The following is a 57,254-nucleotide window of genomic DNA, read 5'->3' as shown; positions in this document are numbered from 1 at the left end:
AGATCAGGGCCGCGCAGCCCCGGCGGCGTCCCGCTGGGTCGTGCCGATCGCCCAGGCATAGGGCGGCGGCGTGCCGTTCACCTCGAACGCACCGACCACCCGGGCCTTGAGGATCCGAGGGTTGTGCGAGGAGACGGTGCGCGCATTGCGCCAGTGCCGATCCAGCCCCTTGCTCCGCGCCGTGGCCGACGCGCCCAGCGTGTCGAAGAGGTCGCTGGTGGCCTTGAGGATCAGATCGGTGACCACCACCTGCGCGGCGGCACTCGCCACCTCGGCGTCCTCGTTGACGACGGCGGAGGCGCCGGCGTCCGCGCTCACCGCGCCATGGGCAGCCTCGATCTCCTCGGCCACGCGTAGCGTCGTCGCCTCTGCGGCATAGACCGCCGCGGCGATCTCGCCGACCCGGGCCAGCACCTGCGGATCGTCGCGCACCCGCGCCGCGTTGGCGTGGGAGTAGTTGCGCTCCCGAGCCCGGACGCCGTCGACGACGTCGCGCAACGCAGCCTTGCCGATGCCGGTGAGCACGGCCAGCAGGTTCAACTGGTACAGCGCGGTCTGGTACGGGAAGCGGTCGGCGAAGGCGATCACGTCCTCGGCCCACACCTGCGCGCCGGTGAAGATCGCCGTGCCACTGCCCGTGCCGCGCTGCCCGAAGCCGTCCCAGTCGTCGCGGACCTCCACGCCGGGTTGAGCGGTGGCGACGATCGCGATCACGAAGTGGCCGTCCTCATGGCGGGCGTAGACGTCCATCCACTCGGCGAAGATGCTGCCGGTGGTGTAGAACTTCCGGCCGTCGAGGCGGTAGCCGTCGCCGTCGGCCGTGAGCACCGTCTGCTGGGTGTCGATCGCCGTCGCCCCGGTCTCCGACCAAGCATTCCCGGCAACCTCCCCTGCCACGAAGCGGGCGAACCAGGCGCTCTGATCATCACCGAGGCGGTGCTGGTAGAGCCGGTCCTCCGCGAAGGCGGCGTGGCCGCGCAGCGCCTGCGGCAGGTTCGCATCGGCCGCCGCGAGATCGATCCACAGCTGGGTCTGCTCGGCGAGCGTCAGGCCGTACCCGCCGAACTCGACGGGCACGCGCAACGCCCCGAAGCCGGCCTCCTTCAACCAGCCCACCTGCTCGCTCGGGAGCACGCCGTCGAGCTCGCGCGCCAGCGTGCCCTCGGCGATCTTGGCGAAAAGCGGCGCGAACCGCTCCTGTGCGCGGTCCAGCGCTCGAGGCGCGCTCACGTGTACCAGCTCGGCTCGGGCAGCTCGCCGAGGAACGCATAGCGGCCGACCTCGGCGACCTTGTGCGCCACCGGGTCGTGCAGGCTGTGCGTGCGCAGGTTGCGCCAGTAGATGTCGAGCCCGACCGAGCTCGCGGTGGCCCGCGCCCCGGTCACGTCGAAGACCCTGTTGCCGATCTCGAGACCGGCGTCGATCGCCGCCACCTTTGCCGCGGCGATCACCACCGCCGCCTCGCCGCGCTCCGCCTCGGTGACGTCGTCGGCGTGGGCGTTGATCTGCTCGATCAGCCCTGCCGCACGCTCGGCCAGCGCCTCCGCCGACCACAGCTTGACCTGCAGGGCGCCGTAGATCTCGGCGACGTAGAACTCCTCGCTCGCCGCCTGCTTGACGTCGTTGGCATACGGCCAGGCCCGGGTCCGCTCCCGGGTGTAGGTCGCGGCCGTGCGCAGGGCACCGTGGGCGATGCCGAGATAGAAGTTGGTGAAGACCAGCTGGATCAGCGGCACGTTCAGGGTGTTGTAGACGCGGGGCTGGAACTCGCGGTCCAGATAGCCCGCCGCCGCGGCCCACGGCACCCGGACGCCGGAGATCTCCACGCCGCCGCTCTCGGTGAGCCGCATCCCGAGGTTGTCCCAGTCGTCGAGGAAGCGGAGCCCCGGCTGCTGGGTGGGCACGATCGCGAAGACGTGCTTCTCGGTGCCGGCGATCACGCCCTCCAGCACGATCACGTCGGAGACCCGGCCACCGGTGGAGAACGACTTGCGGCCATTGAAGACCAGCTCGTCGCCCTCCTCGGTGATCACCAGGTCCGCATCGCGCGGGTTGACCGCACCGCCGAAGAACCACCGCTCGCGCGTGGCCTGCTCCTCGACCGCGGCGATCTGCTCAGGCGTGCCGACCAGGCGGACCGCCCAGAACCACAGGTAGTGATAGCCGAGCAGCTGGCCGATCGAGCCGTCCCCGGCAGCCACCCGGCGGATCACCTGGAAGGCGGTCGTCCAGTCCTGGCCGCCGCCACCGTGCGCGACCGGTCCGAGCAGGGTGACCAGGCCCGACTCCTTGAGCAGCCGCACTTCGGCAACCGGGCTCGCGCCGACCCGGTCCCGCCGCACCGCGTCGATCGCCAACTGCGCGGCGACCGCTTCGGCGCGCTGCAGCCACTCCTGCGGCGTGCGCGGCGCCGGGCCGCTCCACGCACTCGCGCCCGAGCCGAGCGCCGATGAGGTGAGTGTCATCCGTTTCCTTCCACCGTGATCAATCAATCTTTGTCTAGCAATTTTGTGTAGTATTGGGCAGACGGACAACCCCGATTCGGCGCAACCGATCACCTGGTTCACCGATCGGGGCCCCGACCCGGGCCGATCACCCGGCGTCACGGCAGCACGAGCAGACAGGCGATCAGATGCGCATCGAGCAGTTGGAATACCTCACCGCCGTCACCCGGCACGGCTCCCTGCGTCGCGCCAGCGAGCACCTGCACCTCTCCCAGCCGGCGCTGAGCGAGTCGGTGCGCAACCTGGAGCGCGAGCTCGGCGTCAACCTGCTCGACCGACGCCGCTCAGGTGCTCGGATCAGCCGCGACGGGCGCGACCTGCTCCAGCACATGCAGGACGTCCTCGACGCCGTCGAACGGCTGCGCAGCGCCGCGGACAAGCAGCATCACGCGGGTCAGCTGGTCCGGCTGGCCACTGTCAACGCCGGCACCGTGCCGCTGGTCGCCCCCGCCCTCAGCGCCTTCCGGGCCGCGCGTCCGCATGCCCACGTCGAGATGATCAACGCGCGCCAGGTCGCGATCCATGAGGGGCTGCTGGAGGGCAGCCTCGACCTCGGCCTGGTGAACCGGCTGGAGAGCGACGACGTCCCCCCGGGCATCCGCAGCATCGACCTGATCAGCGGCCACCCCGTCGTCGTGCTGCGCGCCGACCACCCGCTGGCCGCCCAACCCGCGATCAGCCTCAGCGACTTCAAGGCGGAGCCGTTCATCGCGATGCGCACCGGCTACCTGATGCACCGCTTCACCCGGCGCCTGCTCGACGGCGAGCACCCGCACCTGGTGTGCAGCACCGACGGTGCCGAGATGGGCAAGGTGCTGGTCGCGGAGGGCATCGGGGTCACGGTGCTCCCCGACTTCAGCGTCGCCGGCGACCCGTTGGAGCGCACCGGCCTGTTGGTCGCCCGCCCACTGGCCACCCCGGTCCCGGCGGTCACCCTCAGCCTGCAGCACCGCGACGTCGGCCAACTGCCCACCGCCGCGCACGACCTCGCCGCCGCCCTGGTCCGCCAGGCCCGCCAGGTCCGGAGCTACCCGGTCGAGGCGACGGGAACCTGATCGGTGCTCATGGCGTCTCATCGCCATGAGCACCTTGCCGCAGCGCTACCGCCGCCTGGCCGCCGCCTCGGTGGCACTGATCGCCCTCGGCGCCATCGGCGCCTGCGCCTCCGATGGCGACGGCGACGCCTCCTCCAGCAGCCGGCCGGACCCCATGGCAACGCCTGCCGTCGAGGCCGAGCCGGCGGGCGGCGACGCCGACGACCTCTCCGATGCCGCCGACACCCTCGACAGCGCGAGCCCCCAGTTGAACAGCGTGGCCTCCACCGGCCGCGACGTGAAGGAGGAGACCCCGGTCCGCGAGGCGGTGATCCGCACCGGGACCGTGGCGATGCGCTCGCCGGAGGTCGCCACCGCCCGCGCCCAGGTCCAGGAGATCCTCGACGCCGAGCAGGGCGAGGTCTCCGCGGAGAAGGCGACCGCCGACACCGACGGCGAGCTCACCCACGTCCGCCTCGTCGCCCGGGTGCCGGCCGCCAGGTTCGCGGCCACCATGCAGGCGCTGGAGAAGGTCGGCACCAACCTGAGCTCCCGGACCAACGCGAAGGACGTCACCACCGAGGTGATCGACGTCCGCGCCCGAGTGCGGGCCCAGGAGAAGAGCCTGGCCCGGATCGAGTCCCTGCTCGCCAGCGCGGCGAACCTGGATCAGGTGATCGCGATCGAGGGCCAGCTGGCGCGACGCCAGGCCGACCTCGACTCGCTGAAGTCCCGGCTGGCGTGGCTCAACGACCGCACCTCGCTCTCCACGATCACCGTCAACCTCCGCCTGGAGATGAAGGAAGAGCCGCCGACCGGCGACGAGGACCAGGACGGGTTCCTCGGCGGCCTCCAGGACGGCTGGGACGCGCTCGGCACGGGAGCCACCGCGGTGGCCACCGGGGTCGGCGCCGCGCTGCCGTTCCTCGCCGTCGGCGGCCTGATCGGGGTGCCGGTCTGGCTGCTGGTGCGCCACGGCCGCCGCTCCCGGCAGAGCACCGTCGAGCCCGCCGAGGGCTGAGCCGGCCACTCACTCGGGCGAGCAGGTGCCGGGGCTCAGCCGCGGGGGTGATGAGCCCCGGACCTGCTCGATCCGCGCTCAGGCGTAGGAGTGCACGAAGTCGGTGAGCCGCTTCAGCTGGTCCGGGTTCGTCGACGGGATGACGCCGTGGCCCAGGTTGAAGATGTGCCCCTTGGCCGCACGGCCGGCCTCGATCACCTGGGCGGCGCGCTCCAGCATCACCTCCGTCGGCGCGAAGACCAGGGTCGGGTCCAGGTTGCCCTGCACGCCGCGGTCGCCGACCTTGCCGATCGCCTCCGAGAGCGGGGTGCGCCAGTCGACGCCGACGACGTCCGCACCGGCCTCGCCCATCAGGGTGAGCAGGTTGCTGGTGCCGACCCCGAAGTGGATCCGCGGCACCCCGAGCTCGCCGGCCTCGGTGAGCACCCGCTGCGAGTGCGGCATCACCGCGGTGCGGTAGTCCTCCGGCGTCAGCGCTCCGGCCCACGAGTCGAAGAGCTGGATCGCGCTGGCGCCGGCGTCCACCTGCACCTTGAGGTAGGCCGAGGCGATGCCGGCGATCTTGCGCATCAGGGCGTCCCACACCTCCGGGGCGCCGAACATCATCGCCTTGGTCTTGGCGTGCTCCTTGCTCGGGCCGCCCTCCACCAGGTAGGAGGCGACCGTGAACGGAGCGCCGGCGAAGCCGATCAGCGGGGTGCCGCCGAGCTCGCCCACCAGGTTGCGCACGGCCTGGGTGATGAAGCCGACGTGCTCCGGGGTGAGGTCCGGGATCGCCTCCACGTCGGCCAGCGTGCGGACCGGGTTCGCGACCACCGGGCCGATGCCGGCCTTGATGTCGAGGTCGACGCCGACCGCCTTGAGCGGCAGCACGATGTCGGAGAAGAAGATCGCCGCGTCCACGCCGTAGCGGCGCACCGGCTGCAGGGTGATCTCGGTGACGAGATCGGGGTCCATGCAGGACTCGAGCATGCCGATGCCCTCACGCACCTTGAGGTACTCCGGGAGCGAGCGGCCCGCCTGGCGCATGAACCAGACCGGGGTGTGCGACACCTCCTCACCACGTGCGGCGCGGAGGAAGACCGAGTCAGTGAGAGCAGTCACGCATCGAATCCTCGCAGGTCAGGCGGCGTGGCACCGCATCCGGGCGGTGGTGGGCGACCTAGGCTGGACCCATGGTCGTCGGTCGTGAGGCGCGCCCTGCCCCGGGCGCTGGGCCGCAGCCCGCGTTGTTCGCGGCCGCTGCGGCGTCCATGAATGCCGCTCGACTGCGCCCGGAGGTCGAGAGCGAGCCGATGCCGGCACCGCAGCGGATCGCCCCCTACGCCACGGCTCTGTCGGCCGACGTCGTCGTCGACGACGAGGATCTCGGCACCGGCCGGCTGATCCTGCTGCACGACCCCGACGGCAACCCGGCCTGGGGCGGCGAGTTCCGGTTCGTGGCCTACGCCCGCGCCGAGATCGACCCCGGCCTGGTCACCGATCCGCTGCTCGGGGAGGTCGGTTGGAGCTGGCTCACCGACGCCCTCTCCGCGCACGGCGCCCAGTACACCGCGGCATCGGGCACCGTCACCCGCGTCGCCGTCGAGAACTTCGGGGCGATGGCGGACGAGGAGCGCAGCGCGCAGCTCGAGGTGCGCGCATCCTGGACACCCGACGTTCCCGACTCCGGCGACGTCCGCGCACATGTGGAGGCATGGGGCGAGTTGTTGTGCACATCAGTCGGCCTCGAGCCGGTCCCCGACGGCGTCACCGCGATGTCGTCACGACGTCCTGCCCACGGTTCCGCCTCGTGACCGACGCCCCCGAAGAGCCCACGGTCGAGAAGACGCCCGCCCCGCTGCTCGCGCTGAGCGAGGGCCTGCCGCCGGTCGTCGACACCCCCGAGGGCCTGAGCGACGTCGTCGCCCGGTTCGCGGAGGGCACCGGACCGGTCGCGGTCGACGCCGAGCGTGCCTCCGGCTACCGCTACTCCGCTCGCGCATACCTGATCCAGCTGCGCCGCGAGGGCTCCGGCACCGCCCTGATCGACCCGACCCTGGTCGGTGAGATGGGCGCCCTGCAGGAGGTGATCGGCGGCACCGAGTGGATCCTGCACGCTGCGACCCAGGACCTGCCCTGCCTCGGCGAGGTCGGCCTGCACCCCGGCAGCCTCTTCGACACCGAGCTCGCCGGCCGGCTGCTCGGCTACCCGCGGGTCGGCCTGGCGACGCTGGTCGAGTCCGCGCTCGGCCAGGCGCTGCGCAAGGAGCACTCCGCCGTCGACTGGTCCAAGCGCCCGCTGCCCGAGCCGTGGCTGGAGTACGCCGCGCTCGACGTCGAGCCGCTGGTCGCCCTGCGCGAGGTGATGCGCACCGAGCTCGAGGAGGCCGGCAAGGCCGAGTGGGCCCGCCAGGAGTTCGAGTTCCTGCTCGGCTTCGAGCCCGCTCAGCGTGCCGAGCCGTGGCGTCGCACCTCGCAGCTGCACCGGGTCCGCAGCCGGCGCGGCCTGGCCGTGGTGCGGGAGCTGTGGATCGCCCGCGACACCATCGCCGCCCAGCGCGACGTCACCCCGAGCCGGCTGATCCCGGACTCCGCGATCATCGCCGCCGCCCAGGCGATCCCCAGCGACCGCGGCGCCCTGCTCGCGACGGCCGGCTTCACCGGCCGCGGCGCGTCACGGCACGCCCGCGAGTGGATCACCGCGATCCGGGAGGCGGCTGCCCTCGGCGAGGACGAGCTGCCCACCCGCAACGCCCGCACCAACGGCCCGCCGATCCCCCGCGCCTGGGCGGAGAAGGACCCGGAGGCCGGTCAGCGCCTGGCGCTCGCCAAGGAGGCGATGACCGAGCTCTCCGAGCACGTCTCGGTCCCGACCGAGAACCTGCTCACGCCCGACACCATGCGGCGGGTGCTCTGGACGCCACCGGACGCCACCGCCCATGAGCTGGTCGAGGCGGTCGGCGAGGCGCTGCGCGGCTACCGCGCGCGGCCGTGGCAGGTGGAGCTCACGGCGCCGCTGCTGGCCGAGGCGATCCTCAGCGCACGCGACGCCTCCTGAGCCGCGCACCAACGCGACGCGCGCACCCACCCGAGGGTGAGTGCGCGCGGTCAGCGGGCGTAGGTCCGCGCCGTCAGGGCGAGCTGCTGCTCGTCGGCGTGGGGTCGCTGCTGCTGGACGGGTCCGCGGTGCCGGACGGCGACTCGGTCTCCTCCGCCGGCGGCGTGAGCACCGTCCGGGAGATCTCGTCGATCTCCTCGGTAGCGGCCTGGAGGTCCTCCAGCACGCGGGCGTAGAAGAGCTGGTGCAGGTGCGGGGCCAGCGCCTCCTCCAGCAGACTCCAGATCTCCAGCGCGGGCGGGGTCACGATGTCGCGCACCGACCGGTTGAAGACCTCGGCGTGGGCCGGCAGCTGGTCGCGCTGCAGGAAGGCGTCGGACTCGGCGACCTCGTTGGAGGCCGGGACCAGGTAGCCCGCCTTGGCGACCTCGGCGACCGCCTCGGGCGCCATCGCGTGCACCACGAAGTCGGCTGCCGCCGAGGTGCTGCCCGGCGTGGCCGAGATGCAGAGGCCCTTCACGTCGCCGATGGTGCGCTCGTTGTCGATCGCCGGCATCGGCATCACGTCGAACTGCAGGCTCGGGGTCTTGCGCAACTCCGGCACCAGGTTGCGGTAGCCCGCGATCATGCCGAGCTTGCCGGTGGTGAAGCGCTCCAGCGCGTCGGACTTCTCCAACTGCTTGGGCGTCGGCGTCAACTGGTTGTTGCGCAGCACGTCGAGCACCTCGGCCAGTGCCTCGCGGTCCTTCTCCTCCGAGAGCGTCAGCGAGGTGGGCTGCTTCGGGTCGTCGAAGAGCTCGCCACCACCGGAGTAGATGAAGGGGGCGATGCCCTCCAGCGTCGGGTCGATGTGCACGCCCTTGGCACCCGGACGGCTGGCTGCGAACTCGGCAGCGGCCGCGAACTGGTCGAAGGTCCAGAAGGCGTGCGAGCGCGGCGTCGGCAGGTCGGCCTCGCGCATCGCGTTCCAGTCGATCAGGTTGGTGTTGAAGTAGATCACCATCGGCGAGACCGCGTACGGCATGCACTGCAGGCGACCCTCCTCGGAGAACGCCATCAGCGCATCGCGCTTGTAGTCGTCGCCGAAGGCGATGTCGCGCGCGGCCAGCAGCTCGTCGAGCGGCTGGTTCAGCTTCTCGCTGACCACCGTGCCGAGATCCTGGCGCGAGAGCAGGTAGATGTCGGGCGGGGTCTCGCTGCGCAGGGCCTTGACCACGGCCTGCTCGCTGTCGACCGCCGTGAAGGAGACCTTGACCTTCGGGTTGTCCTGGTTGAACTGGGCCACGGTGCCCTTGAGCGCCTCGACCTCCTCCGCGGCCCCGTAGGCCATGAAGGTGAGCTTGACCGGCTTCTTGGCCGTGCCCTGCCGGTCTGGCGGCGGGTTGTCGGAGTCGGCCGAGCACCCGGCAAGAACAGTCGCCAGGAGCAGCGCCCCGGCTGCCATCAACGCACGCGTCTTCACGCCTTGTTGCCCCTTACTGGTGATTCCTGATTCCCCGACACGATAGCGGTCCACCCCGACCGCTTCGGGGCGAAGACCCTCACCAGGCTCGGCGGTGAGACATCCCGCACGCCCGCGCGCCCCCTTCGGAGGCTCCGCCGACTCCCCTATGTTGGACGATATGAGCCTTCCCCTTCGTGGCCTGGCCGGCCTGGCCACCGCCGGCGTCCTCCTCCTCCCCCTCGCTGCCTGCAGCGATGACGACGGCACGGACTCCAGCGGCACCGACCCGTCGGCCGCCACCACCCCGTCGTCCACGCCCACGAGCACCCCGCCGGCGACCGAGGAGCCCACCACGTCGGCCCCCGACGCCACCGGCAGCAGCGACCCGAGCGCCGCACCGCCGGCCGAGGGTCTCGCGGCGCACCTGCTCCCCGCCGAGTCGTTGCCCGCCGTCGGCAGCGCCGCCTGGACGCTCGCCAGCACCGAGCCGGACGACGGCGAGCCGTTCGGCGAGTGCGCCCAGGTCTCCCTGGTCGACATCGGCGCGATGGAGGCGGTGGTGCGCGAGTTCGACGCAGGCGAGGGCGTCGACGCCGAGCAGCTGGTGGCGGAGTTCGCCGACAAGAAGTCGGCCTGGCGCTCGCACCAGGTGCTGAAGTCGTGGCGCACCAAGTGCGCGGCGAACAACGCCGACGTCGCCAAGGTCGGCCCGCTGGCCACGGTCCCGGTCTCCGCGGGCGAAGCGCAGACCTACCTGGTCACCGGCAAGGACCCGCAGGAGTACCAGGGCGTGGCGATCAACCGGGTCGGCACGCGGATCAGCATCGTGCTGATCGACGTCGAGGGTCAGGCCTGGCCGAGCGACGACCCGGCCGCCAAGGCCGCAGTCGCCGCCGCGCCGCTGCTCTGAGCAAAGCTCTCAATTGGTGCGCAAACGGCCGGCGAGGTGATGTGATGGGGTGCCGGGCACCGTCACCCCATCAGCAGTCCTGACGGTCCTCGCTCGCATCCGTCCTGGAGTAGGGAGCTTCCGATGATCCGCATGCTGATCCGCGCCGCCGTCTTCTTCGCCTCAGCCGCGCTGGGCATCCTGGTCGCCTCCTGGGTGTTGGACGACGTCCGCATCCAGGTCTCCGGCTTCCTCGCCGTGGTCGTGATCTACTCGGTGATCCAGCTGGTGATCTCGCCGTTCGTGATGAAGATGGCGGCCCGGCACGCCGCCGCCTTCCTCGGCGGCTCCGGCCTGGTCGCCACCTTCCTCGCGCTGCTGGTCGCCGTCGCGTGGGGCGACGCCCTCTCGATCTCCGGCGTCGGCACCTGGATCGCGGCGACCGTCGTGGTCTGGCTGACCACCGCCCTGGCCACCCTCGCCCTGCCCTTCCTGCTGGTCAAGGCCGGCGTCCAGGCCGCCGCCAACCGCGCCGAGACCCGCTAGATCTTCCACACCCTTCTGGGATAGTCCCTGGAGAGGCGAGGCGGGTCAGATCGGGAGGTGCAGGCGGGCCTGGGCGACGACGGCGTTGAAGACGTGCTCGGGCAGGGCGGCGCCCTCGCGACGCACGGTGGCGTCGTCGATCCGCAGGAGCCGGTTGATCCGGACCTCGCTGGGACGGCGCTCGCGGTCCCAGTCGCCGCTGCCGACGTCCATCCAGAGCCGTCCGGCGCGCGCCTCCTGCTCCTCGTCGCGATCGTGGTCGACCGACGTCAGCTGCAGCGCCAGCCAGTGCTCGCCGTCGCGGGCCAGCAACAGCACCGGCCGGTCCTTGCCCTGGGACGGGTCCTCCTCGTAGGGAACCCAGGCCCAGACCACTTCGCCTGGGTCAGGCTCGCCGTCGGACTCGGGCGTGTAGCTCACCTGCGGGGCATCGCTCATGCCCGGAGCCTATGCGGATCCGGCTGGCTTTCGAGGGAGCCGATCGGCACGTACGATAGGCATCGCACGCCGGGCCGCGGCAGCCCCGGGTCCCAAAATTAGCCGCCTAGAGCGGCCACGCGCCGTGAGGCGCTCCCGGTCCGGCGTGCATCAGCTTCCGGCGAGGTCTCGACAGCTCGACCACAGTGCCCCGAGCGGTGCTCAGTGCAGGCTGCCGGCCAGCTCGTGGCGCGCGGCCTCGGCGAGCTGCTCGGCGAGGGCGTGCATCTGGCCCGCGCTGGCGATCTCCAACGCGGCCCTCCCGGCGGCGATCACCTGCGCGAAGGCAGCCGCCCGCAGCAGGACGTCGGCGAAGTCCGTCTCGGCGATCCCCCGCAGGACGGCGTCCACCATCGCGCGGACCTCGTCCGGTCCCGGCGGGTCGGCGACGCCGGCCACGACGTGATCGACCTCAGCCACCCGGCGTCCGGTGTCGAACTGCAGGGACGCCTCCAACGGCTGGGCGTGCACCCACTCGCGCACCAGGTAGAGCCGCCACAGGCAGCCGGCCAGCGACTCGGCCGGGGAGCCGGCCCACAGGTCGGCCAACGCCTCCAGGCCCTCGGCCTCGGCCAGATGCACCAGCCGGCCGATCAGCTCCTGGTCCTCGCTGCCGCGCGCGCCGCGCACCAGCAGCGCCGCCGCCCGCTCGGCGGCCTCGGTCACCAGGGCCGGGTCGGCACCGCCCTCGACGGCCTCGAAGAAGGCGTCACCGGGGGTCAGCGGGCGGTGGTGGGGGCGCGACGTCACCGCTCCACCTTACGTGGCACCTGCTCAGCCCAAGGCCTTGCGGATCCGGGCGTCCGAGACCGACTCCTTCGTGCCGAGCTGCTGCGCCCACAGCGAGACCCGGTACTCCTCCAACATCCAGCGGACCTTGCGCAGGTCGGCGTCCGGCGGACGGCCCTTCGGCAGCGCCGCGACCCGGTTCAGGTACGCCTCCTGCAGCTCGCCGATCTGGTCCATCAGCTGGCGGTCACGCGCCAGCTGGCTCTCCAGCCGCTCCCGGCGCACCAGCATCGCGCGCAGGTAGCGGGGCAGATCGCGCAGGTGCGTCATCCCGGTCTCGACGACGAAGCCGCGGTAGACCAGGCGCCCCAGCTGGGCCTTGAGATCGGTCAGCGCCGGCAGCGTGTGCATGTCGGCGCGACCGCTCAGCGCACGGTCGGTCTGCCGCCACAGGTCGAGCACCGCGAAGACATCCTGGAGCACCCCGCGGGTGGCCGCGACCAGGTCGGCATGCGAGCCGATCCCGGCGACCAGCGCCCGGTACGCGTCCTCGCTGCGCACCGATGGCCGGGCGTCCACCGCCTGCAGCAGGACGGCGGCGCGGCAGTCGTCGAGGAGGTCGGCGTGTGAGGCGTACGGCGAGCCGGCCAGCTGCAGCTTCTCGGCGTTGCCGAGCCCGTCCAGGATCTCCTTGACCGGCGACCTGGTCTCCAACAGCAGCAGGCGCAGCACGCCGAGCCGGTGCCGGGCCTCCTGCTCGGCCGCCGAGCCGAAGACCTGCAGCCCGACGCTGTCGCCCTCGTCGACCAGGGCCGGGAATCCGCGCACCTCGTGGCCGGCACGCACGGTGGTGAAGGACTTCTCGATCTCGCCGAAGGTCCACGTGCGCTGGCCGGTGACGGTGATCCCGGAGTCGGCGGCGGCCTCCGCCATCGCCGCGGCGAAGCGGGGACGCAGCGGCTCCTTGAGGGCCTCCAGATCCTTGCCGCGGCCCTGCTCCTGGCCCTTCTCGTCGACGATGGAGAAGGTCGGCTTGAGGTGGTCGGGCACCTTCGCGTAGTCCCACGCCTCGCGGGGAACGGCCACGCCGGTGGTCGAGCGCAGCCAGCGCTCCAGGGCGTCCAGCAGCGGCTCCTCGCCGGCCGGCACGGCGGCCAGGAACTCGCGGGCGCGGTTGGGCGCCGGCACGAAGTTGACCCGCAGGTGCTTGGGCAGGCTGCGCAGCAGGGCGGTGACCAACTCCTCGCGCAGGCCGGGCACGTTCCAGCTGAACTGGCCGGCGTCGACCTGGTTCAGAGTGCCGACCGGCACCTGCACGGTGACGCCGTCCTCGGCGGTGCCGGGCTCGAAGTGGTAGCTCAGGTCGAAGGTGAGCCCGCCGCCGCCGTCGGTCGCCGCCTGCCAGTGCTCGGGGTAGTCGCCGGCGCGGATCTCGTCGGCGGTGTCGTGGGTGAGCATGTCGGGGTCGAAGTCCAGCAGCTTGCCGTTGCGCTGCCGCTCCTTCTTCCACCACTGGTCGAAGTGCGCGCCGCTGACGACGTCCGCGCCGATCCGGGCGTCGTAGAAGTCGAACAGAGTGTGCTCGTCGACGACGATGTCGCGGCGCCGCGCCCGGTGCTCGAGCTCCTCGGCCTCCTCCAGCAGGCGCCGGTTGTGCTCGTAGAACCGGTAGCGCCCGGAGTCCAGCGCACGCCACTCGCCGTAGACCAGGGCATGCCGGATGAAGAGCTCGCGCGCCAAGGGCGCGTCGATCGTGCCGTAGTTGACCAGCCGGTCGGCGGCCAGCGGGACGCCGTAGAGAGTCACCTTCTCGTGCGCCATCACCGCGGCCCGCTTGGTCGACCAGTGCGGCTCGGAGTGGCTGCGCTTGACCAGGTGCGCGCCGAGCCGCTCGGCCCACTCGGGCTGGATGGCGGCGTTCTGCCGGGCCCAGAGCCGACTCGTCTCGACCAGCTCGCCGGCCATCAGGAACTGCGGGTTCTTGCCCTTGAGCACCGAGCCCGGGAAGACCGCGAACCGTGCGCCCCGTGCGCCCAGGTACTCGCGTGGGCCACGCCGCTGCTGCGTCGGCTTGCCGGGGGCCGGCTTCTCCCGCTCCTCCAGCAGACCGATGTGCGAGAGCAGACCTGACAGCAGCGCCTGATGGATCCCGTCGGCGTCCGGCACGTCGGCCGGCCGGCCGACCTCGATCTTCATCTCCTTGCAGACCTGCCGCAGCTGGGACTCGAAGTCCTGCCACTCCCGCACTCGCAGGTAGTTGAGGTGCTCGCGCTTGCACATCCGCCGGAACGCGCTGGAGGAGAGCTCGCGCTGCTGCTGCTTGAGATGCCGCCACAGGTTGAGCCAGGTGATGAAGTCGGAGCCCTTGTCGGTGAACCGGGCATGCAGCTGGTCGGCCTGGGCCCGCTGCTCCTCGGGCCGTTCGCGCGGGTCCTGCAAGGAGAGGGCCGCGGCGATCACCAGCACCTCGCGCGCACAGCCGGCCCGCTCGGCCTCCAGGATCATCCGGCCCAGCCGCGGGTCGATCGGCAGCCGCGCGAGGCGGCGTCCGAGGTTGGTCAGCCGCGGCCCGCTGCGCCGTGCCTGTTGCCGGCGCCCGCCGTCGCGTCCGCCCTCCTCGGCAGACGACGGCGCCGAGGTGATCGCGCCGAGCTCCTCCAGCAGCTGGTTGCCGGCCTGCACGTTGCGCTTGTCCGGCGGCTCCACGAACGGGAAGCGGCCAAGGTCGCCGAGGCCCAGCGACGTCATCTGCAGGATCACCGAGGCGAGGTTGGTGCGCAGGATCTCCGGGTCGGTGAACTCCGGGCGCCCCTCGAAGTCCTCTTCGGAGTAGAGCCGGACGGCGATGCCCTCCGAGACTCGGCCGCACCGGCCGGAGCGCTGGTGGGCCGAGGCCTGGCTGATCGGCTCGATCGGCAGTCGCTGCACCTTGGTGCGCAGCGAGTAGCGACTGATCCGGGCGACGCCGGAGTCGATCACGTACTTGATGCCGGGCACGGTCAGCGAGGTCTCGGCGACGTTGGTGGCGAGCACGATCCGGCGCACCCGGCTCGACGCCGGCGGGTGGAAGACGCGGTGCTGCTCGGCGCCGGAGAGCCGCGAGTAGAGCGGCAGCACGTCGAGCAGGCCGCTGCGGTCGGTCGCGTTCAGCGCATCGGCGGTGTCGCGGATCTCCCGCTCGCCCGGCAGGAAGACCAGGACGTCGCCGGGGCCCTCGGCGCTCAGCTCGCGAACGGCGTCGACGATCGCCTCGGTCTGGTCGCGGACCACCGGCTCGCCGTCCTCGTCGGCCTCGGGCAGCTCGACCAGCGGCCGGTAGCGGATCTCGACCGGGAAGGTGCGCCCGGAGACCTCGATGATCGGCGCGGGCTTGCCGGAGCGGTCGGCGAAGTGCTCGGCGAACCGCTCGGGGTCGATGGTCGCCGAGGTGATGATCACCTTGAGGTCCGGCCGCTTGGCCAGCAGCCGCTTGAGGTAGCCGAGGATGAAGTCGATGTTGAGGCTGCGCTCGTGGGCCTCGTCGATGATCAGGGTGTCGTAGCGCTTGAGATCCCGGTCGCGCTGCAGCTCGGCGAGCAGGATGCCGTCGGTCATCACCTTGATCCGCGAGGACTTGGAGGTGCGGTCGGTGAAGCGCACCTGATAGCCGACCACGTCACCCAGCTCGGCGCCGATGCCGTCGCCGGCCAGCTCCTCGCTGATCCGCTCGGCGACCGAGCGGGCCGCGATCCGACGCGGCTGGGTGTGGCCGATCAACCCGCTGCTGCCACGGCCGAGCTCGAGGCAGATCTTGGGCAGCTGGGTGGTCTTTCCGGAGCCGGTCTCGCCGGCGACGATCACGACCTGGTGGTCGCGAATGGCCTCAGCGATGTCGTCTCTGCGGGCGCTGACCGGAAGCTGGGGAGGATAGGAGATCTGCACAACGCGCCCGATTCTCCCCTACGAGGGCACCTCACAGCATCTCGGTAATCGCGGCACAGGAAATCCACAGGCAGGCGAGCAACCGTGGGGGCATGACCGAACACGACGACACCCGCCCCCACGGCGCGGTCCCCGGACAGCCGGGCACCCCCGAGACCGGTGCCGCGGGCACCGGACCGCACGACCCTGCGACCGCCTACGCACAGTCCTCCGGCGCTCCGCAGCCCAGCGCCGCGCAGCCCGGGCAGCCCGCTCCCGGCTACGCCGCGGCTCCTCCCCCGGACGCCCCCGCCAAGAGCCGGCTCCGGGAACGGGTCTGGGGCTGGAAGGCGCTGACGGCGTCCGCGCTGGCCGGCCTGATCATCGGCGGCGGCACCGGCTCCGCGATCGCCGCGGTGGCCTCCGACGACGGCGACCACTCCGACCGGCGCGGCCAGTTCCAGCCGGGCGAGGGACGCCCGGGCGGTCCCGGTGGCTTCGGACGCGACGGCCAGTTCGCACCACCCGGACAGAACGGCGACTCCGACGGCTCCACCCCGCCGCAGATGCCCGGCCAGTCCGACGGCCAGCCCGCGCCGGACGGCGGCACCTCCGGATCGGAGTCGGGCAGCAACGAGTCCAGCCTGGACCTCGGTGGCTCCGGCGTCACCCAGTCCTGAGCACTCCCGCGTCCGGTAGCGCGAGCTCGACGTTCACAGTAACCTCACAGCAAGCGCATAGGAGCAGCACGGTCCGAGCGCGCAGAATCGAACCATGACCGAGACTCCGCTCACCCGTGCCGACGGCTCACCGCTCCGCGTCCTGGTGGTGGACGACGAGGTCAACCTGGCCGAGCTGATCGCGATGGCGCTGCGGCTCGAGGGCTGGCAGGTGCACCAGGCCCATGCCGGTGCGGCCGCCGTCAGCACGGCCCGCGACTGCGACCCCGACGCGGTGGTCCTCGACATGATGCTGCCGGACTTCGACGGCCTCGAGGTGCTGCGCCGGCTGCGGGTCGAGCACCCGGAGCTTCCGGTGCTCTTCCTCACCGCACGTGACGCCGTCGAGGACCGGATCGCCGGACTCACCGCCGGCGGCGACGACTACGTCACCAAGCCGTTCAGCCTCGAAGAGGTGGTGGCCCGCCTGCGCGCCCTGATGCGGCGCGCCGGCGCCCACGCGCAGAGCCGCTCGGCCCTGCTCGCGGTCGGCGACCTGACCCTCGACGAGGACTCCCACGAGGTGCGCCGCGCAGGCGAGGAGGTGCACCTGACCGCGACCGAGTTCGAGCTGCTGCGCTACCTGATGCGCAATCCGCGCCGGGTGCTGTCCAAGGCCCAGATCCTGGACCGCGTCTGGGCCTACGACTTCGGCGGCCAGGCCAACGTGGTCGAGCTCTACATCTCCTACTTGCGCAAGAAGATCGACGCCGGCCGGGAGCCGATGATCCACACCATGCGCGGCGCCGGCTACGTCTTGAAGCCGGCATGAGGCTCCCCAGCTCGCTGACGGCGAGGCTCACGCTCACCGCGGTCGCACTGGTCGCGATGGTCTCGGTGCTGCTGGGCGGCCTCACCACGCTGGCCATGCGCAGTCACCTGACCGACCAGCTCGACAAGGAGGTCACCTCCTCGCTGCAGCGGGTCGTCCGCGGTGGCCCACCCGGGCAGTCGCCGATGCAGCAGCCGCCCGACGACTTCGGCGAGCTGCCCCGGCAGTCCGTCGGGTCGCTCTTCGCCGCCTTCATCGACGACGACCGCTTCGGGCGCATCCTCGGCGAGACCACCACCGACTCCCAGGAGCTCGACGACCACGCCCTCGACGACCTCGACGACCTGGAGACCGGCCGGATCAGCACCATCGACGTGCCCGGGCACGGCAGCTACCGGGTCGCGGTGGTGCACACCGATCAGGGCCGGCTGATGGTCGGTCTGCCCACCGACGAGGTCGACCAGGCCCTCTCCTCCCTGCTCTGGTGGGAGATCATCCTCGGGTTCAGCGCTACCGCACTGGCCGGCGTCGTCGCCTGGTTGATGGTGCGTCGTCAGCTGCGTCCGCTGCGCGAGGTCGCCGCGACCGCGCATGAGGTCGCCGCGCTCCCCCTGGCCAGCGGCGAGATCGCGGTGCACCCGCGGGTCGACGATCGGCTCACCGATGAGGCCAGCGAGGTGGGCCAGGTAGGTGCGGCGCTCAACACCCTGCTGAGCCACGTCGAGGAGTCGCTGGCCGCCCGGCACCGCAGCGAGCAGCAGGTGCGCCAGTTCGTCGCGGACGCCTCGCATGAGCTGCGCACCCCGCTGGCCACGATCAAGGGCTACGCCGAGCTGTCGCGGCGGGCACCGGCCGACACCGCGACCGCGCAAGCCGCGCTGAACAAGGTCGAGACCGAGGCGGCCCGGATGTCGAGCCTGGTCGAGGACCTGCTCCTGCTCGCCCGCCTGGACGCCGGGCGCCCGCTGGAGAGCGGCGACGTGGACCTCACCCGGCTGCTGCTGGAGTCGGTCTCCGATGCCCGGGTGCTGGGGCCCGAGCACCGGTGGCAGCTCGACCTGCCCGGCGAGGTGGTCGAGGCGCCGGGCGACGAGGGCCGGCTGCGCCAGGTGGTGCGCAACCTGTTGGAGAACGCGCGGCGGCACACCCCGGCCGGCACCACGGTGGTGGTCGAGGCACGCCCCTCCTCGCGCCCGGGCGAGCCGGTGGTCGTCACCATCACCGACGACGGCCCGGGCTTCGGCGACGACCTGCTGCCGACCGCCTTCGAGCGGTTCACCCGCGGCGACCCGGCCCGCCACCGCGGCACCGACCCCGGCGGGTCCGGCCTGGGGCTCTCCCTGGTCCGCGCGATCGTCGAGGCGCACGGAGGCACGGTGGCCCTGAGCAGCGTGCCCGGGCGGACCCGGTTCACGATCAGCCTGCCTGCGTAGGCGTTCACCCGCGGCCGACGGCGGACGGCGCCGCGCGTCGGCGCCAGGGATCCGCAGCGGAGCGCGGCGTCAGCGCGCGAGGTCCACCAAGGAGACCAACGCGCCGCCCATCAGCGCCAGCAGCTCCTCGCGCTCGACCCCGGCGGGGTCGCGCGCCCAGGAGAGCACCATGTCCTCGACCATCGCCGACCAGGAGTGCACGACCATCCGGGTGAGCGGATTGTCGGTGAGCATCAGGCCGTCCGGATCCTCCTCGAAGAGCCGCTCGGTCAGCGCGGTGCGGGCCTCCTCGTAGATGGCGCGCAGCTTCGGGTTGCCGCCGCCCGCGCCCTTCACCAGGGAGAGATAGCCCTCGTAGTTCTCCACCACGTAGTCGAGGTAGGCCGCGACGCCGTAGGCCAACCGGGCCAACGGGTCGTCGTCCGGCGGCGGCATGGTGGCCTCGATCAGGTCGTCCGCAGCACGGCGGACGACGGCCTCGTGGAAGTCCGACTTGTTGCCGAAGTAGTGGTACAGCAGGCCGCGGGAGATGCCGGCCTCCTCGGCGAGCGTCTCGATGGAGAGCTGATCGAGGCTGCGCGTGGCGAGCAGCCGGACGCCCAGGGTGAGCAACTGCTCCCGCCGCGTCGACGGGTCGAGGCGAACCCGCGGTGTGGAGGTCATGTCCGGATCTTACTGAACGTGAGTCAGCCGACATCCACAGCCCTATTGACGGACGTTCAACAACATGCCACGCTCGTCGCCATGAGCACCCATGTTGACCACCTCGTGATCGGCGCCGGCTTCGGCGGCCTCGGGGCAGCGATCAAGCTCGACGAGATGGGCGAGCGCGACTTCCTCGTCATCGAGAAGGACGACGGCATCGGCGGCACCTGGCGCGCCAACAGCTACCCGGGCGCGGCCTGCGACGTTCCCAGCCAGCTCTACTCGTTCTCCTTCGCCCCGAACCCGGACTGGTCGGCCTCCTTCTCGCCGCAGCCCGAGATCGAGGCGTACCTGGTCCGGGTCGCGGAGGAGTCCGGCACCCTCGACAGGTTCCGCTTCGGCGTTGCGGTCACCGACGCCGCCTGGGACGACACCGCCAAGCACTGGCGGGTCACCCTCTCCGACGACTCCACGATCACCGCGACCACGCTGATCAGCGCAGCGGGCGGTCTCTCCGAGCCGAAGCTGCCGGAGATCGAGGGCATCACCGAGTTCGCGGGCACGATCTTCCACTCCGCCCGCTGGAACCACGAGGCCGATCTCGCCGGCAAGCGCATCGCGGTGATCGGCACCGGCGCCTCCGCCATCCAGATCGTGCCGCAGCTGCAGAAGCAGGCCGCGCGCCTCGACGTCTACCAGCGCACCGCGCCGTGGGTGATCCCCCGCAACGAGCACCGCTACACCGCAGTGGAGAAGTTCGCCTTCCGCAACCTCCCCCTGGTGCAGAAGGCGTCGCGGACGGCGATCTACTGGGGCCGCGAGACCTACGTCCCCGCCTTCACCGCCATGCCGAAGCTCGCCTTCCCGGCCAAGCAGATGGCGTTGCTGAACATCCGCCGCGGCATCAAGGACCCGGCCCTGCGGGCCAAGGTCACCCCCGACTACGAGATCGGCTGCAAGCGGATCCTGATCTCGAACACCTACTACCCCGCGCTGGCCTCCGACAACGTCGACGTCGTGACCGACCGGATCGCCCGGATCACACCGACCGGCATCGTCACCGCCGACGGCACCGAGCGCGAGATCGACGTGCTGGTGGTCGCCACCGGCTTCCACACCACCGAGCAGCCGATCGCGCAGCACGTCCGCGGTCGCGACGGCGACACCCTCGCCAAGGTCTGGGCGACGTCCGGGCAGAGCGCCTACAAGGGCACCACCGTGCACGGCTTCCCGAACCTGTTCGAGATCGTCGGGCCCAACACCGGGCTCGGCCACAGCAGCATGGTCTTCATCATCGAGTCCCAGCTGGCCTACATCACCGACGCGATCCGCACCATGCGCCGCGGTGGGCTGGCCACCGTGGAGCCGAAGGCCGAGGTCCAGCAGGCCTGGAACGACGATCTCCAGCACCGGATGAAGCGCACGGTGTGGAGCACCGGCGGGTGTGCCAGCTGGTACCTCGACGAGCATGGCCGCAACACCACGCTGTGGCCGCGCAGCACCTTCGTCTTCCGCCAGCTGTTGCGCCGCTTCGACGCCGACGCGTACCAGACCACCCCCGTTGCCACCCCGATCAAGGAGAAGGTGTCCGCATGAAGACCCTGCAGAACAAGGTTGTCGTGATCACCGGAGCCGGCTCCGGGATGGGCCGCGAGCTCGCCCTGCTGGCCAGCAGCCGCGGCGCCAAGGTGGCCATCTCGGACTGGAACCCCGACGGTCTCGACGAGACGGTCAGCCTGCTGAAGGCGCGCGGCGCGACCGTGCACTCGAGCGTGCTGGACGTCTCCGACCGCGACGCGATGGGCGCCTACGCGCAGACCGTGTTCGACGAGTTCGGCGTGGTCAACATGGTGATCAACAACGCCGGCGTCTCGATGACCGGCGACTTCGAGGACATGACCTACGAGGAGTTCGACTGGATCGTGGGGGTGAACTTCGACGGCGTGGTCAACGGCACCAAGGAGTTCCTGCCGCACGTGATCGCCTCCGGCGACGGCGCGATCGTCAACCTGTCCAGCCTCTTCGGCCTGGTCTCGATGCCCGGGCAGAGCGCCTACAACGCCACCAAGTACGCGGTGCGCGGCTTCACCGAGGCACTGCGTGAGGAGATGCTGGTGAACGGCCACCCGGTGACGGTGACCTGCATCCACCCGGGCGGCATCAAGACCGGCATCTCCCGCAACGGCCGCAAGACCGAGGGCCAGGACGGCGCCAGCATCGACAAGATCTTCGAGGAGAAGCTGGCCCGGATGCCCGCCGACAAGGCCGCGCGGATCATCCTCGACGCCGCAGTGAAGGGCCGCGCCCGCCAACTCGTCGGGATCGACGCCCACATCCTGCACCACTTCGCGAAGCTGGCCGGCTCCCGCTACCAGGACATCGTCGCGATGAGCTCCAAGAAGGTGATCCCGGCCAAGGGCAAGACCGCCCGCCGCTGACACACCACCCGGCCAGATAGCGGTCGATCACTGTCACCTGGTGACAGTGATCGACCGCTATGTCGTTGGCGGGAGACGCTCGAACCCGCGCTCGATCTCCTCGATCGTGGGCAGGCTCGCCCGAAGCGGCTCCGGCAGGCTCCCGATCAGGCGGTACTCGGCCACTCCGAGTGGCTTGGAGTAGTCACGCAGGGCGTACTCCGCGACGACCTCGTTCTTCGTCTTGCAGAGGATCAGGCCGAGCGTCGGGGCATCCTCATCGTGTTTGAGCTTCTCGTCGACGGCCGTCATGTAGAAGGCGAGCTGACCGAGTTGTTCAGGCTTGAAGGCGATGGCCTTGATCTCGACGACCAGGTAGCAGCGGAGCTTGAGATGGTAGAAGAGCAGGTCGATGAAGAAGTCGTCACCACCCACCTGGACCAGGACCTGACCCCCGACATACGCGAAGCCGGCGCCGAGCTCTACGAGGAAGTGGGTCAGGTGGTCGATGACAGCACGCTCGATGTCGCGCTCGTGCGCGTCGTCGCCCAGCCCGAGAAAGTCCAGCTTGTACGGGTCCTTGAGACATTCCCGAGCGAGGTCAGACTGGATGGAGGGCAGGGTGCCGGCGAAGTTCGTCACCGCTCTTCCCTGTCGTTCCAGGGAGCGGGCTTCGATGTGCGTCTCCAGCGCGCTCCGGGACCACCCGTTCTCCCTGGCTGCCTGCGCGTAGGCTGACCGCTCCTCACACGAGCCGAGGCGGTCGAGCAGCACGAGGTTGTGGCCCCACGGAATTCGTGCAGCAACCTGCTGCACCATTCCTTCGTCCGGCCAGGCCGCAGCGAACGAGCGCATGTACTTCAGGCTCCGCACCGAGAAGCCCTTCATCTCGGGGAACTCCTCCCGGAGATCACGCGAGAGCCGATCGATGACCTTCGCACCCCAGCCCTGGTCGGCCTGCCGTTCGAGAATGTCCCGCCCGATCCGCCAGTAGAGGCAGAGCAGCTCCGCGTCGACGGCGAGCGCCGCCCGCAGTCGAGTGGCCCGGATCTGCCCCTTGAGCTCGACCAGCCACGGCAGGTAGCCGCGGGGCGGATCGGTCAGCGCACGGTCTCTGTCAGCCATGCCTCGACGATCACAGCAGGCTCCGACACCACTCGCCTACAGCGAGTCGTGCAGCTCGGCGACGACCGAGTCGACGACGGCGACCAGGTCACCGTCGTGGGCAGCGGCGACCGCGCGCTGGCGCTGGTAGGAGGCACCGCGCTCCAGGATCGCGTCCACGCTGTGCATCTCGGCCTCACAGCCGAGGCGGCGCGCGGTCGGCGTCAGCCGCTCGAGAAGGTCGTGCAGGTCGTCGGTGACCAGTCGCTCGTTGCTGGCCGCGTCGAGGATGATGATGGCGTCCAGGCCGTAGCGTGCGGCGCGCCACTTGTTCTCCTGCACGTGCCACGGCGGCATCGTCGGCAGCTCCTCGCCCGCCGCCAGCCGGGTGTCGAGATCGATCACCAGGCAGTGCACCAGCGCGACCAGCGCGGCCATCTCCGAGAGCGTCGAGACGCCGTCACAGACGCGGGTCTCCAAGGTGCCGTGCTTGGGCGCCGGGCGGATGTCCCATCGGATCTCGTCGATGTTGTCGATGACGCCGGTGGTCAGCTGGTCGGAGGCGAAGGACTCGAACTCCTCCCAGGTCTGGAACTGGAACGGCAGCCCCGCGGTGGGCAGCTGTTGGAACATCAGCGCCCGGTTCGAGGCATAGCCGGTGTCCACCCCGGCCCAGACCGGCGACGACGCGGAGAGCGCCTGCAGGTGCGGGTAGTAGTTGAGCAGCGAGGACATCACCGGCATCAGCCGCCGCTTCTCCGGCAGCCCGACGTGCATGTGCACGCCCCAGATCAGCATCTGCCGCCCCCACCACTGGGTGCGGTTGATCAGCTCCTCGTAGCGGTGGCCCTCGGTCAGCTGCTGCGCCGACCACGCCGCGAACGGGTGCGCCCCCGCACCGAAGAGGTCGATGTCGAGCGTGTCGGCCGCCGGCAGCACGACGTCGAGGCTGCGGCGCAGGTCGTCCATCGCCTCGCCCACCGTGGCGCAGACGCCGGTCACGATCTCCACCGTGTTGCGCAGCATCTCCTTGTGCAGCCGATTCGGCGCGAGTTGCGGACGCGCGACGTCGAAGAGCTCGGAGGCCCGGTTCACCAGATCACGGGTCTCGCGGTCGACGAGCGCGAACTCCCACTCGACACCCAGCGTCGGTCGAGGCGAGCCCTGAAAGTCGATGCGCACGGTGAAAGCCTAGCCCCGCTCAATGTGACATCAGCGCGCCAATTCGGGCGTTTTGGGGACGCTCAGGTCACATTGAGCGGGTCTGCCACCATAAGAAGGTGGCCCCCTCCGATCGCTCTGTCCCCCTGGTCATGGATCTCAGCCTGCGCATCGGCGAACTGCTGCTCGACAATGGGGCCGGAGCCGCCGACGTCACGGCCACCATGCAGGCTGTGGGCTTCCACTTCGGCCTCGCACACCCGATCGTGGACGTCACCTTCACCACCTTGTCGATGAGCTACCAGGAGGCTCCCGACACGGTGCCGGTGATGCAGATCCGCACCGTGAAGCAGCGCGACATCGACTACGAGGACCTCACCAGGGTGGACCATCTGGTGCGCGACATCCTGGCCGACCGGATGGATCTGGCCGAGGCCCGTGCCGCCGTCGCCCAGATCACCTCCTCAGGCCACCACCGGAACCGGCTCGCCGTGACCGCCGGGTGGGGCGTGATGTGTGCGGGCGTCGCCCTGATGCTCGGCGGCGGGGCGATCGTCTCCGCGATCGCCTTCACCGCCGCGGTGCTGATCGACCGGCTGCAGACCTGGATGAGCCGACGCCGGCTGCCCACCTTCTACCTGCAGGTGATGGGTGGCGCGGTCGCGACGGTGCTGGCGGTGGCCACCGCAGCCGTCGACTGGGACGTCGATCCCTCGCTCGTGGTCACCTCGAACATCATCATGCTGCTGTCGGGGATCGGCTTCATGGGCGGCTTGCAGGACGCCCTGACCGGCTTCTACCTGACGGCGGGAGCGCGGATGACCGAGGCGCTGCTCTCGACCGCGGGCATCATCGCCGGCGTCTCCGGCGGCCTGGCGCTGGGCGGGGTGCTCGGCGTCGACCTCGGCCGGCTCAACCCGGGGGCCTTCGGCCTGGAGTCGTGGCCGGTGCTCGCGCTGGGTGCCGCGATCGCTGCGGCCGGGTTCGCCTTCGCCAGCTACTCCCCCAAGCGGGTGCTGATCCCGATCGCGATGATCGCGGCGGTCGCGATCCTGATCACCAACGGCGTCGAGTTGGCCGGCTTCGGTCGCCCCTGGGCGGTGGCGACCGCGGCGTTCGTGGTCGGCCTGGTCGCCTACTCGGTGGCCGGGATGGTCCGCGTGCCCCCGCTGGTCGTCGTGGTGTCGGCCGTGGTCCCGCTGTTGCCGGGACTGTCCATCTACCGGGGCCTCTCCCTGCTCGCGGAGGGCGGCACGATGACCTCCCGCGGCCTGCTCGCGATCGTGACGGCAGCCTCGGTGGCACTCTCGATCGCGGCCGGGGTGATCCTCGGCGAGTACGTGGCCCAGCCGCTCAAGCGCGAGGCGCGCAAGCTGGAGACCCGGCTCTCCGGGCCGCGCCTGGTGGGCCCGTTGCGGATCCGCAACGGGCGCGCGAGCCGCAAGGCGCGCCGCCAGACGGCCGGCGCCGACGACACCGCGGATTCCTGAGCCGAACCGCCCGCCAGGGCCGTCCGATGTGCTTTGCTGCACCTGTGGAGGTGGGGCAGCGCGTCGAGATCGCGATGACCAAGTGGCGCACGTTGCCACATTGGTCGTACGCGGGCATCTACCTGGGCTCCGACGCCCACGGCGACTGGATCGGCCTGCCCAGCGGCACCGTCTACCAACGCCCCGGCGTCGAGTACGAGGCGACCAACGACGCCGTCACCCTGGTGCCGTCGGCGAACCTGCCCGAGCGTGGCTGGATGGCCGCCTTCTACGGCCGGGGCCGCCCGTGGTCGAAGCCTGCAGTGGCGACGCCGGTGGAGATCTATGTCGACATCACGACTCCGCCGAGGTGGGACGGCGTCGTGCTGCGTGCCGTCGACCTCGACCTGGACGTGATCCGTGGAACCACCGGACGCACGTGGGTCGATGACGAGGACGAGTTCGCCGAGCACCGGCGCACCCTCGACTACCCCGATGTGGTGATCGCGCACGCCACCTTGAACTGCGAGCAGGTCCACGACGCCGTCAGGAACCGGATCGCGCCGTTCGACGGCGCGACGGCGGAGCGCTGGCTACGCACCCTGTCAGCGCTGCGGGGCTGAGCCCCCGCACCGGCCTCCACCGCCGGGGAACGACGGAGGCCGGTGGTCCTGTCCAGCCTGCCCCGATCGAGGCTCCGCGGTCCGGAGGAGGCGAGAATTCAGCACGCCCGTGACAACGCAGAATGCCGCGAGGTCTAGACCAGTAACGATTCGTCGCCACTTCGTCCGCCTCGTGGCGTTTCCGATTCACCCACCTGAAAGGTCGATATCCTGAGCGCTCCCTTGCGCATGTCTGCAGCAAGGTCTCGAGTCTCGGAAGCAAGGAAAGTAGAACGCCACGTGGATCTCAAAGACTACTGGCTGACCGTTCGTAGCCGGTGGCGTTCGATCGTCGTTTGCCTGCTGCTCTCGCTCGGCGTCGCCTACGGTGTCACCTCACAGATGACCCCGCAGTACGCGTCGTCCGCTCAGCTCTTCATCTCGACGACGCCGTCCGACACCTCGGACGCATATCAGGGCAACATGTTCGCCACCCAGCGGGTGACGTCGTACGCCCGCGTGGTGACCACCCACCAGATGGCCGAGCGCGTCAACGACGTCCTCGGCGCCGACTTCGACGCCGACGAGCTCAAGAACAAGGTCGAGGCGACGATCGTCCCCGAGACCGTGATGCTCGAGATCACCGCTACCGACGCGGACCCCGAGGTCGCCCGCAACATCGCCCAGGCGTACGCCGAGACGCTCAGCGAGATGGTCCGTGAGCTGGAGACCGTCGACGGTGCGGACGGCTCGCTGATCTCCGCCTCGATCGTGGACGACGCCCGCGTGAGCGAGTCCCCGGTGTCGCCCAACCTGCTTCGCAACCTCGGCCTGGCCGGCCTGCTCGGCCTGCTCCTGGGGCTGGGCATCGCCGTGCTGCGCGAGCTGATGGACTCCTCGATCTCCTCGACCGCAGACGTCGAGGCCGTGACCGGAGCGCCGGTGGTCGGTCAACTCCTCAGCGACGCCTCCAGCGCCTCCCAGCAGCCTGCCCTCGCCCTGGAGGAGCCGACCCCGTGGGCGGAGTCGTTCCGGGTGCTCCGCACCAACATGCAGTTCGTCGAGGTCGACACCGACCACAAGGTCTTCGTGATGACCAGCTCGGTTCCGGCCGAGGGCAAGACGACGACGGCGATCAACCTCGCGGTCACGCTGGCGATGGCCGGCCAGAAGGTGGTGCTCGTCGAGTGCGACCTGCGTCGGCCGCAGGTCGCGGACCGCCTGAACCTGGAGCCCGCCGTGGGCACCACCAGCGTGCTGGTCGGCAAGCTGGAGCTCGACGACGCCCTGCAGCCGTACGGCCGCTCCGGCCTGGAGGTCCTGGCCAGCGGACCGATCCCGCCGAACCCGTCGGAGCTGCTGCAGTCGCACGCCATGGAGAAGCTGCTGGCCGACCTGCGCGCACGGTTCGACGTCGTCATCCTGGACGCACCGCCGCTGCTGCCGGTCACCGATGCGGCACTGCTCGCCGCGCAGGCCAACGGAGCAGTCGTGGTGACCCGCTACGGCAAGACCACGCAGGACCAGCTGCGCCACTCGATGGAGCGTCTCGAGCAGGTCGACGCCCGCCCGCTCGGCGTGGTCATCAACCGGACCCCGCTCAAGACTCGCGGAACCAGCTATGGCTATGGCTACGGCTACGCCCCGCTGGCCGAGGCGAGCACCCGCAAGCAGCGCCGCTCCGAGCAGCGCGCCGCCAAGAAGGAGGACGCAGCCAAGCCCCGTCGCGGGAGCACCGGCCCCACGCAGCCCTTCCTCGAGAGCCAGGACTGACCCGGCGGCCAGGCCCGCCTCGCCCGGCTCCACCCCCCCGAATGGCAATCGCCCCCGGCCTCACGGCCGGGGGCGATGTTGCTTGAGACGCAGTCCGCGTCCGCTGGGGATCAGCGGCGGAACGAGCCCTTGGTGGTGCAGCTCTTGTACTGGACCTTGGTCGGCTTGCCGCTGACCTTCACCGTGTACTTGCCCTTCTTCGAGGGCAGCTTGATCTTGACCGACGACTTGGACGCCGAGATCTTGATCGTCTTGACGACCTTGCCCTTGGAGTTCACGATCTTGACGATGCGGACGGCCTTGACCGTGCCCTGACCGTTCGCCTTGACGGACGGCTTGATGGTCACGGCGCCCTTGCTCTTGACGACGCTGACCTTGCACACCGTCTTGACGGTGCCCGGGTACGGCGCGGCCTGGGCCGGCGCAGCAGCGATCGAGAGGCCGGAAGCAACCAGAAGCGCAGCGGCAGCGCCGCCAGCGAAGAACTTCATGTTTCCCCTTTGTAGGTCCCGAGGGGATGCGTTGCCCCCGAAATGAATGAACTGCGGCACATACTAACCGAATCGCATCCAAAGGTTCGGCAACTCCCAAAGGGGAGAAATGGTCTAGACCGGTCTAGTTATCTCTTCGCCAGTTGGGACAGAAGGTCTTGCCGGGTGAGCACGCCGATCGGCTTGCCGTCCTCCTGGACCAGCAGCGCGTCGGCCTCCTGGAGGGCGGCGACCGCAGCGCTGGCGGGCTCGGTGGAGCCGATGGTGGGCAGCGCCGGCGACATGTGGGCCTCGACCGAGTCGGTCAGCGAGGCGGCTCCGGTGAAGAGCGCGTCGAGCAGCGTGCGCTCGGAGACCGAGCCGGCCACCTCGGCCGCCACGATCGGCGGCTCGGCGCGGACGACGGGCATCTGCGAGACGCCGTACTCCTGCAGGATGTGCACCGCCTCGGCGATCGTCTCGCCCGGGTGGGTGTGCACCAGGTCGGGCAGCTGGCCCGACTTGCCGCGCAGCACCTCACCGACGGTGCGGCCCTCCTCGCTCTCGCTCCCGGTCGGGAACCCGTAGGTGGCCAGCCAGTCGTCGTTGAAGACCTTGGTCAGGTAGCCGCGGCCGGAGTCGGGCAGCAGCACCACGATCACCGCGTCCTTGCCCTCCGGGGTGCCGGCCAGCTCAGCCGCGAGCTGCTTGGCCGCGAACGCCGCCATGCCCGACGAGCCACCGACCAGCAATGCCTCCTCACGCGCGAGCCGACGGGTGAAGGCGAAGGAGTCGGCGTCCGAGACCTCGATGATCCGGTCCGCGATGCCGCGGTCGTAGGTGTCGGGCCAGAAGTCCTCCCCCACGCCCTCGACCAGGTACGGGCGCCCACTGCCGCCGGAGTAGACCGAGCCGGCCGGGTCGGCGCCGATCACCTGGACGTTCGGGTTCTGCTCCTTGAGGTAGCGCCCGATCCCGCTGATCGTGCCGCCGGTGCCGACGCCGGCCACGAAGTGCGTGATCCGACCCTCGGTCTGCCGCCAGATCTCCGGCCCCGTCGTCTCGTAGTGGCTACGCGGGTTGTGCGGGTTCGAGTACTGGTCCGGCTTCCAGGCACCGGGCTGCGAGGCGAGGCGGTCGGAGACGTTGTAGTAGGAGTCCGGGTGCTCGGGCGCGACCGCCGTCGGGCACACCACAACCTCGGCCCCGTAGGCCTTGAGCACGTTGCGCTTGTCCTCGCTGACCTTGTCGGGGCAGACGAAGATGCACTTGTAGCCCTTGGCCTGCGCCACCATGGCCAGACCGACGCCGGTGTTGCCCGACGTCGGCTCCACGATCGTTCCCCCGGGCTGCAGCTCACCCGAGGCCTCGGCCGCCTCGATCATCCGGGTGGCGATCCGGTCCTTCACCGATCCGCCCGGGTTCAGGTACTCCACCTTGGCCAGCACCAAGGGGCCCTCTGCGGCGTCCTCGGGCCGGTCCAGCGAGCGCGACAGCGCCAGCAGCGGGGTGTTTCCGATCAGGTCGAGCAACGAGTTCACGTAGTCCACGCCGTCAGGCTAGCCCGACCTTCCACGCAACGCCTGCACCTGCGACACGGCACCCGTCCAACCGTGTGTTGTCTAGGATCATCCGCGTGGGGAAAGCAGCAGCAGCTCGGAAGTTGGCGGCTGCCGCCGCATACGGTGGCGGCGGCCTGTCCCTGCTCGGAGGCAGCCTCTACGGCGTTCTCCGGGCCGAGGCGGCGATCGCTCGCAAGGTGATCGGCAACGCCACCGGAACGCCGCCCGACGCCACCGGTTGGTACGGCCGCGGCCGCCCCGGGCCCGCGATCACCGTCGCCCTGCTCGGCGACTCCAGCGCTGCCGGGTACGGGGTGGCGCAGGTCGAGCAGACGCCGGGCGCCCACCTCGCCTCAGGCCTCGCCGAGCGCGCCGACCGCCGTGTCTATCTGCGCTCGTTCGCGGTCGTGGGCGCCCAGTCCAGCAACCTCTCCGCGCAGGTCGAGGCGGCGCTTCCGGTCGAGCCCGACATCGCGGTGATCCTGATCGGCGCCAACGACGTCACCCACCGGGTGATGCCGAACGCGTCGGTCCGCTTCCTCTCCGAGGCCGTGCACCGGCTCCAGCGGGCCGGCATCGAGGTCCTCGTCGGCACCTGCCCCGACCTCGGCACGATCAAGCCGCTCCAGCCGCCGCTCAGGCAGGTGGCCCGCTCCTGGTCGCGCCGGCTGGCCGCGGCGCAGGCGATCACCGTGCTCGAGGCCGGCGGGCGAACCGTCTCGCTCGCCTCGATCCTCGGCCCGGAGTTCGCCGCCGCGCCTGCCCTCTTCTTCGGCCCGGACCGCTTCCACCCCTCAGCCGACGGGTACGCCTCGCTGGCCTCGGTGCTGCTGCCCTCGACGATGGCGGCGCTCGGGCTGATCCCCGAGGAGGAGGCGACTCCCCAGGCACTGCGCGGCGAGGGCGTGCTGCCGATCGCGCGGGCTGCGGTCGAGGCCGCCCGCACGCCGGGCACCGAGCTCGACGGCACCGAGGTCGCCGGCTCCCGGCGCGGCGTCCGCGGGCTGTGGGTGGAGCTGCGCCACCGGCGCCGCGGTCCTCGCACCACGGCCGAGGCGCCGGAGCAGCTCGAGCCCACCAGCGACGCCCGCTAGGCGCTGCTGCCCGCCGCGACCGGAACCCCTGCCTGCGCAGGCGTTTCTGCGTCGTCGCCCAGCTCTGCCCGAGCCGCGAACGCGCTGCGCGTCAACCGCTTCTCGAAGACCAACAGCAGGGCCGGCAGCAGCACCAGCCGGACGACGGTGGCGTCCAGCAGGATCGCGGTGGCCAGCCCGACTCCCATCTGCTTCATCTCCAGCATGCTGGTGAAGCCGTAGGCGACGAAGACCGAGACCATCACCGCTGCCGCGCTGGTGACCACCGAGGCGGTGTCGGTGATCCCGAGCCGCACCGCGTCGCGATAGGCCACCCCCGCGCGCAGATGCTCGCGGATCCGGCTGAGCACGAAGACGTGGTAGTCCATCGAGAGCCCGACCAGCACCACGAAGCAGAACAGCGGCACCCAGTTGATCAGCCGTCCAGTGCTCTCGTATCCGAGCAGCCCGTTGGCCCACGAGCCCTGGAACACCAGCACCATCACTCCGAACGCGGCACCCACCGAGAGCAGGTTGAGCACCGTGGTCAACACAGCCAGCGTGACGCTGCGGAAGTAGGTCCAGATCATCAGCATGGTCAGCACCAGCACGAAGGCGATCACCAACGGCAGCGTCATCGACTGGTTGTGGTCGTAGTCCATCGACTCCGCGACCACGCCGCCGACCGCCCATTCGAGATCACCGCCGCCATCCAGCACCTCGGGCAGCAGGTCGTCACGCAGCTCGTCGACGGCGCGCTCGTTGGCCCGGTCCCCCTCGGTGGCGGGCGCGGCGATCGACAGCACGGCGGTCCGTCCGTCGGCGGCGCTGCGGACCGGCATCGGCGTGCCGACTCCTGCCTGCTCCGCTGCGACGGCCACCCTGGCCAGCCCGGCCTCGACCTCATCGGCCTCGCCGGAGACGACCACGTCGAGCGTCGGTCGCTCGCTGGGGAAGATCTCCTGGATCCGCTGGGCCGTCTGCACCGCGGGCACGCTCTGCGGCAGCGTGTCCAGGTTCGAGGACTGCAACCTCATCAGCACGGTCGGTGCCGCGATCGCCAGGAGCAGCCCGCCGGCCAGCAGTGCGGCCGCCACCGGGCGCCGCAGCACAGGAGAGACCAGACGCGAGCTGATCGCGCCCTGGCGCACCCGCGCCTGCAGGCGCCACAGCCCTGGCACCCGACCCCGGTCGATCCGGTGCCCGAGCTTGGCGAGCACCGCCGGCACCACGGTCAGCGAGCCGAGCACCGCGATGCCGACCACCAGGATCGCGCCGATCGCCAGCCCGGCGAAGACCATGTCCCGGCTCAGGAAGAGCCCCGACATGGCGACCATCACGGCAAGGCCCGAGAGCACCACCGCGTGGCCGGCGGAGTGCGCCGCCAGCTCGATCGCCCGTTGGGTGTCGGCTCCTCGACGTCGCTCGGCACGCTCCCGCTTCAGATAGAGCAGGCAGTAGTCGACGCCGACCGCCATGCCGATCATCATCACCACACTGCCGACGCTGCCCGAGTCCGGGACCAGGATCGACAGCGGCGCATAGATCCCCATCGCGATCGCGATCCCGGTGAGCGCCAGCAGCAAGGGCACTCCGGCAGCCACCAGCGCGCCGAACGCCACCACCATGATCAACAGGGTGACCGGCAGGCTGATCGCCTCCGCCTTGAGCAGGTCGGCGCCGACCCGCTCCCAGATCGCCTGGTCGATGGAGACCTCACCCGTCTGCTCGATCCTCAACGCAGGCGAGGAGTCCGCCACCCGGTCGGTCACCTTCGTGATCGCCGGAAGGTCCGCCACGGCGTCGGCGCCCTCCCGCGCCAGCACCACCGGCAGCAGCGCAGCCGTCCGCTCCGAGGACCAGACCGGCTCGCCGACCGAGTCCACCTCCGGAAGCCGCCGCAGCTCCTCGGCGAGGGAGCCCAATGCCTGGTGGGCATTCGCCTCGAACGCCGGGTCTCCGTCCACGGCGGCCGTGATCAGCACCGACTCCATCGGCAGGTCTCCCAGGCCGGCGTCGGCGATCATCCGGGCCGCTTCTCCGCTCTGGCCGATCCTCATGTCGTCGTCGCCCATCTGGGTGGTGGGCACGGCCATCATCAGCACCACCGCGGCGACCACCAGGGCCAGCCAGCCACCGATCGCGCGGCCGGGATGACGCACACTCCAACGGGCCAGCCGCACAGTGCGGGAAGGGCGTCTCATCGCTTGCTCCTCGGGTAGGTCCAACACCTGTTCGTCCATGGCCACCACCCTGGTCACGTGACGACCTCCCTACGAGAGGGCAGGCACCCGGGCCGATGGTGGTGCTAGCCCCACCGACAACACCCGCGGTCGACGGAAGGATGGGAGACTCGAACCGCCGCAGCACAAGGAGATCCACGATGAGCAGCACCGCCACGACCACCGCGGGACTGGCTCCCCCACCCCGTTGGGGCGAGCCCGGCGCGGTGCGGGCACGCCTCCAGCTCACCGCGTGGAGCTTCGCCTACGTGCTGCTCGCGGTGCCGGCCCTGATCCTCACCATCCTGGTCACGGTCTCCCTCTCCGTCGCCGTGGTCGGCGTCGGCCTCTTCCTGCTACTGATCTTCGTTCCGCTGCTCTCCCGCTTCGCCGACGTCCACCGAGCCGCGTCCGGACGACTGCTGGGCCGGGAGATCCCGCGTCCCCAGCGGCGACGTGCCGGCAGCCCGCTCAAGCAGCTCAAGGCCTGGGTCAACGAGCCCGCACGCTGGCGCGAGCTGGCCTGGGGCTTCATGTCGCTCAGCATCGGCTGGGTGATGGCCTGGCTCGCGCTCGGCTGGTTCCTGGGAGTGGTCTGGTACCTGGTCTTCCCCTTCGTCTTCTGGGTCTCGCCCGACGGCGTCTTCGACAACAACTACGGGTTCTTCGTCCTCGACACCCAGGCCGAGGCCTTCGCCGAGTGGATCTTCCTGCTGGTCGCCCTCCCGCTGTGGTGGTACGTCACTCCCGCGCTGATGCACTGGCGGGCGCTCCTCGATGAGGCACTGCTGGCGCCGTCGCGCGCCGAGCTCACCCGCCGAGTGGCCGGGCTGACCGAGTCCCGCGCCGAGACCATCGACCACTCCGCCGCCGAGATCCGTCGCATCGAGCGCGATCTGCATGACGGCGCCCAGGCCCGGTTGGTCTCGCTGGGGATGAGCCTCGGCCTCGCCGAGCAGAAGCTGAAGGAGGACCCCGACGCCGCCGCCCTGCTGATCCAGGAGGCTCGCGAGGCGGCCGGGGGCGCGCTCGGGGACATCCGCAGCGTGGTCCGCGGGATCCACCCGCCGGTCCTCGCCGACCGCGGCCTGGGTGGCGCGGTCCAGGCATTGGCCCTCGATCTGGACGTGCCCACGTCCGTCCTGGTGGACCTGCCCGGGCGTCCGCCGTCCCCGGTGGAGTCGGCGGTCTACTTCGCGATCAGCGAGGCGCTGGCGAACGTCGTCAAGCACGCCGGAGCCACCCGTGCGACCGTCGAGCTGAGCCACGACGGCGAGCGGCTCCGGGCACGGGTCACCGACAACGGCACGGGCGGCGCCGATCCACGACGCGGCACCGGACTGGCAGGCCTGCAACGCAGGCTCGCGGCGTTCGACGGCAAGATGGTGGTCGACAGTCCGCTCGGCGGACCCACCACGATCGAACTGGAGCTTCCGTGCGCGTTGTCATCGGCGAGGACCATGCGCTCCTCCGCGACGGACTGACCCGGCTCCTCGAGGCCAGCGGATTCACCGTCGTCGCCGCGGCAGCCGACGCCCCCGGGCTGACCGCCGCCCTCGCCCAACCCGATGTCGACGTCGCAGTGGTCGACGTCCGGATGCCGCCCACCCTGACCGACGAGGGGTTGCGGGTCGCGATCGCCGCGCGGGCAGCCCGTCCGGGCCTGCCGGTGCTGGTGCTGAGCCAGTACGTGGAGCAGCTGTACGCCCGCGAGCTGCTCGGCTCCGGTCAGGGCGGCGTCGGCTACCTGCTCAAGGACCGGGTCGCCGACGTCGCCGAGTTCGTGGCCTCGGTGCGCCAGGTCGCCGGTGGAGGCACGGTGCTCGACCCCGAGGTGGTCGCCGCCCTGGTCTCCACCGCCGGACGCGGCTCACGCCTGGACCGGTTGACGCCGCGTGAGGCGGAGGTGCTCGCGCTGATGGCGGAGGGGCGCTCGAACAGCGCCATCGCCGGGCGCCTGGTGGTCACCGAGAAGGCGATCAGCAAGCACATCGGCAACATCTTCGACAAGCTCGACCTGCCGCTCTCCGACGACGACCACCGCCGGGTGCTGGCGGTGGTCGCCTGGCTTCAGGGCGAGTAGCAGGGCCCGCGCCCGGCGCGCCCCCAAGATGCGACGAGGGGCCGAGCCATCCGGCTCGGCCCCTCGAAGGGTTCGCGTTGCTGCGGTGCGGGTCAGTCCTGCTGGAGGATCGCCAGCAGACGCAGCAGGTTGGTGTAGATCCAGACCAGCGAGACGGTCATCGCGAAGGCCGCGCGCCACGACTCGCGCTCCTCGAGCCCGGCAGCGATGCCCTGCTCGACGAAGTCGAAGTCCATGATCAGCATGAAGACACCGAGCACCAGACCGACGATCGCGGTGATCAGGCCCAGGGTGCCGAAGCCGAACAGGCCCATGCCGGCGCCGAAGATGCTCAGCACCATCTCCAGCAGGCCGAGGCCCACCATGCCGAACATCGCGGCGACCACGAAGGTGCGGAACTTGTTGCCGACCTTGATGTTGAGGAACTTGTAGGCGGCCAGGGTTCCGGCGAACGCCGCGAAGGTGCCCATCACCGCGTTGGTGACGATGCCCTCACCGAACTGGGCGTCGAACATCTTGCTCAGCGCGCCGAGCGCGACACCCTCAGCGGCGCAGAAGGCCAGCACCAGGGCCGGGCTGATCACGCGCTTGAAGGAGTTCACCATCGACAGGATGAAGGCACCACCGGCACCGAGCATCGCCGCCAGGTAGATGCTGTTCAGCGCGGACGAGCTGTCGATCGCCGGCGTCATGATCCAGGTGATCACGGCGGTGACGATGACGACGCCGAGCGCGATGCCCGTCTTCTGCACGACGGAGTCGATGGTCATCGGGCGCTGGGCGACCGGTGCCGGAGCGTAGCCGTAGTCGGCCTGACCGCCCTGGCCCGCGTGACCGCCCTGAGCGATGTTCCACTGCGACGGGTCGTTGGCGTAGGTCTGGTTCCCGTATCCGTGGGCGCCCTGGCCGTTGAAGCCCTCAGCGCGGCTGAACACCGGGTTGTTGCTCTTCATGGTTGGTCTCTCCTCGGAGGCCTGGGGCGGCGACCCAGTTCAGTCGCCTGATGTTTCCAAGTGTAGGCAGGCCCTACACAGAAAGAACGAGCACGGACGTGGGGTTGTTCCCCCAATTTCGCTCGGCAGGCGCGGTCCGCGCGGCGCCGCGGCTCACTCGGCGGCGTCCGCCGGGGACGTCTGCTGGCGCAGTCCGAGGTGACCGGCGAGCGACTCCGCGAGGTGGGTCGCGTACTCGTTGGTCATGTGGCTGGAGTCGCGGTAGGAGAGCATGTCGCCCACCACCGTGGGGCACCGGGCGTCCAGGCAGAACCACTGCTCGGTCTCCACCGCCTCCACACCGGCAGCGCGCGCAGCCTCCTTCTGATCCGCCCTGACCTTGCCCTCCCGAGCCTCGAGCAGGCAACCTCCCAAGGTCGCGCGCGGCGATCCGAGGCAGGTCGCCGGGTCGGTGGTGACCCGGGGGATGTCCAGCAGGAGCACCGTGCGCTCGGCATCGCCCTTGAGCCGGTCGAGGGCGTCCACGTAGCCCTGCATGATCAACGGGCGGGTCGCGGCCGCAGCCGTCAGATGCGTGCCCCCCGCATCGCGGATCCCCCCGTTCGGCGCGGAGGTGGACATCACCAGCAGCTCCGGCTGGATCTCGGCGATCTGCTCGGCGGCCCAGTCCCGGAAGTCGACGCATCCGGTATCCGGCTCGTCGCTGTCGGCGCGGTCCGGCGTGACCAAGGAGGCCGTGCACTGCACCCGCACCAGGTAGTAGGTGCGGTAGCCGTAGGCCTCACCGATCGCGTCGAAGGCGTTGATCCAGTGCCGGGCATGGGAGTCGCCGACCACGACGATGCTGCGCTCGCTGTCGACGTCCCCACGCGGGCAGAGCTCGCGCACCGAGTCTTCGAAGTAGTCGCAGCTGCCGACGTCGGCGTAGGAGTCGAGCAGATCGGGCAGCTCCGGGCGCAGGGACGCCGGCAGCTCGCCGCCGTCGCGGGCCGCGCCCACCGAGGCCATCAGCAGCGCCTCCGCCTGGTCCTCGGTGCCGTAGCGCTGCTTCCAGTCGGCCTCCAGCGCGATCACCTCGCCGTCCCCGCCGGGCTGCTGGATCAGGTAGGAGGTGGAGCTCCACCACACGCCGAGCAGCACCACCACGGTGACCGGGTAGACCGCGACCCCGCGCCACGACGGCGCCAGCCAGGAGGCCCGCCGGAACGGGTTCTCCACGAACCGGAAGGTCAGCCAGGCAAGGACGAAGGTCGCCGCGACGGCGGCCCAACGCTCCGGCCAGGTGAGGTCGCGGGCCAGGTACTGCGCCGGGATCACCAGCAGCGGCCAGTGCCACAGGTAGAGCGAGTAGGACCAGTCGCCGGTCACCGTCAGCGGCCGCAGGCTCAGCAGCCGGTCGGTGAGGCTGCGCGCGGCGCCCAGGCCACCGGCGACGAGCACCGCCAGGCTGCCCAGGCCGGGGGCCGCGGCGCGCCAGCTCGGGAACGGCGTCGCCTCGTCGTAGCTCAGGCAGGCCCAGATGATGGCGGCGAGGCCGACCGCGGCCAGCAGCTCGACGGCGATCCGCGGCCACGGCGCCGACGTCGTCGCGCGCTGGCGACGGGCCAGCCAGATCGCTCCGAGCGCGCCGAGCCCGAGCTCCCAGGCCCGGGTGAACGGCGAGAAGTAGCTGAAGGTCGGGTTCGCCGTGGTCTGGCTGATCGACCACCACAGGCTGACGCCGCAGATCACCAGCAGCGTGATCAGCAGGACGCCCAGCTCAGGGCTCTGCCCGGAGCGTCGAGCCCGCTTGCCGCGACCGCCCCAGCGCCCGACCAGCAGGACCACCGCCAGGATCACCAGCGGCCAGACCAGGTAGAACTGCTCCTCCACCGCCAACGACCAGTAGTGCTGGACCGGGGAGGGTGGCAGATCGGTGGCGAAGTAGTCGGTCTCGGCGAGGCCGAGGTGGACGTTGATCGCGAAGAACCCCGCCCAGATCGTGTCCTCGAGCGCGCCGGGGCCGTAGATCGGGCCGAGCCACAGCGCGGAGGCGACCGCCGTCACGATCAGCACCAGCGTCGCAGCCGGCAGGATCCGCCGGGCCCGGCGGGCGTAGAAGTCGGCGATCGAGACCCGGCCGTTGCGGTCCACCTCGCGGATCAGCAGCTGGGTGATCAGGAACCCGGAGATCACGAAGAAGACATCGACGCCGACGAAGCCACCGGCCATCGGGGCGAACTGCGCATGGCTGGCGATCACCGTCAGCACGGCGACAGCACGAAGACCCTGCACATCGCTGCGCAGGGTGGTCCGGGCCGAGGTGCCGGTCACAGTGCGCGAGCCTAGCCAGCGCTGCCCGGCAGCACCAAAGGCTCGAGCCCCCGCAGGCGCCCTCGTCCGCGACGTCGATGTCCCCGTCGCCCTCGTTGGCGCGGGCGGCTTGGTGCCCCCGGTGGGGGTCGAACCCACACTGCGTCGCTTTTAAGGCGACTTCCTCTGCCGATTGGGATACGGGGGCGGTTACCTCACAGGTACGTCTTGCGAGGGTAGATCGCGTGCGCGCCGGCCGCACGATCCAGGAAGAGCAAACCATCACAGTGGTCGATCTCGTGCTGCAACGCCCGCGCCTCGAAGGCGTTCGCCGCGAAGGTGACCACCTCGCCGGTGCCCGGCAGCTGGCCGCGCACCACGATCCGGCTGGCACGCTTCACGTCTCCGGTGAAGTCGGGAACGCTCATGCAGCCCTCGCGCGCCTTCTCGTTCTTCGACGAGGAGACCACCTCGGCGTTGCAGAGCACGAACGTGCCGTGGTGGTCGCGGGTCTTGGGGTGCTCGGAGACGTCGACGCAGAAGACCTTCACCCCGGCACCGACCTGCGGAGCCGCCAGCCCGACACAGCCCGGCGAGACCCGCATGGTGGCGACCAGGTCCGCTGCCAGCTGGACGATCTCCGGTGCCGTCGGGTCGACCTCGCCGCCCTGCGTGGAGAGCACCGAGGCAGGCGCACGGACGACCTCGAGCAGCGCCCCCTCGACGGGGAGCTCGCTCACGTTCCAGTCAGCCAGCCGTTCGGAGAACGTGGCAGCGCTGCCGTCTCTCGCTTCGCTCACAGCTCATCTGCCTCCACGGCAGAGAGCGTGACGCCGACTCCGAGCTCGGCAGCGGCCTCGGCAAGCCCGGCGCGGACGGCGTCGATGTCGGCCTCACGCGGCAGGTCCACCTCGGCCACGAGCAGGTAGAGCTCGCCTGCCAGACGAGTGGTCAGGTCGGTGATGTTGCCGCCGACGGCAGCGACCCGGGCCACGATCGAGGAGACGATGCCGGGACGGTCGCCGCCGTGCACGGTCAACACCCACGAGCTGCCCGCTGCCGAGGCAGCCTGCTCGAGAGGGACCTCGCGCACGGTGACGGTGAGGTCGCCGCCGGCGGTCAGCGAGGCCAGCGCGCCCTCGATCGCCGCGGTCGCGGCGTCACCGTCGCTGATCAGCATCATCGCGAAGTGACCGCGCAGCAGCGTCATCGTGGAGTCCTCGAGGTTGAGCCCCAAGGAACCGAGGATGGCGGTGGTTTCGGCGATGATGCCCGGGCGGTCGTGGCCGAGCACGGTGATGGCGTGGAGAGTCACCGGGGCATTCTAGGCCGGGACGCTCCCGCCAGCAGGGCTAGGCCACCGACCAGGCGATCCCGTCGAGGATGTCGGCCTCGGAGACGACCAGCTCCTCGACCTCCGTGCGCCGCAGCACGCGGTCCAGGATCAACGCGCCGGCGCCGATCACGTCGGCCCGGCCAGGGTGCATGAAGGGAAGCTGCAAGCGCTGCTCGGTGGAGAGCGCCAGCAGGTCGGCGACCTCCACGTGCACGGACTCGCGGCTGAGCTCGGCCTGGTCGATCAGCTCGCGGTCGTACGCCGCCAGCCCCAGCACGCCCGCCGCGATGGTGATGATGGTGCCCCCGACGCCGATCACCGTGGCGGACTCGGCAGCCGGGACCGGGCAGGAGTCGAGGGCCAGGTCGATGTCGGCGATCGCCGCCGCCAGCTGCGCCGGCGTGGCCGGGCCCCGGTCGAAGTGCCGCTCGAAGAGGCGCACCGACCCGATGTCCATCGAGTGCGCTGCCGAGGGACCGCCGTCCCGGCTGCCGAGGATGAGCTCGGTGGAGCCGCCGCCGATGTCGACGACCAGCAACGGCTCGGGGTGCCGGACCCGGAGATTGCGCGCCGCGCCGTCGAAGGAGAGCGCGGCCTCCTCGGCCCCGGCGACGACCTCCACCTCGATGCCCAGCCGGGCCCGGACGCCGTCCGCGAAGACGGCACCGTTGCTGGCGTCGCGGGCAGCGGAGGTGGCGCAGAACCGGGTGCGCTGCACCGGGTGGGCGGCGACCAGGGCCGCGTACTCGTCGATCGCGGCGAAGGTGCGCTCCAGCGCCTCGTCGGCGAGCACACCGGTGCGGTCGACGTCCTGGCCGAGCCGGACCATCCGCGACTCGCGGACCAGCACCTCGGCCCGGCCGCTGACCCGGTCGAGGTCGGCGACCATCAGCTTGATCGTGTTGGTCCCGCAGTCGATGGCTGCCACCGTGGTCATCGGCGTCTCCGCTCGCGCCGTCAGGAGGTGGCGCAGCCGGCGTCGACGCAGGGGCCGCTGGCCCACCACTCGCCGAGCAGGTCGAGCACCTCGTCGCCGAGCGGGTTGACGCCGCGGCCCTGGGCCAGCGACTGCCCGGCCAGCACGTGCAGGCACTTGACCCGGTTCGGCATGCCACCGGCCGAGATGCCCTCGATCTCCTCGACCTGGCCGATCTCGGTGCGCGCCGCGAGGTAGGCCTCGTGCGCCTTCTGGTAGGCAGCGGCCAGCTCGGGGTCGGTGCCGAGGCGGTCCTGCATCTCCTTCATCAGCCCCGATGCCTCCAGGGTGCCGATCTTGGAGGCGGCCCGGGGGCAGGTCAGGTAGAAGGTGGTCGGGAACGGCGTGCCGTTGGGCAGGCGTGGCTCGGTGGTCACCACGTCCGGGTTGCCACACGGGCAGCGGTGCCCGATCTCGTGGATGCCACGGGGCTCGCGGCCCAGCTGTGCCTGGATCGCGTCGACGTCGCGGGGGTCAATCACTGGTCAGGTGCCTCAAGTTTGTCAGCGGGGCCTTCGTCGTCGGTGGGCGGAACGCCCGCCAGCTTCACCGACTCCCATGCAGTGTCCCACCACGCCGGCGGAACCTCAGGCTCGGGATCGGGGGCGTCGGGCAGCGGAGCGGCGAGATCGACCGGCTCGCCGTTCTCGTCGAGCACCCGGTAGCTCTTCTCGCCGGGGAACACATAGTTGAACCGCTCGCGAGCCTGCTGCACCACGTAGGCGTCGTCGTCGAGGCGGCGCTTCTCGCGCTCGAGCTTGGCGATCTCCGACTCGCTCTTGTCGATCTGCGCCCGCAGGTCGGCGATGTGCTCACGCTGTTGCAGCCAGGCGCGCATGCTCGAGGCGTAGGAGACCGCGAGCACGGTGAGCACCACCAGCAGGATCGCGGCGCGCCCGGTCAGCTTGGGCCGCGGGCGCGACGCCGCCGGAGCAGCCGGCGTCGTGCCTCGCGAGGCGGGCCGGCCAGCCGCCGCAGCAGCGCGAGGCCGGGCGCCGCGAGGACCCGCCGGGCGGCGGCTTCCTCGGGGCCCGTTCTCGCGGTCACCGCGACGGTCGGCCATCGGGCATCAGCCCCGGTCGTAGCGCGGGAACGCGGCGGCGCCGGCGTAGCGGGCGGCCTCGCCGAGCTCCTCCTCGATGCGCAGCAGCTGGTTGTACTTGGCGACGCGCTCGGAGCGAGCCGGAGCACCGGTCTTGATCTGACCGCAGTTGGTCGCCACCGCGAGGTCGGCGATGGTGGTGTCCTCGGTCTCGCCGGAACGGTGGCTCATCATCGAGCGGAAGCCGTTGCGGTGCGCCAGGTCGACGGAGTCCAGGGTCTCGGTGAGCGAGCCGATCTGGTTCACCTTGACCAGCAGGGCGTTGGCCTGGCCGCCGTCGATGCCGCGCTGCAGACGCTCGACGTTGGTGACGAAGAGGTCGTCGCCGACCAGCTGCGTCTTCGAGCCGAGGGCGTCGGTGATCGCCTTCCAGCCCTCCCAGTCGTCCTCGTCGAGCGGGTCCTCGATGCTGACGATCGGGTAGTTGTCGACGAGGTCGCTGTAGTAGGCGATCATCTCGGCGGCCGACTTCTGCTCACCCTCGAAGGTGTAGGAGCCGTCGGTGCAGAACTCGCTCGCGGCGACGTCGAGCGCCAGCACGACGTCGGTGCCCAGCTGGTAGCCGGCCTTCTCGACGGCCTCGGCGATCAGGTCGAGCGCGGCACGGTTCGACTCGAGGTCCGGGGCGAAGCCGCCCTCGTCGCCCACTGCGGTGGCCAGGCCACGGCTCTTCAGCACGGCCTTGAGCGAGTGGTAGACCTCGACGCCGACGCGCACGGCCTCGCGGAAGGTGGGCGCACCGATCGGCGCGATCATGAACTCCTGGATGTCCACGTTGGTGTCGGCGTGAGCGCCACCGTTGAGGATGTTCATCATCGGCACCGGAAGCACGTGCGCGTTGGGGCCGCCGACGTAGCGATACAGCGGCAGCGCGGCGGAGTCGGCAGCGGCGCGGGCCACGGCCAGCGAGACGCCGAGGATGGCGTTGGCGCCGAGCTCGGCCTTGTTCGGGGTGCCGTCGACGTCCAGCATGGTCTGGTCGACCAGGCGCTGGTCGTCGGCCTGCAGGCCGATGATCGCCGGGGCGATCTTGTCGAGGACGGCCTCGACGGCGTTCATCACGCCCTTGCCGAGGTAGCGCTCGCCGCCGTCACGCAGCTCGACGGCCTCGAAGGCACCGGTGGACGCACCGCTGGGCACAGCGGCACGGGCGAAGACGCCGTCTTCGAGTTGCACCTCCACCTCGACGGTGGGGTTGCCTCGGGAGTCGAGGATCTCGCGGGCGCCTACAGCTTCGATCGCGGCCATCGGGGGTTGCTCCTGGGTGTCGTACCTGCGGGGATTGGCGGAGCAAGCCTAACGGTGCGCGCTCCGCGCCGAGCGGGGCACTCGCCGCGATGGGACGCCCGATCACCCGACCGCCCCACTCCCACCCTCCCCCTCCAGCCGCCTGCGGGGGATAGTCCCTGACGTTTTCGTGGTTTTCAGCGCCGAGAACCACGAAAACGTCAGGGACTATCTCCTAGCCGGTTCAGGGGTGGTCGGTGAACCAGGCCAGGTTGGCCTGGAGGCGCTGGTCGGTGGGGTTGGCGGCGAGGGCTTGGCGGGCGGCCACCTCGCCCTCGGCCTTGTGGCCCGTCCACCAGCAGTTGACGGCGAGCTCGTCGAGCGCGCGCCAGGCGTAGGTGGTGGCGTCCACGAACAGAGCGCCCCCGCCGGGGTGCGGCAACCGGGCCGCCTCGCGGGCGTACAGCAGCGCCACGGCGAACCGACCCTCCTGGCGCTCGAGCCGTGCGGCCTGCACCAACGCCTCGGCCCGGTTGGGCGCCACCGCATACGCCCCGAGGTGCATCTCGACCGCCTCGCGGGCAGGGCGTCCGAGCCGCTCCAGGCAGAGCGCTGCCTCGTAGCGCGCGCAGTACGTCTCCTGATCCCAGCCGGCCGGGTTCTCAGCCCGCACCCGGTAGGCGGCCAGCGCCCGCTCGTCATCGCCGGCGTCGCGCCACGACTGCGCGAGATAGAACTGCAGCCGCGGATCTTCGGGCGTGCGGCGCAGCTCGGCCTGGATCACCGCGGCGTCCTTGCGATAGGTGTCGGGGTCCAGCGAGCGCGCGCCCTCCTTGCGCACGAAGTAGCGGGGTGCGGCGAGGTGCTCGGTGCGGGCCGCGGGCAGGTCGAGGTACTCGTGGATCGCCCCCTGCCAGCTCCACGGCCGGTCCAGGCGCACCATGGCGAGGCGCGAATAGTGAACGTCGGCGAACTCGACCGGCAGGTAGTAGCCGTCGGCACCCAGCTCGGGGAACGCATCCGGCAGGTCTGTCAGCACCTCGTCGGCATCGATCCACAGGGCATAGTCGCCGGGTGCGGAAGCCGGCAGCGCGCGAGCGGCGTCCAACGCCTGCTGCCGGTTGTGACCGAAGGAGATCCAGGGCCGCTCGATCAGCTCCCCCGGGAGGTCGCCGAGCACCTGCCGGACGATCTCCTGGGTGCCGTCCTGCGAGCCGGTGTCGCTGACCACCCACCAATCGATCAGCGGAAGCACGCTGCGCAAGCAGCGCTCGATCACGTGGGCCTCGTTCTTGACGATCATGTGGAGGCCGATTCCAGGCATGCGCCGATGCTACGGCGCGGCGCGGCACCAGGGGGCGGTTCAGACCGGGCACAGGACCATCGGCACCCCCGCTGGGACCTTGGTCCCGGCGCATGATCCGCCCACTGCCTGCATACGGCCGGACCGGACTAGCGAGTCCCCGGCCAGGCTGCGTCGATCGCAGCACCGGCAAGCTGCGCCTGGCCCCCTGGACCGCGATCAAGAAGATGCGCGCGAACCAGGACAAGCGGCGCTGCACGGGCAACGAGCGGGTGCTGCACTGGAGCGTGGCCGCGACCAACGCGCAACCAGGCAAGGCCGGCCCGCGCGGAGCCACCGGCGTGGCAGGACCGACCGGTCCCGTCGGGCCTACCGGCACCCAGGGGCCTGCGGGCGTCGCGGACTACGCCTACGGACGCACCCAGAACGGCGCCGGCCTCAACCCGGGCGGCACCAACACCGTCATCTTCGCCGCGCCGATCGCCACCGGCGACATCACCTCGGTGGGCACCGGGTTCTCGGTGACGGCTGGCACCTACCAGGTGACCCTGTCGGCGCGCAGCGAGTCGACGAACGCCGCGATCTGGTGGGTCGACACCGCTTCCGACTACACCCCGCACCCCGGGAGCCAGATCAGCTTCCCGGCTGCGGCCAACGCCTCCGCTGCGATCACCAGCTCGGTGACCTTCGTGACGACGGTCGCCAACGGCGAGATCTTCCGGCCGCGCTACGTCTCCGGGGCACAGGCGAACTTCCGCGACATCCAGCTCACCATCGTCAAGCTCGCCGGCTGACGCACCGAACGACGGCGAACTCGACGTGATCGCGACGGCCAGGCATGCCGGACACTAAACTCCGCGCCATGCCTGGCCTTTCGCGCTCCCCGCACTCCCGTCGCCTCGTTCGCGGTGCCGTCGTCGCCGGCACCCTGATCGCACTGCTGGCGGGATGCTCCGGGGACGACGAGAAGCAAGCGCCGTCCAGCGACGCCGAGCAGGCCGCCGTCGCCGCGCTGATCGACCAGGGCGTGAGCGCGCTGAGCGCGGGCAACCCGGATGCCGCCACCACCGCCTTCGAGCAGGCTCTCGAGCTCGACGAGGAGCAGGCCGTCGCCCAGTACAACCTGGGGCTGATCGCCCAGCAGGACGGCAACGACTCAGCAGCCGCGGCCCGCTACGACGCAGCGCTGAAGATCGACGGCGAGTACGGGCCGGCGCTCTACAACCGGGCCATCCTGTGGGAGACCAAGGATCTCGACAAGGCGATCGCCCTGTACCGCAAGGCGATCGAGGCCCAGCCGGAGCATGCGCCTGCCTACATGCGACTCGGCTTCGCGCTCGTCCATCAGAGCAAGAACGACGAGGCGGCACCCTTCCTGGAGAAGGGCGTGGCCCTCGACCCGAGCATGAAGAACGTGGACGCGCCGCGCTACGAGTAGCGTTCCGCCGGTCCAGACCAGGGCGCGCTTTCTGCTGTCGCCGGCTTTTCGGTGCCCTAGTCTGCTGCGAGTGAGCACGCCTACCCGATCGCACCGCGCCTTCTCGGCGACCTTCGCCACGCTGGCCTTCGCGGCCGTGCTCGGCCCGAGCCAACTGCTGGGCAGCCCCGCCTCCGCGGCACCGGACGAGTATGAGGTCGACGGCAAGAAGATCATCGCCTGCGTCGATCGCGGCACCGGCAAGCTCCGGGTGCTGAGCGCGGCCGAGGTCAAGAAGATGCGTGCCACCAACCAGGCACGCCGGTGCAAGGGCTCCGAGCAGGTGATCCGCTGGTCCGTCGAGGCCGAGCGCGGCGCGACCGGAGCGACCGGGGCCACCGGCGCGGTGGGCCCGACCGGTGCCGTCGGAGAGACCGGAGCCGTCGGCGCGACCGGCGCCCAGGGGATCCAGGGCGTCCAGGGCGCGACCGGCCCGACGGGAGCCACCGGGATCACGGGGGCCAGCGGTGCCACCGGTGCCACCGGCGACGTCGGTCCGCAGGGCATCCAGGGCATCCAGGGCGTCACCGGCGCGACCGGCAACACAGGTGCCACGGGCCCCACCGGATCGCAGGGGCCCCAAGGAATCCAGGGCATCCAAGGCGTCACCGGCAACACCGGAGCGACTGGTCCGACGGGCGCGACCGGCCTCACCGGCGACATCGGCCCGCAGGGCATCCAAGGCATCCAGGGCGTCACCGGAGCCACCGGCAACACCGGAGCGCAGGGCATCCAGGGCATCACCGGCGCTCAGGGCCAGACAGGCGTGCAAGGCGCGACCGGACCGACGGGTGCCACCGGCCCCACGGGTGCGACCGGTGCCACCGGCGCCGGCATCACCGGCCCGACCGGCCCCGCCGGCGCGCCGGGCCCGACCGGCCCCGCTGGCGTTCCCACCTACTACTACGCCAGCAACTCGGCATCGGGCGCGACGCCGGGCAACGGCACCTACGTCACGGCCACCTGCAACCCCGGCGACATCGCGGTCAGCGGCGGGCACTACGGCTCGTCGAACCAGCAGGACGTCTTCGTCTACGACTCGTTCCCGAGCTCCGGGGCGAACACCCCCGACACCACCGACCCCACCGCGTGGACGGCGATGTACTGGAACAGCGGCGGCGGCGTCACGTTCAACGTCTACGCCGTCTGCCTCGACCGCTGACGCCCCCCGGTCGCCCTACCTCGGGCGATAGTCCCTGACGAAAAGCCCCTGAAATCTCCGATTTCAGGGGCTTTCGTTCGTCAGCGGCGGATCGTGGCGACAACGCGCGACTTCGAGCTGCCGCTTCCGGGCCCGAGAACCGAGCCGTCCGACTCCCGCCACCGTGCGTTCACCCACCCGCCACCCGCTGATCCCTCGCCCTCGCCACAGTGCCCGGAGTAGCTCTCGGGCCCATTGGCGAAAGGCATCCCCATGCAGAAGCGACGCGTCGGCGCCGCAGCGGCGGTGGCCGCAGCACTCACCCTCTCCACCCTCGCGGTCGGCTCCACGGCAGGCAGCGCCGCACCGAGCAGCGCCGGAAGCACGCAGGCGTTCCACCGGGTCGCCACCTACCCGGTCTTCCAGAACGTCCCGGACGGCGTCGACCCCGACGCCGCCACCGTCGCCGAGATCTCCACGGTCACCGACGACGGCAAGACGGTGATCTACACCGACGCACTCGGCAAGCGGGCAGGTTTCCTCGACATCAGCAACCCGGCCAAGCCCCGCGGGCTCGGCAGCATCGACCTGACCCAGACCGGCCACGCCGACGACCAGCCCACCTCGGTCGCGGTCGCCGGGAACCACCTGCTGGTGGTCGTCGACACCACGGCCGGCGCCTTCGCCAACCCCAGCGGGCGGCTCGACGTCTTCGACCTCTCGGCGAACCGGGCCCACGTCCGCAGCATCGACCTCGGTGGGCAGCCCGACTCGATCGCGATCAGCCCGGACGGCGCCTACGCGGCGATCGCCATGGAGAACCAGCGCGACGAGGAGGCCACTCCAGCCGGCGGCGACGAGGGCGGCCTCCCGCAGGCTCCGGCCGGGTTCGTCCAGGTCGTCGCGCTCTCCGGCGCCCCGGCCGCCTGGACGCCGTCCCCGATCGCGCTGACCAACGGCGATGGCAGCGCGCTGGCCTCCTTCACCGCTGCGGGCCTCGACACGCCCACCGACCCCGAGCCCGAGTACGTCGACATCAACGCCGCCAACCAGCTGGCGCTGACGCTGCAGGAGAACAACGGCGTCGTGGTGATCGACCTGCCCAGCAAGGAGATCACCAAGGTCTTCAGCGCTGGCAACGCGCAGGTCACGGGGATCGACACCACGAAGGACGGGCTCTTCGACCCGACCGGCTCCATCGACCTGCCCCGCGAGCCCGACGCCGTCCAGTGGGTGGGTGGCGGACTGGTCGCCACCGCCAACGAGGGCGACTGGAAGGGTGGCACCCGAGGTTGGACCGTCTTCGACGCCGCCACCGGCGCCGTCATCTGGGACGCCGGCAGCTCCTTCGAGCAGATCGCCACCCGGTACGGCCTGCACAACAACGACCGTGCGGCCAAGAAGGGCAGCGAGCCCGAGGGCCTGGCCTTCGCCGAGATCGGTGGCAAGCCGCGAGCCTTCGTCGGCTCCGAGCGCTCCAACTTCGTCGCCGTCTACGACATGAGCAACCCGCGCGCGCCCAAGTTCGAGCAGATCCTGCCCACCACGAACGGCCCCGAGGGCCTGCTGCCGGTGCCGAAGCGCAACCTGCTGGTGGTCGCCTCGGAGACCGACGACGCGGCGATCAACGTGCGCGCCTCGGTCGGCGTCTACCAGCTGGCGCAGGGCAAGCCGGCGTTCCCGTCCGTCGTCTCCGCCGACGTGGCCGGGCAGCCGATCGGATGGGGTGCGCTCAGCGCGCTCAGCGCCGATCCGGCGTCGTCGTCGCGGCTCTACTCGGCCAGCGACTCCGCCTACGCCACCGGGCGCATCTACCGCATCGACGCCGCGAAGTCGCCGGCCGTGATCGACGAGGTGATCGAGGTGCGTGACGCCGAGGGCGCCAAGCCCAAGATCGACATCGAGGGCGTGCACGCGCGCAAGGCCGGCGGCTTCTGGCTCGCGCTGGAGGGCGCCACCGGCCCCGAGAACAAGCTGGTGCGCACGGACGCCGCCGGCGTCATCCAGCAGACGGTCGAGCTGCCGGCCGAGCTGACCGCAGGCCTGGCCAAGCAGGGTCTGGAGGGCGTCAGCGCCTGGGGAACCGGAAGCCAGGAGACGGTCTTCGTGACCTTGCAGCGCGAGGCCGCCGACGAGGGGTTCGTGCGGATCGGCCGCTACCAGGTCGCCACCGGCACCTGGTCCTGGTTCGCCTACCCGATCGAGAAGACCACCACCGAGGGCGACTGGATCGGGCTGTCCGAGATCACCGCTCTCAGTGCGGACGTCGTCAGCGTGATCGAGCGCGACAAGCTGAACGGCCCGCGCGCCAAGGTGAAGCGGATCTACACCGTCGACCTGTCCACCGCATCGCGGACCACGGTCGGCTCCATTCTGCCGGCTCGTCCAGTCAGCAAGCGGCTCGCCGTCGACCTGCTCCCCTACCTGCGCGCCGACGCCGGGTGGACCCAGGAGAAGGTCGAGGGCTTCACGGTCAGCGGATCCGGCCAGGTGTTCGCCGTCACCGACAACGACGGGCTCAAGGACGCGACCGGCGAGACGCAGCTGCTGCGGCTCGGCCCGGTGACCCGGGTGCTGGCCAAGGAGTTCCGGACCAGCACTGAGGTCAAGGCGAAGAAGCGCTCCGTGCGTCGCGGCCAGAAGGTGGTGCTGCGGGTCAAGGTCAGCGCTGCCCAGGCGGCGCGCGTCGGCGGCAAGGTGAAGGTCGTCGCGAAGGGGCGGACCCTGGCCACCGCGACGGTGAAGCCGAACGGCACCGCGACCCTCACCTTCAAGGCCAAGCTCAAGGCCAAGAAGCGCGGCAAGCTCACCGTCCGCGCGGTCTTCACCGGCAGCCCGTTCGCCGCCGCCAGCACCAGCCGCCCGATCACCATCCGGGTCCGCTGACCGGCCCACTCCCTCCTGGGTCGTCCCTAACGTTTTGGTCGTAGATCCAGCGCCAGAGCAGCCACAACGTTAGGGACGACCCCCGCCGGAGCGTTCCTGCCGCTTCACTGCCTGCCAGATCTCGTTGACCTCGGTCGCGCTCAGCGGAGGGGCGTCGGGCTCCCGGCCCAGCGAGGCCGGGTCGAAGACGTGGGGGTTGCGGCGCCGCAGCTTGGCGGTGATCCCGGCCGCGACGTCGTCCATGGTGAACTCCCCGCGCTCCTCGGCGATCGCGGCGTGGAAGACGACCTGCAGCAACAGGTCGCCGAGCTCCTCGCACAGATGCGCCGAATCGCCCTCGGCGATCGCCTCCGCGACCTCGCCGGCCTCCTCGTGCAGGTAGGGCACCAGCGACTCGTGGGTCTGCTCGGCCTTCCAGGCACACTCGGCACGCAGTCGACGCATCACCGCGACCAGATCCTCGACCTCACTCACGCCACCAGCATGCCACCACTCCATGTGACCTCAGCGCTCGCGATCGGCGTCAAACCCGACGCTGAGGTCACATGGAGCAGCGCTGGGACGGCGGCAGGCTCTGCACGTAGCCCGGGTCCGGCTCGGTGTCGCCGTTGTAGGCGTCGATCGCCGTCGCGACGTCGCTGACCGGCTTCGCCAACGAGCCGGAGTTGAAGGCGTAGCCCTCCGCCGTCGACGGAGCGAACCTCGGGTCGAGCTCGACGTCAAGACCGGCCGCCCACTCCCGGACCTTGCCCTGCCCGCTGGCGAGCGCCTGCTGCCCGGCGGCTTGGTCGGTCACCGGCCCGGTCTGCCCACCGGCGGCCAGGTACGCGGCCTGGGTGTCCACCTGGGCGCTGATCTGGGCGAAGTCGTCGGCCTGGCTGCCGCTCAGCCCGTACTGCGCCGCGGTCTGGTCGGACTGGCCGACCAGCCAACTGCGCAGCGCCGTCACGTCGAGGTCGTGGACCGCGACGTACTGCCGCGCCACCTCGGCGTCGGTGAGGATCTGCACGGAGTCGTTGCGCAGCACCTGCAACGGCAGCGCTGCGGCCTGCTCGCCGTTGGCCCTCAGGTACAGCGCGCAGTAGCGCTGCGCCAGATCGTCGACGGCGTCGAGCGAGATCCGCTCATCCCCCACCACCACCGCGGCCCCGGGATGGGCCTGATTGCGGACGGCGTCCGACCCGCAGGCACTGAGCGCCAACAGGCCGATGGTCACGACGGCACCTACTCGGGCGAGCCGGTGCTGGAGGGGTGAGGTCACGTCGCTGCTCCTTGGGTAGAAGTGTGGCCGGGACCACACTCCCCCATTCAAGCAGGCGTCGGGGCAGGATCGAGGACAGTGTCGATGACTGCCCGCGCCCAGGCCAGCAGCTCCTCGTCGCGCAACGGCTGGCTCGGCTTGGGCGCCGGCCGCGGCACCAGCACCGAGGACGTCGCGTTCTTGACCAGGCTCTTCGGGTAGAGCCGGTTGAGCCGGACGACGCGCGAGTCCGGCAGGTCCACCGGGTGGAAGCGAACGTTCTTGCCGGCCATGGTCACCTCGGTGATCCCCGCTGCGCGGGCCCGCGCCCGGAACCGGGCCACCTCGAGCAGCGAGCGCACCGGCGGCGGCGGGTTCCCGTAGCGGTCCTTCAGCTCCTCGGCCAGGGCGGCGACGTCGGCGTCGGTGCGCACCTCGGAGAGCCGCTTGTACATCTCCAGGCGCAGCCGCTCGGTCGGGATGTAGGCGTGCGGCAGGTGCGCGTCGATCGGGATCTCGACGCGGACCTCGCCGATCTCCTCGGTGTCGTCCTCGCCCTTGAACTCGGCGACCGCCTCGCCGACCAGACGCACGTACAGGTCGAAGCCGACGTCGGCGATGTGGCCGGACTGCTCACCACCGAGCAGGTTTCCGGCGCCACGGATCTCGAGGTCCTTCATCGCGATCGCCATGCCGCCACCGAGGTCGGAGTGCTGTGCCAGCGTCGCGAGCCGCTCGTGGGCGGTCTCGGTGAGCGGCTTCTCGGTGGGATAGAGGAAGTAGGCGTAGGCGCGCTCCCGGGAACGACCGACCCGGCCCCGCAGCTGGTGCAGCTGGGAGAGGCCGAGGGTGTCGGCGCGCTCGATGATCATCGTGTTGGCGTTGGAGACGTCCAGGCCCGACTCGACCAGGGTGGTGCACACCAGCACGTCGAAGCGCTTCTCCCAGAAGTCGAGCATCACCTGCTCGAGCTGCTTCTCGTTCATCTGGCCGTGCGCGGTGGCGACCCGCGCCTCGGGTACCAGCTCCTTGAGCTTGGCCGCCGCCTTCTCGATCGAGTTGACCCGGTTGTGGATGTAGAAGACCTGGCCGTCGCGCAGCAGCTCGCGCCGGATCGCCGCCACCACCTGGCGGTCCTCGTAGCCGCCAACGTAGGTCAGCACCGGGTGCCGCTCCTCGGGCGGGGTGGCGATCGTGGACATCTCACGGATGCCGGTGATCGCCATCTCCAGGGTGCGCGGGATCGGCGTCGCGGACATCGCCAGCACGTCGACCGAGGTCCGCAACCGCTTCATCTGCTCCTTGTGCTCGACGCCGAAGCGCTGCTCCTCGTCGACGATGATCAGGCCGAGGTCCTTGAACCTGATGTCCGGGTTGAACAACCGGTGGGTGCCGATCACGATGTCGACGGAGCCGTCGAGCAGGCCGGCGATGACCTCCTTGGCCTCCTTGTCGGTCTGGAAGCGGCTGAGCTGCTTGAGCACGACCGGGAAGCCGCTCATCCGCTCGGCGAAGGTGGAGTGGTGCTGGGTGACCAGCAGCGTGGTGGGCACCAGCACCGCCACCTGCTTGCCGTCCTGGACCGCCTTGAAGGCGGCCCGGACGGCGATCTCGGTCTTGCCGTAGCCGACGTCGCCACAGACCAGGCGGTCCATCGGCACGACCTGCTCCATGTCGCCCTTGACCTCTTCGACGGTGCTGAGCTGGTCGGGCGTCTCGGTGTAGGGGAAGGCGTCCTCGAGCTCACGCTGCCAAGCCGTGTCGGGCCCGAACGCGTGGCCGCGGGTCGCCTGGCGGGCGGCGTAGAGCTTGATCAGCTCGGCGGCGATCTCGCGCACCGCCTTGCGGGCCTTGCTCTTGCGCTTGGCCCAGTCGCCGCCACCGAGCCGGTCGAGGGCCGGCTGCTCGCCGCCGACGTAGCGGGTGACCTGGTCGAGGGCGTCGGCCGGCACGAAGAGCCGGTCCGCCGGGGCGCCGCGCTTGGAGGCGCCGTACTCCAGCACCAGGTACTCGCGCATCGCGCCGCCGACCTCGCGCTGCTTCATCTCCACGAAGCGGCCCACACCGTGCTGCTCGTGGACGACGAAGTCGCCGGGCTTCAGCTCGAGCGGGTCGATCTGCTTGCGCCGCCGGGCCGGCATCTTGCGCATGTCGCGGGTGGAGGACGCCTGACCGGTGAGGTCGTCGTCGGTGATCACCGCGAACTTCTCGCCGACCAGGCCGCCGAGCAGGCGGCCCCAGGTGACGGTGACGATGCCGTCGCCGCGGGCCGGCGCCTCTCCGGTCTCGTCCAGGCGAGCCGGCAGGTCGTTCTCGCCGAGCACCTCGTAGCTGCGCTCCGCCGAGCCGTGGCCCTCACGGACGATGAAGACCGCGCGGCTCTCGTCGTTCCAGGCGCGGACGTCGCGGATCGCCTGGGCGATGTCGCCGCGGTAGCTCTCGGCAGGCTGGACGCCGACCACGCGGGTCTCCGGGGCACCGGCCTCGGGCGCCAGCGACGCCGCCTCCTCGTCGAGGCCGAACGGGCTCAGGGTCCACCAGGCGAGGCCGCGGGCGAGCGCGTGCTCGCGGACGTCGCCGATGCTGCGATAGGAGGCCGCGCCGAGGTCGATCGGCGCCTCACCGCCGCTCGCGGCGGCGGCCCAGCTGGCGCCGAGGAACTCCTCGCTGGTGGCGACCAGGTCGTGGGCGCGGGAGCGGGTGCGCTCCGGGTCGAGGACCAGCACCTGGGTGTCGGTCCCGAGCAGGTCGACCAGCAGCTCCATCTCGTCGACGAGCACCGGCGCGAGGCTCTCCATGCCCTCGGCCGCGATGCCCTGGGCGAGCTTCTCGGTGATCTCGCGCAGCTCGGGGTGGCGGGCACCGAGCTCGGCGGCGCGCTCGCGGACCTGCGGGGTGAGCAGCAGCTCGCGACACGGCGGTGCCCACAGCCGCTCGGCCGCCTCCAGGGTGCGCTGGTCGGCCACCGAGAAGGTGCGGATCTCCTCGACGTCGTCACCGAAGAACTCGACGCGCAGCGGGTGCTCCTCGGTCGGCGGGAAGACGTCGAGGATCCCGCCGCGCACGGCGAACTCGCCGCGCTTCTCGACCAGGTCGACGCGACTGTAGGCGGCGTCGACCAGACGGCGGCCGATCTCCTCGATGTCGACGCTGTCGCCGACGGCGAGCGCCACCGGCTCCAGGTCGCCGAGGCCCTTGACCTGCGGCTGCAGCACGCTGCGCACCGTGGTGACCACGACCTGCAACGGCGTCTCGCCGGGGTGACAGAGCCGGCGCAGGACGGCGAGGCGGCGGCCGACAGTGTCGCTGCGGGGGCTGAGCCGCTCGTGCGGGAGGGTCTCCCAGCTCGGGTAGAAGGCAAGGCGGTCCGCGTCCAGCAGGTCACCGAGGGCGGCCACCAGGTCCTCGGCCTCGCGCTCGGTGGCGGTGACGGCGAGCACGGTGCGCCCCTCGCGCACCAGACCCTCGATCAGGAACGGTCGCAGCCCCACCGGACCGGTGAGGTCCAACGCGTTGACCGTGCTCGCGTCGGCGAGCGCAGCAGCGAGGGTCGGTTCGGACAGGACGATCCGGGCGAGTCCGGAGAGGCGCACAGGGGTTCCCTTCGCAGTGCAGGCACAACACCGACACCCCCGGATACGAGGCACCGGGGGTTCGGCTGGTCAGTCTACGCGGGGGTGGCGACACGACCTGGGGTCGCGGGCGGAGCGGCACCGGGCCGCTCAGCGATGAGCAGCGGCACCCGACTCGTCCCGAGAAGGTGCGCGCCGAGTCGCGGCCCGATCAGCTCGGCCAGCCCGACGGTCGCCGAGAACATCCCCTCCAGGTCAGCCAGCAGCAGAGGCTCATGGTGGGCGACCCGGTTGCGGATGACGTGCAGGACACCGACCCGCTCGTCGACGTCGCTGCGCGCTGTGCCGCCAGGGAAGGCGTGATGCAGGTACGGGCGCCAGAGTTGAACATCGTGGGCGCTCGAGGAGAGGTAGCGCCAGAAGCCGAACATCAGTCGGGCCACCACCTTGCCCGGAGCCGCGCTCGGACCACCGGCCTCGGCCAACGCCCTGCGAAGGCTCCGGCGAGGCTTCTCATTGATGTCGACGCTGATCTTCCGGCCATCTCTGACCTTGGCCCGCATCACCGGCGAGAAGAGTGCGTCTCCGCACGCGGTCCAGTGGCTCCCGAAGCCGGTCCGTTCCTCCAGGGCACAGTTGCAGGCGTTGCGAAGACCCACCTCCAGATGCGCGAGGTCGCGCAGGATCGCCGCGCTCAACTGGCGTTCCACTCGTAGAGCGCGAGAGCACCTGCGCGGTCGCCCGCTGCCGCCTCGACGTAGACGGCGAAGCGAGCCGGGCTGAGCCAGTGGGTCACCCACCGGTCGCCCCCAGGGGCCGAAACCGCCCTCGCCGCACCGTCCGCCATCGGGTAGCCTTCGTCTCGACAAGCCCCAGTGGACCTCTGACCGTGCCGGTCACGTCGCTGGGGCTCAGAACATTTCGAGCAGGCTACGCGCGTTGACAGCGGTCGGCGGGGCTCCTCCACAGGCACTCGCCCGCGATCGAAGCCGCCCCGAGCCGCCTCCGATCGCGGGCGGAGCCCTCAGCCCGCGTAGGCGACCGCGATCGCCGCGCCCAGCCGCGCGTTCGCCCGGACCAGAGCGATGTTCGCGGTCAGGCTGGCACCGCCGGTGATCTCGACGATCCGGCCGAGCAGGTAGGGCGTGGCCTCCTTGCCGTGGATGCCGAGGGCGTCCATGTCGGCGAGGGCCTGCTCGATGATCCCGCCGATCTCCTCGGCCGGGATCTCGTCGGCCTCCGGGATCGGGTGCGCGACGACGACGCCACCGGCGATCCCCAGCTCCCACTTGGCCTTCATCACCGCGGCGATCTGCTCGGCGCCGTCCACGCGCATCGGGGCGGCGTGCCCGCTGGAGCGCGAGTAGAACGACGGGAACTCGTCGCTGCCCTCCACCAGCACCGGCACCCCGAGGGTCTCCAGCTTCTCCAGGGTGAGGCCGATGTCGAGGATGCTCTTCACGCCGGCGCTGACCACGGCGACGTCCGTGGTGCTGAACTCGGTGAGGTCGGCACTGATGTCGAACGACTCCGGGGCGCCGCGGTGCACGCCGCCGAGGCCACCGGTGACGAAGACCTTGATCCCGGCCAGCGCCGCGAAGCGCATGGTGGCGGCCACGGTGGTCGCGCCATGGGTGCCGCGCGCCATCACGTAGGGGATGTCGCGGACGCTGACCTTGGCGACGTCGGGGTGACTGGCGAGCACCTCGAGGTCGTCCGGGGTGAGGCCGATCCGCGGGACGCCGTCCAGGATGGCGATGGTGGCCGGCACGGCGCCGTTCTGGCGCACGATCTCCTCGACCTCACGCGCCATCTCGACGTTCTGCGGGTACGGCATGCCGTGGCTGATGATCGTGCTCTCCAGGGCGACCACCGGGCGTCCGTCGCGCAGCGCGGCGGCGACCTCGTCGGTGAGGGTGAGCATCGGGTGCGGGGTCATCGGATTCTCCTGACGAGGCGTTCGGTGAGGTCGGGGCGGACGGTGTGAGTGCTGGCGACGGTGAGGGCCGCGGCAGCATGGGCGAAGGCGGCGGCGTCGACGTTGCTCTCGCCGGCCAGGGTGGCGTGACAGAAGGCGGCGAGCATGGCGTCGCCGGCGCCGGTGACGTCGACGACCTCGGTCGCGGGGACGGCAGCCAGCTCGGTGGTGCCCTCGGGGCCGCACCACCAGGAGCCGCGCTCGCCGAGGCGGACCCAGAGATGGGTGACACCGCGCTCGCGCAGCTCCTCGACGGCGGCGGCGACCTCGGCGTCCGTGGCGACGTCCCGGCCGACCAGCGCCGCGAGCTCGTCGCGGTTGGGGGTCATCACGTGGATCGGGCGCTGCGGGTCGAGCAGGGCACGCAACGGTTCGGCCTTCGGAGCGCTGACCGGCTCCAGGATCACCGGCACGTCGGCAGCGGCGGCGAGGTCGAGCGCGTACCCGAGGGTGTCGACGGTGAGGTTGCCGTCGAGCACCAGCAGGCTGGCGGTGGCGATCAGGTCGCGGGCGGCGTCGACGTCGCCGGGACCGATCTCCGCGGTGGCGCGCATCGCGGCGACCGCGATCACCAGCTCGCCATCGGCGTCGAGGACCGCGGTGTAGGTGCCGGTGCCGTGCGGGCTGCGCTGCACGTACTCGACGTTGACGCCGGCGTCCGAGGTCGCCGCGAGGACCTGGT

49 protein-coding genes and 1 tRNA gene are annotated in these 57,254 nt (G+C 70.9%); 21 read left to right on the top strand and 29 right to left on the bottom strand.

What is annotated here, in order from left to right; translation table 11 throughout:
• Positions 1–3: 3 nt before the first annotated feature.
• Positions 4–1,230, bottom strand: coding sequence for an acyl-CoA dehydrogenase family protein (locus ABD151_RS18945; RefSeq protein WP_343996387.1), 1,227 nt, complete (start codon positions 1,228–1,230; stop codon positions 4–6).
• Positions 1,227–2,465 carry an acyl-CoA dehydrogenase family protein gene (locus tag ABD151_RS18940; RefSeq protein WP_343996386.1) on the bottom strand — a complete coding sequence of 413 codons (1,239 nt, stop codon included), beginning with the start codon at positions 2,463–2,465 and terminating at the stop codon, positions 1,227–1,229. The genes ABD151_RS18945 and ABD151_RS18940 overlap by 4 nt, the downstream gene beginning before the upstream one ends.
• A gap of 167 nt (positions 2,466–2,632) precedes the next feature.
• On the opposite strand from ABD151_RS18940, the gene ABD151_RS18935 reads away from it, so the two are divergent.
• Together ABD151_RS18935 and ABD151_RS18930 are read left to right on the top strand one after the other, a co-directional pair.
• Positions 2,633–3,559 carry a LysR family transcriptional regulator gene (locus ABD151_RS18935; protein ID WP_343996385.1) on the top strand — a complete coding sequence of 309 codons (927 nt, stop codon included), beginning with the start codon at positions 2,633–2,635 and terminating at the stop codon, positions 3,557–3,559.
• A gap of 25 nt (positions 3,560–3,584) precedes the next feature.
• Positions 3,585–4,559 carry a DUF4349 domain-containing protein gene (locus ABD151_RS18930; protein WP_343996384.1) on the top strand — a complete coding sequence of 325 codons (975 nt, stop codon included), beginning with the start codon at positions 3,585–3,587 and terminating at the stop codon, positions 4,557–4,559.
• A 78-nt stretch (positions 4,560–4,637) separates the two neighbouring features.
• On the opposite strand, the gene hemE is transcribed toward ABD151_RS18930, so the two are convergent.
• The gene (hemE, locus tag ABD151_RS18925) at positions 4,638–5,663 is read right to left on the bottom strand and encodes a uroporphyrinogen decarboxylase (protein ID WP_343996383.1); all 1,026 of its coding nucleotides are present in this window, start codon (positions 5,661–5,663) and stop codon (positions 4,638–4,640) included.
• A 71-nt stretch (positions 5,664–5,734) separates the two neighbouring features.
• On the opposite strand from hemE, the gene ABD151_RS18920 reads away from it, so the two are divergent.
• A complete protein-coding gene (locus ABD151_RS18920; protein ID WP_343996382.1) occupies positions 5,735–6,355 on the top strand; it encodes a DUF3000 domain-containing protein in 621 nt (206 codons plus the stop codon).
• The gene (locus ABD151_RS18915) at positions 6,352–7,599 is read left to right on the top strand and encodes an HRDC domain-containing protein (protein WP_343996381.1); all 1,248 of its coding nucleotides are present in this window, start codon (positions 6,352–6,354) and stop codon (positions 7,597–7,599) included. Before ABD151_RS18920 ends, ABD151_RS18915 begins: the two co-directional genes overlap by 4 nt.
• A 73-nt stretch (positions 7,600–7,672) precedes the next feature.
• Here ABD151_RS18915 and ABD151_RS18910 read toward each other — a convergent pair whose 3' ends face one another.
• A complete protein-coding gene (locus ABD151_RS18910; RefSeq protein WP_343996380.1) occupies positions 7,673–9,061 on the bottom strand; it encodes an ABC transporter substrate-binding protein in 1,389 nt (462 codons plus the stop codon).
• A gap of 160 nt (positions 9,062–9,221) precedes the next feature.
• On the opposite strand from ABD151_RS18910, the gene ABD151_RS18905 reads away from it, so the two are divergent.
• Together ABD151_RS18905 and ABD151_RS18900 are read left to right on the top strand one after the other, a co-directional pair.
• Positions 9,222–9,953, top strand: a complete 732-nt coding sequence (locus ABD151_RS18905) for a hypothetical protein (RefSeq protein ID WP_343996379.1) — start codon at positions 9,222–9,224, stop codon at positions 9,951–9,953.
• A 123-nt stretch (positions 9,954–10,076) separates the two neighbouring features.
• Positions 10,077–10,478, top strand: coding sequence for a hypothetical protein (locus tag ABD151_RS18900; protein ID WP_343996378.1), 402 nt, complete (start codon positions 10,077–10,079; stop codon positions 10,476–10,478).
• A 45-nt stretch (positions 10,479–10,523) separates the two neighbouring features.
• On the opposite strand, the gene ABD151_RS18895 is transcribed toward ABD151_RS18900, so the two are convergent.
• The 3 genes from ABD151_RS18895 to hrpA all read right to left on the bottom strand — a co-directional run bounded on the left by ABD151_RS18895 (position 10,524) and on the right by hrpA (position 15,605).
• The gene (locus ABD151_RS18895; RefSeq protein ID WP_343996377.1) at positions 10,524–10,916 is read right to left on the bottom strand and encodes a type II toxin-antitoxin system PemK/MazF family toxin; all 393 of its coding nucleotides are present in this window, start codon (positions 10,914–10,916) and stop codon (positions 10,524–10,526) included.
• Positions 10,917–11,117: 201 nt separating this feature from the next.
• The gene (locus tag ABD151_RS18890) at positions 11,118–11,705 is read right to left on the bottom strand and encodes a hypothetical protein (RefSeq protein ID WP_343996376.1); all 588 of its coding nucleotides are present in this window, start codon (positions 11,703–11,705) and stop codon (positions 11,118–11,120) included.
• A 24-nt stretch (positions 11,706–11,729) separates the two neighbouring features.
• The gene (gene hrpA, locus ABD151_RS18885) at positions 11,730–15,605 is read right to left on the bottom strand and encodes an ATP-dependent RNA helicase HrpA (protein WP_343996375.1); all 3,876 of its coding nucleotides are present in this window, start codon (positions 15,603–15,605) and stop codon (positions 11,730–11,732) included.
• A 92-nt stretch (positions 15,606–15,697) separates the two neighbouring features.
• Here hrpA and ABD151_RS18880 point away from each other — a divergent pair, with 92 nt between their 5' ends.
• The 3 genes from ABD151_RS18880 to ABD151_RS18870 all read left to right on the top strand — a co-directional run bounded on the left by ABD151_RS18880 (position 15,698) and on the right by ABD151_RS18870 (position 18,508).
• Entirely contained in the window at positions 15,698–16,264 is a 567-nt protein-coding gene (locus ABD151_RS18880) for a hypothetical protein (protein WP_343996374.1), read from the top strand.
• 94 nt (positions 16,265–16,358) lie between these two features.
• Positions 16,359–17,075 (top strand): response regulator transcription factor, encoded by a 717-nt coding sequence (locus tag ABD151_RS18875; protein WP_343996373.1) that lies wholly within the window; start codon positions 16,359–16,361, stop codon positions 17,073–17,075.
• Positions 17,072–18,508, top strand: a complete 1,437-nt coding sequence (locus tag ABD151_RS18870; RefSeq protein WP_343996372.1) for a sensor histidine kinase — start codon at positions 17,072–17,074, stop codon at positions 18,506–18,508. The genes ABD151_RS18875 and ABD151_RS18870 overlap by 4 nt, the downstream gene beginning before the upstream one ends.
• Before the next feature lie 69 nt (positions 18,509–18,577).
• On the opposite strand, the gene ABD151_RS18865 is transcribed toward ABD151_RS18870, so the two are convergent.
• Positions 18,578–19,171: a TetR/AcrR family transcriptional regulator gene (locus tag ABD151_RS18865; RefSeq protein WP_343996371.1), complete on the bottom strand. Its 594-nt coding sequence runs from the start codon at positions 19,169–19,171 to the stop codon at positions 18,578–18,580.
• Positions 19,172–19,252: 81 nt separating this feature from the next.
• Here ABD151_RS18865 and ABD151_RS18860 point away from each other — a divergent pair, with 81 nt between their 5' ends.
• Positions 19,253–20,749, top strand: a complete 1,497-nt coding sequence (locus ABD151_RS18860) for a flavin-containing monooxygenase (RefSeq protein WP_343996370.1) — start codon at positions 19,253–19,255, stop codon at positions 20,747–20,749.
• Positions 20,746–21,591, top strand: a complete 846-nt coding sequence (locus ABD151_RS18855) for an SDR family NAD(P)-dependent oxidoreductase (protein ID WP_343996369.1) — start codon at positions 20,746–20,748, stop codon at positions 21,589–21,591. Before ABD151_RS18860 ends, ABD151_RS18855 begins: the two co-directional genes overlap by 4 nt.
• Positions 21,592–21,648: 57 nt before the next feature.
• Here ABD151_RS18855 and ABD151_RS18850 read toward each other — a convergent pair whose 3' ends face one another.
• Positions 21,649–22,695 carry a PDDEXK nuclease domain-containing protein gene (locus ABD151_RS18850; RefSeq protein WP_343996368.1) on the bottom strand — a complete coding sequence of 349 codons (1,047 nt, stop codon included), beginning with the start codon at positions 22,693–22,695 and terminating at the stop codon, positions 21,649–21,651.
• A gap of 36 nt (positions 22,696–22,731) precedes the next feature.
• Positions 22,732–23,856 carry a glutamate--cysteine ligase gene (locus ABD151_RS18845; RefSeq protein ID WP_343996367.1) on the bottom strand — a complete coding sequence of 375 codons (1,125 nt, stop codon included), beginning with the start codon at positions 23,854–23,856 and terminating at the stop codon, positions 22,732–22,734.
• A gap of 131 nt (positions 23,857–23,987) precedes the next feature.
• Here ABD151_RS18845 and ABD151_RS18840 point away from each other — a divergent pair, with 131 nt between their 5' ends.
• The 3 genes from ABD151_RS18840 (at position 23,988) to ABD151_RS18830 (ending at position 27,679) form a co-directional block, all read left to right on the top strand.
• Positions 23,988–25,325 carry a threonine/serine exporter family protein gene (locus ABD151_RS18840; RefSeq protein ID WP_343996366.1) on the top strand — a complete coding sequence of 446 codons (1,338 nt, stop codon included), beginning with the start codon at positions 23,988–23,990 and terminating at the stop codon, positions 25,323–25,325.
• A gap of 50 nt (positions 25,326–25,375) precedes the next feature.
• On the top strand, positions 25,376–25,927 hold the full coding sequence (locus tag ABD151_RS18835; protein ID WP_343996365.1) for a DUF402 domain-containing protein: 552 nt from the start codon (positions 25,376–25,378) through the stop codon (positions 25,925–25,927).
• A 279-nt stretch (positions 25,928–26,206) separates the two neighbouring features.
• The gene (locus ABD151_RS18830) at positions 26,207–27,679 is read left to right on the top strand and encodes a tyrosine-protein kinase domain-containing protein (protein ID WP_343996364.1); all 1,473 of its coding nucleotides are present in this window, start codon (positions 26,207–26,209) and stop codon (positions 27,677–27,679) included.
• A gap of 110 nt (positions 27,680–27,789) precedes the next feature.
• Here the strand turns inward: ABD151_RS18830 and ABD151_RS18825 are convergent, their stop codons facing one another.
• The gene (locus ABD151_RS18825) at positions 27,790–28,170 is read right to left on the bottom strand and encodes a hypothetical protein (RefSeq protein ID WP_343996363.1); all 381 of its coding nucleotides are present in this window, start codon (positions 28,168–28,170) and stop codon (positions 27,790–27,792) included.
• A 128-nt stretch (positions 28,171–28,298) separates the two neighbouring features.
• Positions 28,299–29,699, bottom strand: a complete 1,401-nt coding sequence (locus ABD151_RS18820; RefSeq protein ID WP_343996362.1) for a cystathionine beta-synthase — start codon at positions 29,697–29,699, stop codon at positions 28,299–28,301.
• An 86-nt stretch (positions 29,700–29,785) separates the two neighbouring features.
• Here ABD151_RS18820 and ABD151_RS18815 point away from each other — a divergent pair, with 86 nt between their 5' ends.
• Entirely contained in the window at positions 29,786–30,805 is a 1,020-nt protein-coding gene (locus ABD151_RS18815) for an SGNH/GDSL hydrolase family protein (RefSeq protein WP_343996361.1), read from the top strand.
• On the opposite strand, the gene ABD151_RS18810 is transcribed toward ABD151_RS18815, so the two are convergent.
• Positions 30,802–32,988, bottom strand: a complete 2,187-nt coding sequence (locus tag ABD151_RS18810; RefSeq protein WP_343996360.1) for an MMPL family transporter — start codon at positions 32,986–32,988, stop codon at positions 30,802–30,804. The genes ABD151_RS18815 and ABD151_RS18810 overlap by 4 nt on opposite strands.
• Before the next feature lie 179 nt (positions 32,989–33,167).
• Between ABD151_RS18810 and ABD151_RS18805 the strand changes: the two genes are divergently transcribed.
• A complete protein-coding gene (locus ABD151_RS18805) occupies positions 33,168–34,490 on the top strand; it encodes a sensor histidine kinase (RefSeq protein ID WP_343996359.1) in 1,323 nt (440 codons plus the stop codon).
• Positions 34,442–35,089 carry a response regulator gene (locus tag ABD151_RS18800; RefSeq protein WP_343996358.1) on the top strand — a complete coding sequence of 216 codons (648 nt, stop codon included), beginning with the start codon at positions 34,442–34,444 and terminating at the stop codon, positions 35,087–35,089. Before ABD151_RS18805 ends, ABD151_RS18800 begins: the two co-directional genes overlap by 49 nt.
• Before the next feature lie 92 nt (positions 35,090–35,181).
• Here ABD151_RS18800 and ABD151_RS18795 read toward each other — a convergent pair whose 3' ends face one another.
• The 10 genes from ABD151_RS18795 to ABD151_RS18750 form a co-directional block, all read right to left on the bottom strand.
• A complete protein-coding gene (locus ABD151_RS18795; RefSeq protein WP_343996357.1) occupies positions 35,182–36,042 on the bottom strand; it encodes a Bax inhibitor-1/YccA family protein in 861 nt (286 codons plus the stop codon).
• A gap of 153 nt (positions 36,043–36,195) precedes the next feature.
• Positions 36,196–38,355 carry an acyltransferase family protein gene (locus ABD151_RS18790; protein WP_343996356.1) on the bottom strand — a complete coding sequence of 720 codons (2,160 nt, stop codon included), beginning with the start codon at positions 38,353–38,355 and terminating at the stop codon, positions 36,196–36,198.
• A gap of 110 nt (positions 38,356–38,465) precedes the next feature.
• Positions 38,466–38,542 (bottom strand) — tRNA-Leu (locus ABD151_RS18785).
• 7 nt (positions 38,543–38,549) lie between these two features.
• Complete coding sequence (locus ABD151_RS18780) at positions 38,550–39,134, bottom strand: peptide deformylase (RefSeq protein ID WP_343996355.1); 585 nt, start codon at positions 39,132–39,134, stop codon at positions 38,550–38,552.
• On the bottom strand, positions 39,131–39,649 hold the full coding sequence (locus tag ABD151_RS18775) for a glycine cleavage system transcriptional repressor (RefSeq protein ID WP_343996353.1): 519 nt from the start codon (positions 39,647–39,649) through the stop codon (positions 39,131–39,133). The genes ABD151_RS18780 and ABD151_RS18775 overlap by 4 nt, the downstream gene beginning before the upstream one ends.
• Before the next feature lie 37 nt (positions 39,650–39,686).
• Complete coding sequence (locus ABD151_RS18770) at positions 39,687–40,607, bottom strand: Ppx/GppA phosphatase family protein (protein WP_343996352.1); 921 nt, start codon at positions 40,605–40,607, stop codon at positions 39,687–39,689.
• A gap of 20 nt (positions 40,608–40,627) precedes the next feature.
• On the bottom strand, positions 40,628–41,128 hold the full coding sequence (locus ABD151_RS18765) for a DUF501 domain-containing protein (protein WP_343996351.1): 501 nt from the start codon (positions 41,126–41,128) through the stop codon (positions 40,628–40,630).
• A complete protein-coding gene (locus ABD151_RS18760; protein WP_343996350.1) occupies positions 41,125–41,709 on the bottom strand; it encodes an FtsB family cell division protein in 585 nt (194 codons plus the stop codon). The genes ABD151_RS18765 and ABD151_RS18760 overlap by 4 nt, the downstream gene beginning before the upstream one ends.
• A gap of 6 nt (positions 41,710–41,715) precedes the next feature.
• Positions 41,716–42,996: a phosphopyruvate hydratase gene (eno, locus tag ABD151_RS18755; protein WP_343996349.1), complete on the bottom strand. Its 1,281-nt coding sequence runs from the start codon at positions 42,994–42,996 to the stop codon at positions 41,716–41,718.
• A 223-nt stretch (positions 42,997–43,219) separates the two neighbouring features.
• The gene (locus tag ABD151_RS18750; protein WP_343996348.1) at positions 43,220–44,299 is read right to left on the bottom strand and encodes a tetratricopeptide repeat-containing glycosyltransferase; all 1,080 of its coding nucleotides are present in this window, start codon (positions 44,297–44,299) and stop codon (positions 43,220–43,222) included.
• Between the two features lie 92 nt (positions 44,300–44,391).
• Between ABD151_RS18750 and ABD151_RS18745 the strand changes: the two genes are divergently transcribed.
• The 4 genes from ABD151_RS18745 to ABD151_RS18730 all read left to right on the top strand — a co-directional run bounded on the left by ABD151_RS18745 (position 44,392) and on the right by ABD151_RS18730 (position 49,782).
• Entirely contained in the window at positions 44,392–45,072 is a 681-nt protein-coding gene (locus ABD151_RS18745; protein ID WP_343996347.1) for a hypothetical protein, read from the top strand.
• A 68-nt stretch (positions 45,073–45,140) separates the two neighbouring features.
• Entirely contained in the window at positions 45,141–45,716 is a 576-nt protein-coding gene (locus ABD151_RS18740; protein WP_343996346.1) for a tetratricopeptide repeat protein, read from the top strand.
• Positions 45,717–45,786: 70 nt separating this feature from the next.
• Entirely contained in the window at positions 45,787–46,917 is a 1,131-nt protein-coding gene (locus tag ABD151_RS18735; RefSeq protein ID WP_343996345.1) for a collagen-like domain-containing protein, read from the top strand.
• Between the two features lie 252 nt (positions 46,918–47,169).
• A complete protein-coding gene (locus tag ABD151_RS18730; RefSeq protein ID WP_343996344.1) occupies positions 47,170–49,782 on the top strand; it encodes an esterase-like activity of phytase family protein in 2,613 nt (870 codons plus the stop codon).
• A 69-nt stretch (positions 49,783–49,851) separates the two neighbouring features.
• Here the strand turns inward: ABD151_RS18730 and ABD151_RS18725 are convergent, their stop codons facing one another.
• The 6 genes from ABD151_RS18725 to ABD151_RS18700 form a co-directional block, all read right to left on the bottom strand.
• A complete protein-coding gene (locus tag ABD151_RS18725; protein ID WP_343996342.1) occupies positions 49,852–50,256 on the bottom strand; it encodes a MazG nucleotide pyrophosphohydrolase domain-containing protein in 405 nt (134 codons plus the stop codon).
• Positions 50,257–50,323: 67 nt separating this feature from the next.
• Positions 50,324–51,043 (bottom strand): hypothetical protein, encoded by a 720-nt coding sequence (locus ABD151_RS18720; protein WP_343996341.1) that lies wholly within the window; start codon positions 51,041–51,043, stop codon positions 50,324–50,326.
• A gap of 47 nt (positions 51,044–51,090) precedes the next feature.
• Positions 51,091–54,615: a transcription-repair coupling factor gene (mfd, locus tag ABD151_RS18715; RefSeq protein WP_343996340.1), complete on the bottom strand. Its 3,525-nt coding sequence runs from the start codon at positions 54,613–54,615 to the stop codon at positions 51,091–51,093.
• Positions 54,616–54,689: 74 nt separating this feature from the next.
• On the bottom strand, positions 54,690–55,292 hold the full coding sequence (locus tag ABD151_RS18710; RefSeq protein WP_343996339.1) for a hypothetical protein: 603 nt from the start codon (positions 55,290–55,292) through the stop codon (positions 54,690–54,692).
• 326 nt (positions 55,293–55,618) lie between these two features.
• Entirely contained in the window at positions 55,619–56,533 is a 915-nt protein-coding gene (locus ABD151_RS18705; RefSeq protein WP_343996338.1) for a pseudouridine-5'-phosphate glycosidase, read from the bottom strand.
• The coding region (locus ABD151_RS18700) for a PfkB family carbohydrate kinase (protein WP_343996337.1) at positions 56,530–57,254 on the bottom strand (725 nt) is incomplete at its 5' end. The genes ABD151_RS18700 and ABD151_RS18705, both read right to left, overlap by 4 nt.

This window comes from Nocardioides dubius (assembly GCF_039528155.1).
In the GTDB taxonomy this organism is placed as follows: Bacteria; Actinomycetota; Actinomycetes; order Propionibacteriales; family Nocardioidaceae; genus Nocardioides; species Nocardioides dubius.
Note: the sequence above shows the minus strand (reverse complement) of the source record. Positions and strands in the feature narration are given on the sequence as shown.

What these genes read in the sequence shown, in the direction of transcription:
- ABD151_RS18940 (WP_343996386.1), bottom strand. Translation starts at nt 2,465, where the DNA reads ATGACACTCACCTCATCGGCGCTCGGCTCGGGCGCGAGTGCGTGGAGC.
- ABD151_RS18935 (WP_343996385.1), top strand. Translation starts at nt 2,633, where the DNA reads ATGCGCATCGAGCAGTTGGAATACCTCACCGCCGTCACCCGGCACGGC.
- ABD151_RS18930 (WP_343996384.1), top strand. Translation starts at nt 3,585, where the DNA reads ATGAGCACCTTGCCGCAGCGCTACCGCCGCCTGGCCGCCGCCTCGGTG.
- ABD151_RS18920 (WP_343996382.1), top strand. Translation starts at nt 5,735, where the DNA reads ATGGTCGTCGGTCGTGAGGCGCGCCCTGCCCCGGGCGCTGGGCCGCAG.
- ABD151_RS18905 (WP_343996379.1), top strand. Translation starts at nt 9,222, where the DNA reads ATGAGCCTTCCCCTTCGTGGCCTGGCCGGCCTGGCCACCGCCGGCGTC.
- ABD151_RS18900 (WP_343996378.1), top strand. Translation starts at nt 10,077, where the DNA reads ATGATCCGCATGCTGATCCGCGCCGCCGTCTTCTTCGCCTCAGCCGCG.
- ABD151_RS18895 (WP_343996377.1), bottom strand. Translation starts at nt 10,916, where the DNA reads ATGAGCGATGCCCCGCAGGTGAGCTACACGCCCGAGTCCGACGGCGAG.
- ABD151_RS18880 (WP_343996374.1), top strand. Translation starts at nt 15,698, where the DNA reads ATGACCGAACACGACGACACCCGCCCCCACGGCGCGGTCCCCGGACAG.
- ABD151_RS18875 (WP_343996373.1), top strand. Translation starts at nt 16,359, where the DNA reads ATGACCGAGACTCCGCTCACCCGTGCCGACGGCTCACCGCTCCGCGTC.
- ABD151_RS18870 (WP_343996372.1), top strand. Translation starts at nt 17,072, where the DNA reads ATGAGGCTCCCCAGCTCGCTGACGGCGAGGCTCACGCTCACCGCGGTC.
- ABD151_RS18865 (WP_343996371.1), bottom strand. Translation starts at nt 19,171, where the DNA reads ATGACCTCCACACCGCGGGTTCGCCTCGACCCGTCGACGCGGCGGGAG.
- ABD151_RS18860 (WP_343996370.1), top strand. Translation starts at nt 19,253, where the DNA reads ATGAGCACCCATGTTGACCACCTCGTGATCGGCGCCGGCTTCGGCGGC.
- ABD151_RS18855 (WP_343996369.1), top strand. Translation starts at nt 20,746, where the DNA reads ATGAAGACCCTGCAGAACAAGGTTGTCGTGATCACCGGAGCCGGCTCC.
- ABD151_RS18850 (WP_343996368.1), bottom strand. Translation starts at nt 22,695, where the DNA reads ATGGCTGACAGAGACCGTGCGCTGACCGATCCGCCCCGCGGCTACCTG.
- ABD151_RS18840 (WP_343996366.1), top strand. Translation starts at nt 23,988, where the DNA reads ATGGATCTCAGCCTGCGCATCGGCGAACTGCTGCTCGACAATGGGGCC.
- ABD151_RS18825 (WP_343996363.1), bottom strand. Translation starts at nt 28,170, where the DNA reads ATGAAGTTCTTCGCTGGCGGCGCTGCCGCTGCGCTTCTGGTTGCTTCC.
- ABD151_RS18810 (WP_343996360.1), bottom strand. Translation starts at nt 32,988, where the DNA reads ATGAGACGCCCTTCCCGCACTGTGCGGCTGGCCCGTTGGAGTGTGCGT.
- ABD151_RS18805 (WP_343996359.1), top strand. Translation starts at nt 33,168, where the DNA reads ATGAGCAGCACCGCCACGACCACCGCGGGACTGGCTCCCCCACCCCGT.
- ABD151_RS18795 (WP_343996357.1), bottom strand. Translation starts at nt 36,042, where the DNA reads ATGAAGAGCAACAACCCGGTGTTCAGCCGCGCTGAGGGCTTCAACGGC.
- ABD151_RS18770 (WP_343996352.1), bottom strand. Translation starts at nt 40,607, where the DNA reads ATGACCACGGTGGCAGCCATCGACTGCGGGACCAACACGATCAAGCTG.
- ABD151_RS18760 (WP_343996350.1), bottom strand. Translation starts at nt 41,709, where the DNA reads ATGGCCGACCGTCGCGGTGACCGCGAGAACGGGCCCCGAGGAAGCCGC.
- eno (WP_343996349.1), bottom strand. Translation starts at nt 42,996, where the DNA reads ATGGCCGCGATCGAAGCTGTAGGCGCCCGCGAGATCCTCGACTCCCGA.
- ABD151_RS18750 (WP_343996348.1), bottom strand. Translation starts at nt 44,299, where the DNA reads ATGCCTGGAATCGGCCTCCACATGATCGTCAAGAACGAGGCCCACGTG.
- ABD151_RS18745 (WP_343996347.1), top strand. Translation starts at nt 44,392, where the DNA reads ATGATCCGCCCACTGCCTGCATACGGCCGGACCGGACTAGCGAGTCCC.
- ABD151_RS18740 (WP_343996346.1), top strand. Translation starts at nt 45,141, where the DNA reads ATGCCTGGCCTTTCGCGCTCCCCGCACTCCCGTCGCCTCGTTCGCGGT.
- ABD151_RS18730 (WP_343996344.1), top strand. Translation starts at nt 47,170, where the DNA reads ATGCAGAAGCGACGCGTCGGCGCCGCAGCGGCGGTGGCCGCAGCACTC.
- ABD151_RS18705 (WP_343996338.1), bottom strand. Translation starts at nt 56,533, where the DNA reads ATGACCCCGCACCCGATGCTCACCCTCACCGACGAGGTCGCCGCCGCG.